At 35.0% G+C, this 57,671-nt stretch carries 48 protein-coding genes (1 of these 48 running past the window's edge); 34 read left to right on the forward strand and 14 right to left on the reverse strand.

Annotated elements, in window-relative coordinates; genetic code table 11:
- The 16 genes from GJU43_RS22800 to GJU43_RS10780 all read left to right on the forward strand — a co-directional run.
- The coding region (locus tag GJU43_RS22800) for a DUF6625 family protein (RefSeq protein ID WP_195760038.1) at positions 1-833 on the forward strand (833 nt) is incomplete at its 5' end.
- 63 nt (positions 834-896) lie between these two features.
- Entirely contained in the window at positions 897-1,748 is an 852-nt protein-coding gene (locus GJU43_RS10710; protein ID WP_154340760.1) for a hypothetical protein, read from the forward strand.
- Positions 1,749-2,421: 673 nt separating this feature from the next.
- The gene (locus GJU43_RS10715) at positions 2,422-3,255 is read left to right on the forward strand and encodes a DUF6625 family protein (protein WP_154340761.1); all 834 of its coding nucleotides are present in this window, start codon (positions 2,422-2,424) and stop codon (positions 3,253-3,255) included.
- A 79-nt stretch (positions 3,256-3,334) separates the two neighbouring features.
- Complete coding sequence (locus tag GJU43_RS10720) at positions 3,335-4,690, forward strand: hypothetical protein (protein ID WP_154340762.1); 1,356 nt, start codon at positions 3,335-3,337, stop codon at positions 4,688-4,690.
- 48 nt (positions 4,691-4,738) lie between these two features.
- Positions 4,739-5,317: a hypothetical protein gene (locus GJU43_RS10725; RefSeq protein ID WP_154340763.1), complete on the forward strand. Its 579-nt coding sequence runs from the start codon at positions 4,739-4,741 to the stop codon at positions 5,315-5,317.
- 172 nt (positions 5,318-5,489) lie between these two features.
- Positions 5,490-5,987, forward strand: coding sequence for a DUF6625 family protein (locus tag GJU43_RS23080; RefSeq protein ID WP_229655038.1), 498 nt, complete (start codon positions 5,490-5,492; stop codon positions 5,985-5,987).
- Between the two features lie 389 nt (positions 5,988-6,376).
- Positions 6,377-7,093, forward strand: coding sequence for a tetratricopeptide repeat protein (locus GJU43_RS10735; RefSeq protein ID WP_154340764.1), 717 nt, complete (start codon positions 6,377-6,379; stop codon positions 7,091-7,093).
- Between the two features lie 8 nt (positions 7,094-7,101).
- Positions 7,102-9,288: a peptidase domain-containing ABC transporter gene (locus tag GJU43_RS10740; RefSeq protein ID WP_154340765.1), complete on the forward strand. Its 2,187-nt coding sequence runs from the start codon at positions 7,102-7,104 to the stop codon at positions 9,286-9,288.
- A complete protein-coding gene (locus GJU43_RS10745; protein ID WP_154340766.1) occupies positions 9,281-10,603 on the forward strand; it encodes an HlyD family secretion protein in 1,323 nt (440 codons plus the stop codon). The genes GJU43_RS10740 and GJU43_RS10745 overlap by 8 nt, the downstream gene beginning before the upstream one ends.
- Positions 10,604-10,890: 287 nt before the next feature.
- The gene (locus GJU43_RS10750) at positions 10,891-12,507 is read left to right on the forward strand and encodes a CTP synthase (RefSeq protein ID WP_154340767.1); all 1,617 of its coding nucleotides are present in this window, start codon (positions 10,891-10,893) and stop codon (positions 12,505-12,507) included.
- 76 nt (positions 12,508-12,583) lie between these two features.
- Positions 12,584-14,488: a membrane protein insertase YidC gene (gene yidC / locus GJU43_RS10755; protein WP_154340768.1), complete on the forward strand. Its 1,905-nt coding sequence runs from the start codon at positions 12,584-12,586 to the stop codon at positions 14,486-14,488.
- A gap of 95 nt (positions 14,489-14,583) precedes the next feature.
- Entirely contained in the window at positions 14,584-15,303 is a 720-nt protein-coding gene (locus tag GJU43_RS10760) for a toxin-antitoxin system YwqK family antitoxin (protein WP_154340903.1), read from the forward strand.
- A gap of 224 nt (positions 15,304-15,527) precedes the next feature.
- Positions 15,528-16,715 carry a tRNA 2-thiouridine(34) synthase MnmA gene (gene mnmA, locus GJU43_RS10765; RefSeq protein WP_154340769.1) on the forward strand — a complete coding sequence of 396 codons (1,188 nt, stop codon included), beginning with the start codon at positions 15,528-15,530 and terminating at the stop codon, positions 16,713-16,715.
- Positions 16,716-16,758: 43 nt separating this feature from the next.
- On the forward strand, positions 16,759-18,360 hold the full coding sequence (locus GJU43_RS10770) for a S8 family serine peptidase (protein ID WP_154340770.1): 1,602 nt from the start codon (positions 16,759-16,761) through the stop codon (positions 18,358-18,360).
- Between the two features lie 12 nt (positions 18,361-18,372).
- Entirely contained in the window at positions 18,373-19,317 is a 945-nt protein-coding gene (locus tag GJU43_RS10775) for a nitronate monooxygenase family protein (RefSeq protein ID WP_154340771.1), read from the forward strand.
- A 17-nt stretch (positions 19,318-19,334) separates the two neighbouring features.
- The gene (locus tag GJU43_RS10780) at positions 19,335-19,745 is read left to right on the forward strand and encodes a hypothetical protein (protein ID WP_154340772.1); all 411 of its coding nucleotides are present in this window, start codon (positions 19,335-19,337) and stop codon (positions 19,743-19,745) included.
- A gap of 111 nt (positions 19,746-19,856) precedes the next feature.
- Here GJU43_RS10780 and GJU43_RS10785 read toward each other — a convergent pair whose 3' ends face one another.
- Complete coding sequence (locus tag GJU43_RS10785; protein WP_154340773.1) at positions 19,857-20,291, reverse strand: DUF4268 domain-containing protein; 435 nt, start codon at positions 20,289-20,291, stop codon at positions 19,857-19,859.
- A 91-nt stretch (positions 20,292-20,382) separates the two neighbouring features.
- Between GJU43_RS10785 and GJU43_RS10790 the strand changes: the two genes are divergently transcribed.
- A complete protein-coding gene (locus GJU43_RS10790) occupies positions 20,383-21,042 on the forward strand; it encodes a CoA pyrophosphatase (RefSeq protein WP_154340774.1) in 660 nt (219 codons plus the stop codon).
- Positions 21,043-21,158: 116 nt separating this feature from the next.
- On the forward strand, positions 21,159-21,968 hold the full coding sequence (locus tag GJU43_RS10795) for a 1-acyl-sn-glycerol-3-phosphate acyltransferase (RefSeq protein ID WP_154340775.1): 810 nt from the start codon (positions 21,159-21,161) through the stop codon (positions 21,966-21,968).
- A 78-nt stretch (positions 21,969-22,046) separates the two neighbouring features.
- On the opposite strand, the gene GJU43_RS10800 is transcribed toward GJU43_RS10795, so the two are convergent.
- The 3 genes from GJU43_RS10800 to GJU43_RS10810 all read right to left on the reverse strand — a co-directional run bounded on the left by GJU43_RS10800 (position 22,047) and on the right by GJU43_RS10810 (position 24,421).
- On the reverse strand, positions 22,047-22,679 hold the full coding sequence (locus GJU43_RS10800) for a hypothetical protein (RefSeq protein WP_154340776.1): 633 nt from the start codon (positions 22,677-22,679) through the stop codon (positions 22,047-22,049).
- Between the two features lie 8 nt (positions 22,680-22,687).
- Complete coding sequence (locus tag GJU43_RS10805) at positions 22,688-23,182, reverse strand: RNA polymerase sigma factor (protein WP_127337064.1); 495 nt, start codon at positions 23,180-23,182, stop codon at positions 22,688-22,690.
- A gap of 177 nt (positions 23,183-23,359) precedes the next feature.
- Positions 23,360-24,421, reverse strand: coding sequence for a DUF3810 domain-containing protein (locus GJU43_RS10810; RefSeq protein WP_370455584.1), 1,062 nt, complete (start codon positions 24,419-24,421; stop codon positions 23,360-23,362).
- Positions 24,422-24,530: 109 nt separating this feature from the next.
- On the opposite strand from GJU43_RS10810, the gene GJU43_RS10815 reads away from it, so the two are divergent.
- Positions 24,531-25,991 (forward strand): aminoacyl-histidine dipeptidase, encoded by a 1,461-nt coding sequence (locus tag GJU43_RS10815; protein WP_154340777.1) that lies wholly within the window; start codon positions 24,531-24,533, stop codon positions 25,989-25,991.
- A gap of 253 nt (positions 25,992-26,244) precedes the next feature.
- On the opposite strand, the gene GJU43_RS10825 is transcribed toward GJU43_RS10815, so the two are convergent.
- The 5 genes from GJU43_RS10825 to GJU43_RS10845 form a co-directional block, all read right to left on the reverse strand.
- Positions 26,245-26,583, reverse strand: a complete 339-nt coding sequence (locus GJU43_RS10825; protein WP_154340778.1) for a DHCW motif cupin fold protein — start codon at positions 26,581-26,583, stop codon at positions 26,245-26,247.
- A gap of 90 nt (positions 26,584-26,673) precedes the next feature.
- Positions 26,674-27,447, reverse strand: a complete 774-nt coding sequence (locus GJU43_RS10830; RefSeq protein ID WP_154340779.1) for a carboxypeptidase-like regulatory domain-containing protein — start codon at positions 27,445-27,447, stop codon at positions 26,674-26,676.
- 447 nt (positions 27,448-27,894) lie between these two features.
- Positions 27,895-29,808 (reverse strand): DEAD/DEAH box helicase, encoded by a 1,914-nt coding sequence (locus GJU43_RS10835; protein ID WP_154340780.1) that lies wholly within the window; start codon positions 29,806-29,808, stop codon positions 27,895-27,897.
- Between the two features lie 204 nt (positions 29,809-30,012).
- A complete protein-coding gene (locus GJU43_RS10840) occupies positions 30,013-30,591 on the reverse strand; it encodes a non-canonical purine NTP diphosphatase (protein ID WP_154340781.1) in 579 nt (192 codons plus the stop codon).
- Entirely contained in the window at positions 30,563-30,967 is a 405-nt protein-coding gene (locus GJU43_RS10845; protein ID WP_370455585.1) for a DUF2809 domain-containing protein, read from the reverse strand. Before GJU43_RS10845 ends, GJU43_RS10840 begins: the two co-directional genes overlap by 29 nt.
- Before the next feature lie 139 nt (positions 30,968-31,106).
- On the opposite strand from GJU43_RS10845, the gene GJU43_RS10850 reads away from it, so the two are divergent.
- From GJU43_RS10850 to GJU43_RS10860, 3 genes are all read left to right on the forward strand, one after another.
- On the forward strand, positions 31,107-32,303 hold the full coding sequence (locus tag GJU43_RS10850) for a glycoside hydrolase family 88 protein (RefSeq protein WP_229655040.1): 1,197 nt from the start codon (positions 31,107-31,109) through the stop codon (positions 32,301-32,303).
- A 19-nt stretch (positions 32,304-32,322) separates the two neighbouring features.
- Positions 32,323-32,727 (forward strand): hypothetical protein, encoded by a 405-nt coding sequence (locus GJU43_RS10855; protein ID WP_154340782.1) that lies wholly within the window; start codon positions 32,323-32,325, stop codon positions 32,725-32,727.
- 232 nt (positions 32,728-32,959) lie between these two features.
- A complete protein-coding gene (locus GJU43_RS10860; RefSeq protein ID WP_154340783.1) occupies positions 32,960-33,394 on the forward strand; it encodes a hypothetical protein in 435 nt (144 codons plus the stop codon).
- A gap of 56 nt (positions 33,395-33,450) precedes the next feature.
- Here GJU43_RS10860 and GJU43_RS10865 read toward each other — a convergent pair whose 3' ends face one another.
- Both GJU43_RS10865 and GJU43_RS10870 read right to left on the reverse strand, forming a co-directional pair.
- On the reverse strand, positions 33,451-34,962 hold the full coding sequence (locus GJU43_RS10865) for an FMN-binding glutamate synthase family protein (protein ID WP_154340784.1): 1,512 nt from the start codon (positions 34,960-34,962) through the stop codon (positions 33,451-33,453).
- Positions 34,963-35,000: 38 nt separating this feature from the next.
- Entirely contained in the window at positions 35,001-35,777 is a 777-nt protein-coding gene (locus tag GJU43_RS10870) for an NYN domain-containing protein (protein WP_154340785.1), read from the reverse strand.
- Positions 35,778-36,069: 292 nt separating this feature from the next.
- On the opposite strand from GJU43_RS10870, the gene GJU43_RS10875 reads away from it, so the two are divergent.
- Positions 36,070-37,332 carry a pyridoxal phosphate-dependent aminotransferase family protein gene (locus GJU43_RS10875; RefSeq protein ID WP_154340786.1) on the forward strand — a complete coding sequence of 421 codons (1,263 nt, stop codon included), beginning with the start codon at positions 36,070-36,072 and terminating at the stop codon, positions 37,330-37,332.
- Between the two features lie 116 nt (positions 37,333-37,448).
- Complete coding sequence (locus GJU43_RS10880; RefSeq protein ID WP_154340787.1) at positions 37,449-37,925, forward strand: hypothetical protein; 477 nt, start codon at positions 37,449-37,451, stop codon at positions 37,923-37,925.
- Between the two features lie 177 nt (positions 37,926-38,102).
- On the opposite strand, the gene GJU43_RS10885 is transcribed toward GJU43_RS10880, so the two are convergent.
- Both GJU43_RS10885 and GJU43_RS10890 read right to left on the reverse strand, forming a co-directional pair.
- Positions 38,103-39,221 (reverse strand): GNAT family N-acetyltransferase, encoded by a 1,119-nt coding sequence (locus GJU43_RS10885; protein ID WP_154340788.1) that lies wholly within the window; start codon positions 39,219-39,221, stop codon positions 38,103-38,105.
- 47 nt (positions 39,222-39,268) lie between these two features.
- Positions 39,269-40,261: a transporter gene (locus GJU43_RS10890; protein ID WP_154340789.1), complete on the reverse strand. Its 993-nt coding sequence runs from the start codon at positions 40,259-40,261 to the stop codon at positions 39,269-39,271.
- Between the two features lie 125 nt (positions 40,262-40,386).
- Here GJU43_RS10890 and GJU43_RS10895 point away from each other — a divergent pair, with 125 nt between their 5' ends.
- The 7 genes from GJU43_RS10895 (at position 40,387) to GJU43_RS10920 (ending at position 47,683) form a co-directional block, all read left to right on the forward strand.
- Positions 40,387-40,671: a DUF4834 family protein gene (locus tag GJU43_RS10895; RefSeq protein WP_154340790.1), complete on the forward strand. Its 285-nt coding sequence runs from the start codon at positions 40,387-40,389 to the stop codon at positions 40,669-40,671.
- Between the two features lie 51 nt (positions 40,672-40,722).
- Positions 40,723-43,152, forward strand: coding sequence for a YfhO family protein (locus tag GJU43_RS10900; protein ID WP_154340791.1), 2,430 nt, complete (start codon positions 40,723-40,725; stop codon positions 43,150-43,152).
- A gap of 62 nt (positions 43,153-43,214) precedes the next feature.
- Positions 43,215-43,382 (forward strand): hypothetical protein, encoded by a 168-nt coding sequence (locus GJU43_RS22805; RefSeq protein ID WP_195760039.1) that lies wholly within the window; start codon positions 43,215-43,217, stop codon positions 43,380-43,382.
- Positions 43,379-43,840, forward strand: coding sequence for a DUF6036 family nucleotidyltransferase (locus GJU43_RS10905; RefSeq protein WP_154340792.1), 462 nt, complete (start codon positions 43,379-43,381; stop codon positions 43,838-43,840). Before GJU43_RS22805 ends, GJU43_RS10905 begins: the two co-directional genes overlap by 4 nt.
- A 47-nt stretch (positions 43,841-43,887) precedes the next feature.
- Positions 43,888-45,171, forward strand: a complete 1,284-nt coding sequence (locus GJU43_RS10910; RefSeq protein ID WP_154340793.1) for a glycosyltransferase family 4 protein — start codon at positions 43,888-43,890, stop codon at positions 45,169-45,171.
- Positions 45,172-45,265: 94 nt separating this feature from the next.
- Positions 45,266-46,735, forward strand: coding sequence for a lipopolysaccharide biosynthesis protein (locus tag GJU43_RS10915; protein ID WP_154340794.1), 1,470 nt, complete (start codon positions 45,266-45,268; stop codon positions 46,733-46,735).
- A 648-nt stretch (positions 46,736-47,383) separates the two neighbouring features.
- Positions 47,384-47,683 (forward strand): hypothetical protein, encoded by a 300-nt coding sequence (locus GJU43_RS10920; protein WP_154340795.1) that lies wholly within the window; start codon positions 47,384-47,386, stop codon positions 47,681-47,683.
- Positions 47,684-47,760: 77 nt separating this feature from the next.
- Here the strand turns inward: GJU43_RS10920 and uvrA are convergent, their stop codons facing one another.
- The gene (gene uvrA, locus GJU43_RS10925) at positions 47,761-50,556 is read right to left on the reverse strand and encodes an excinuclease ABC subunit UvrA (RefSeq protein WP_154340796.1); all 2,796 of its coding nucleotides are present in this window, start codon (positions 50,554-50,556) and stop codon (positions 47,761-47,763) included.
- Between the two features lie 196 nt (positions 50,557-50,752).
- Here uvrA and GJU43_RS10930 point away from each other — a divergent pair, with 196 nt between their 5' ends.
- From GJU43_RS10930 to GJU43_RS10940, 3 genes are all read left to right on the forward strand, one after another.
- Positions 50,753-53,554 carry a triple tyrosine motif-containing protein gene (locus GJU43_RS10930; protein WP_229655041.1) on the forward strand — a complete coding sequence of 934 codons (2,802 nt, stop codon included), beginning with the start codon at positions 50,753-50,755 and terminating at the stop codon, positions 53,552-53,554.
- Positions 53,555-53,795: 241 nt separating this feature from the next.
- The gene (locus GJU43_RS10935; protein WP_154340797.1) at positions 53,796-56,834 is read left to right on the forward strand and encodes a TonB-dependent receptor; all 3,039 of its coding nucleotides are present in this window, start codon (positions 53,796-53,798) and stop codon (positions 56,832-56,834) included.
- 11 nt (positions 56,835-56,845) lie between these two features.
- On the forward strand, positions 56,846-57,671 hold the 5' portion of the coding sequence (locus GJU43_RS10940) for a RagB/SusD family nutrient uptake outer membrane protein (RefSeq protein ID WP_154340798.1). It continues 674 nt past the right edge of the window; 826 of the gene's 1,500 nt are visible here — the first part of the coding sequence; it begins with the start codon at positions 56,846-56,848; the stop codon falls past the right edge of the window.

Genomic DNA, 57,671 nt, shown 5'->3' on the forward strand with positions numbered 1-57,671 from the left:
CAAAACTTACTTCCATAGCAAGTATCACGTGCTGGTACGGATCTTATCCCTGGTACTTCCCTTATTTTTTACATTCCTGCTCATTTAACCCAACGGTTGATTTTTTTATTATAACCGATAATAAAACCAAAATTCCGCATCTGCCGGATAATGTAAAGTTAGTACACAGAACACTTGATGAAATCAAAACTTCCGCTTCTGAAAAACTTGGTTTTGCAGTAAACATTGATTATCCCTATAAATTATGCGATTTTAAGCCCGCTTATGGCTTTTTTTTTCCGGAAATCATTGAGGGATATGATTTTTGGGGCATTAGCGATATTGATATTGTTTTTGGATCAATTCGAACTTTTATGACTGAAAGAATCTTAAAACAATATGATATAATAAGTAGCCGCCACGACTATATAACAGGTTCATTTTGCTTGTTTAGGAATCAGGAATACATCAACCAATTATTTATGAAAAGTAAAGATTATCAAATGGTTTTTAGTGAGCCAACTCATTTTTGCTTTGAAGAGTGTAATTTTCTTTTTAAAGAATTAGAGAAAGGAACTTCAATATTAGAAATAAACAACCCGATAGAGAGCATGACTTATGTTGTGAGGAGAGAAGAAAAAGAATCTCGTTTAAAAGTCTTTTTCGATTTTGTAGTTGTGGAAGGTGTACCAGGGAATATAGAATGGAGTAATGGAATGTTAATTTATAAAAAATTGTATGAAGTTATGTTTTATCACTTGATTCAGTTTAAGATTTCCTGTTCAAAACAAACAGTATTGAAACCTATACCGCTACGATATAATTTTACAAAAACCGATATCATGGAAAAGTAATCTTAGAAGTCTTTTTGGATGTTTTTTTAGTATATAATTGATTAATATTTAAAATTTTATGTCATGAGAATTAGAAAAATGAGCTTTGCCGACATTGAAAATACAATGTGCAAAGAAGAAATGAAATCCATAATGGGAGGTTCAGGAACTGTTGGTAGTGGAGGAAGCTTTATTGGAGGGTCACTAGAATATGGAGGAACTAATCCTCGTGGTTTTGATACAAATTATTGGGCTAGTTCTGCAGGATGGGCTCCAAATAATTTTGACAACTACTGGGGTTCGTCTTCAAGCGGCACAGGAAAAGGTTTAGCGCCCAATAATTACACTAAAGGATGGACTCAGACTAGTAATGGAATAACTACAAATGATCCCGCAATTATAAAAAGAATAGTTGATTATTTAGATTGGGAAAGGGTGATCCTAAAAAATGAACCCACGATAACTCAGATAAACAATTTTGTTAATATGGATTATTTGACTGGTGGACATGGAAGATTAAGTGATGGAAGCATTCTTGGGCAAAGTATGAGTATAAATCATGACCCATATGGAGAATTTAAAACAATTGAAAGTTTGTCTAGAGTTTTTCAAAATTTTGGTGATTCTCTTACGGTTGGCGGGGCTGCTTTATCGACTACTGGAGTTGGAGCGATAGTTGGAGTTCCCATGATGGAAATCGGTGGGAAAATTTCTAACATAGGAACAATTGCTGAATTTTATTTAGACCTAAAAAGTGATAAACCTGTAGATTGGACAAAGTGGATAGTTAAAGGCGCATTAGAGGCTGTTCCCGGTGGGTATGAAATGCTTTTTAGTAAAAGGGCGGGAGTTGTTGGTTTTGATCAGGCTTTGGTAGAAATCTATGCTGTAGCTTCAGATCGCTGGATTGATTATATGAGATTAAGACAGCAATAAAAAGGATGAAATATAAATACGAAGATTGGATAATTCATTGTGCTCTACTATTAATTTATATAATTATTTGGGCAGTAATGTTAATAAAAGTTCACAATCCAAAGGATTTTTTTAAAAAAGAATCATATTCAAAAAGTTTATCTGTCAGATTTTATTTGGCTGTTACCATTATTATGCTCGGTTTGATTTATTCTTTAATAAAAGATTTTATACAGTTGTATAACGAATAATAGGATTTAATAAAAAATGAGAGAAATAATGCTTAAGGATTTTATAATTCATTTTATAGGATTGATCTGCATGATTGTTTTTTGGATTATCATGTATAAAGTATGTGAAAAATTAAAGTATTTCACTGAGGACGATCTTTTTTTTAACAGCAAAACTTTGAGTTTTTATTGTATGTGCGTACCTATTGGTGCTGTCTATGTTATAGGTTTGATTTTAGAATTTATCGAATTATATAAGCAATACGAGATTTTTGATTGAGAGTTTAGGAAAATAAAAAGTTAAGAAAATAAAGTAAGAAAAATCTTTTAATATAATTTTTTTTAATACTTTTGAAGTGAAAATTATTACAGTTTTCAAAAACAAGTTGATACCACAAAACAGTTTTAAATTTTTAAAGCTGAAGTAGAGAATCACTGTTTTTAAAATTGTAATAATTTTTTTTATGCCAAAACTTACTTCCATAGCAAGTATCACGTGCTGGTACGGATCTTATCCCTGGTACTTCCCTTATTTTTTACATTCCTGCTCATTTAACCCAACGGTTGATTTTTTTATTATAACCGATAATAAAACCAAAATTCCGCATCTGCCGGATAATGTAAAGTTAGTACACAGAACACTTGATGAAATAAAAGCTTTGGCTTCTGAAAAACTTGGCTTTACCGTAAACATTGATTACCCCTATAAATTATGCGATTTTAAGCCCGCTTATGGCTTTTTGTTTCCCGAAATCATTGAGGGTTATGATTTTTGGGCACAAAGCGATCTCGATGTCATCTTTGGAAATATCCGTTTGTTCCTTACTCAAGAAATGCTTAATTCCTATGATTTTATAAGTATGAGACATGATTATACAACCGGATGCTTTGCCCTATATCGGAATAATGAAAAAATGAATACTTTTTTTATGAAAAGCAAAGATTATAAACTCGTTTTTTCTAACGCTCAACATTTTTGCTTTGATGAATGCAATTTTGCATGGGATGCATTATCACTGGGAAAATCAATTTTTGAAATTCAGACGGAAATAGTAAGTTTTACACATTTGGTAAAAGCAGCACAAATTACGAAAGATATAAGAGCTCATTTTGACTTTATTATTATAGAAGGCTACACAGGAAATGTTGTTTTTGAAAATGGTAAAATTATTTATAAAGACGCATTAGAAGGACTGCTCTTTCATCTCTTCTGGATAAAAAAAACATATTCTCCCAAGATACATCCAAAGAAAATTCCCAATACCTATAAAATTGGTCCGGTAAAAATTACGCATTAGCAGGATGTTTCGGTTCCTAAAATAATGGGATGCAAATATTTTATAAATAATTAATTAAATCAACTTAAAAATTAATGTTATGAGAACTTTAAAAAAAATGAGTTTTAATGCCTTGATTGAAAACATGTCAAAGGAAGAGCAAAAATCTACTTTAGCTGGTAGTGGTTCCGTTATGAATGGTAGTTATTACGGATCAGGTGGTAGTATTGGAGGATATTCTACTGGTAATATGGGATATTATGCTTCGGACAGAGGCATGTCTTCAAATTTCACTCCGGCAGGAACTCTATTATATACGCCTAATGGTAACTATTCCGCACCATCAATTTCAAGTAATCAAAACAGTTATGGTTACGGAGGTACTAGTTATAATACAAACAATTATGGCTCCGGAAGTAAACCTTTGAGTAATAGTGTAGGATGGACAAGTACTGGAAACAGTATAAAAACAACAAACGAGAATGATATCAGTCGGGTATTGAACTTTATGTTTTCCAATACGGCTTCAAAAACCGCAGTCACCTGGAATATGGTAGCAGGTTTTTTAAATAACGAACTGACAGCTTCTGGCCGCGCAGCCAATGATGCATTGTATGGGCCAGTTCAGCTTAATAATGTAACTGTCCTTAATAAATACAAAGGACCAAGTACGATTCCACAAGGGATGGTTTATGAAAATGGAATGCTGACCTTAGGGGTTACGATGGGGAGTCATGGTGTTTTGGTTAGAAATAGTGGAAGCTCATCAGAAATATTACAGGTTAAAACACCCGCAGTAATCGTTCCTTTTACAAAAGAACAGCTAATTGATGGTTTTAATAAGATTGGTTTTTCCGGTATGACGAGACCTTTTATTGAGGATTGGGATCCGGTTAGGGGACAATATAACAATGCTACCAGATTTAAGGCTGATATGAAATTAAACGTTGACGGAGCATCGGTTATTGCTTTGTACGAAAAATTATCTTTAACCTTATATGATAAAGATAGTAATACGGGACAAAATGCTACTATAGGTTTTGGACATTTACTTCATCCTGGAGCGATAAAATCTGGAGATATAAAATCAATAACTTTTGATCAGGCTGTATCTTTTTTTTCTACTGATATAATTGAGACAGAACGTGTCTTAAATCAGAAAATAGAAAATATGGATTTAACGGGTAAATTTAATAGAAATCAATATTTTGCATTAGTTGACATGGCATATAATGGTGGTAATTCTTCTGACAGTATATTAGTTGCAGTTCTAAATGGAATGAAATCAGGTGGAGTTGCTGCTGCAAATAAGATAATAACAGATTCGTATATTAACCAAAATAATGGAGGTCTAAAAGATAGAAGATATTTTGAAGCACAAGCATTTGTGAATGGACGATCAATAAATCCTGAACAAGCGGATCAAGAATTACGACAATTAGGTTTGAAAAAATAAAATCTTCAATAATTAAATAAATATAGAAGATAAGTTTAAAAAAAAATTATGAAAAAAATTGCAATTATTTCGTTGTTGGTAAATATTTTATTGCTGATTAGTATTGTAGTATTGTATAGTAAGTGTTATAATATTAAAAGTAATTTAAAAATTCAGCAGAAAAATAAAATAACAATAAATAGTAGTAAAAAAATAGATTCGATTATTGATAAAAGCGACCCTATTTACATTTATAACACTCATAAATTTCCTCGTGATTCAGGTTATACAAGTTATGATTATAATATGAATACTGGAGAGAGGCTTCAATTTGCAGATAGTCTCTTAAACGAACTCTTGAAAAGTAAACTAAATATGCTTAATAAGTATATAAAAATAGATAAGGAAATGGTTCTAAAAGTAAAAGATAATACGTTTTTTGTTAAGGCTTTGAAAATTAATATAGGACAGAAAAATAATCTTGCAAAATCTCAAAAACTTTGGGAACAGATGAGAAAACTAAACTATGACAATGTTTGGCTAGGATGTTCTGGAGCTACTGCTTGTACAGGTATTGCTAATGATGCTGACATAAAATTTGTTTTAGAGCGAATGGAAAAAATTAAAAAAATAGAAGCGTACAATTAGATATCAATAAATACCGGCTAAAGTTTATAATAAAAAAGAAGGAAAAAACTTTCTTTTATAATTTATTTTATTATTTTTGAAGTGAAAATTATTACAGTTTTCAAAGACAAATTAATACCACAATCGCAATTTAAAATTGCCATCAATTAATTTGAAAACTGTAATCATTTATATGCCAAAACTTACTTCAATAGCAAGTCTTACTTGCTGGTACGGAAAATATCCGTGGTACTTTCCTTATTTTTTACATTCCTGTTCTTTTAATCCAAGTGTTGATTTTTATATCATAACAGACAATGTGGAAGAAATTAAAAATAAGCCGCAAAATGTTAAGATTGTTTTCAAAACCCTTCAAGAAATAAAAATTTTAGCTTCTGAAAAACTTGGCTTTACCGTAAAAATTGATTCTCCTTATAAATTATGCGATTTTAAACCCGCTTATGGCTTTTTGTTTTCCGAAATTATTCGGAAATATGATTTTTGGGGCTTTAGTGATCTTGATATCGTTTTTGGATCAATCCGAACTTTCATGACCGAAAGAATCTTAAAACAGTATGATGTTATAAGTAGCCGTCACGACTATATAACAGGTTCATTTTGTTTATTTAGGAATAAGGAATATGTCAATCGCTTGTTTATGAAAAGTAAAGATTATAAAATGGTTTTTTAGTGATCCAACTCATTTTTGCTTTGACGAGTGTAATTTTCTTTTTAAAGAATTAGAGAAAGGGGTTTCAATATTAGAAATACACAATCCCATAGAAAGCATGACTTATGTTGTCAGGAGGGAAGAAAAAGAATCTCGATTAAAAGCCTTTTTCGATTTTGTAGTTGTGGAAGGTGTACCAGGGAATATTGAATGGGAAAATGGAGTGTTAGTCTATAAAAAGTTGTTTGAAGTTATGTTTTATCATCTAAACCAGTTTAAAATTTCCTGTTCGAAAAAAAAGGTATTACAACCAATACCACTTAAATACAGTTTTACAAAAAATAAAATAGTAGTCTCCTTAATCGGGATGTAAGGACTACTATTTAATTAAATTTTAAAAGTTAGATTTTATGATGTTCAACACAATATTACAATACTTCAAAATCATCAGATTCTTATTTCTCTTATTTACTCAAATCTGTATTTCACAAACTCCTGAAGTGAACCAATTATTAATAGATGGAGAGAAAGTATTTTTAGGAAATGATTTTTTATCAGCCAAAGAAATCTACAAAAAAGCGGTAAGTCTTGATAGCATAAATAAAAATTGCTGGTTTAATCTTGCTGCTTGTGAATTGAAATTGGGGGAAACTGATAATGCGTGTGAACATTTTTATCAGGCTTATTTACTAAATGACGGAGAAGCATTAAAAGTAATTAAAGAAAATTGCCCAAATTTCAAAAGTGATTCAATAATGTGGCTGAATGATGTGGAAGAAAAGCCGAAATTTATTTATAAAAAAGAGGAATATTCACTTGTTATAAATAATAGTATCAGTCCTAAATATGATAGTTTATTACGTAGAAGATTTAAGAGTTCAAACATCTTATCGAAATATAAAGGACAAATCGTTATTCAATTTAGGGTTAATAGTTATAATGATTTAGATTTAAAAGTCTTTAGAATTAGTGGAGATCCAAAAGAGGCTGAAATTATAAAGAAAGAGATTTCTATGATTTTAAACAATTTGGTTACTTACGTTTCAGCAAAAAATAAAGGAGTGCATGTTGACTTGTGGGAGTGGTGGATACTCACTTTTAATTTTTTAATGGAATCCTATAAATAAAAAAGCAAATGTTCAATTTCCCACACGAGTTTCAGCTCGACGCAAAAGACTGCGGTCCTACTTGTGTAAAAATAATAGCCAAATACTACGGCAGGTTTTACAGCCTGCCGTTTCTGAGAGATTTATGCGGTATTACACGTGAAGGTATCAGTTTTTTAGATCTTAGCGATGCTTGTGAAGCCATCAGTTTGCGGACTAAAAGTATTAAGATCGATTTCGATACATTGCGAACTATCCCTCTGCCGTGTATTATACATTGGCAGGAAGGTCATTTTATAGTAGTATATAAAATAACCAATAAGCAGGTGTTGGTTTCAGATCCGGCAAAAGGATTAATAAAATATACGCTGGAAGATTTCCAAAAAGGCTGGTTAAAAGAATCTAAAACAGGAGCTGTTTTAGCCATAGAACCCATCGCCGATTTTAAACAGCGATCCATAAACGATAAGTTAGAACGCCGCAAAACATTTGAAAATTTCTTAGGCTATTTCACTCCCTATAAAAAGAGTTTTGTAAACCTTTTTGTGGTAATGCTTATAGTAACGATTTTGCAGGCTTTCTTACCTTTTATTTCCAAAGCCGTTATTGATGTTGGGATTCAAACCAATGATTTAGATTTTATAGACCTTGTTTTAATTGCCAATATTACCATTATAGTAAGCGTATTATTGAGCAATATGATCCGTGACTGGATTTTACTGCATCTCACCTCGCGAATTAATATTTCTTTGATTTCAGACTATCTGATTAAATTGATGAAACTGCCCATTACTTTTTTTGAAAATAAGCTAATTGGAGATATTTTACAGCGGGCACAGGATCATGAGCGTATTCGGGACTTTATCATGAATAATTCACTCAATTTTTTATTCTCTATTTTAACCTTCTTTATTTTTGGAATCATCCTCTTTATTTACAGCCCTGTTTTATGTTTTATTTATGTGGTGGGAAGTATACTGTTTATCGCCTGGATTTTGTTTTTTCTTCAGTTTAGGAAAAAACTGGATTGGGAATATTTTGATATCCATACCAAAAATCAAAGCTATTGGGTGGAAACCATTGGCAGTATTCAGGACATCAAAATCAATAACTACGAAAAGCAGAAAAGATGGAAATGGGAGGCTTTGCAGGTTCAGTTGTTTAAAATTGATCAAAAAATATTACGCATTACAAATGCTCAAAACCTGGGAGCTCATTTTATCAATCAGTTAACCAATTTAATCATAACGTTTTATTGTGCCAAGGCGGTGATAAAAGGAGATATTACCTTTGGCGTCATGATTTCAACCCAGTTTATAATCGGGATGCTAAATGGTCCTATTATGCAATTTATTTCTTTTGTACAGTCGGCGCAATATGCTAAAATCAGTTTTTTAAGACTCAATGAAATCCATGAATTAGAAGAAGAGGAAGAAAATAAAATTAATAATAATATCAAACTGCCTGAGGATAAAAGTTTGTTTTTGCGGAATGTCAGTTTTCAGTACAGCAGAAACAGTGATTATATTTTAAGTAATATTTCACTAATGATTCCGGAGGGAAAAGTAACGGCAATTGTAGGGGACAGTGGCAGCGGTAAAACAACTTTGCTGAAACTTATTTTACGTTTGTATAAGCCTAGCTATGGAGAACTTTCTATGGGAAATCTAAATATTCAGAACATCCATTTAAAGCAGTGGAGAGAAAGTTGTGGAGCAGTGATGCAGGATGGTAAAATTTTTAGCGATACGATTCAGAACAATATTGTTTTAGATGACGAAAATATAGATTATGAAAGATTGAAAAAAGCAGTAACAGCAGCTAATATAGCAACAGAAATTGAAGCAATGCCAAAAGGATATCAAACCATGATGGGAGAGAACGGAAGAGGATTAAGTGGCGGGCAGAAACAGCGTGTACTAATTGCAAGAGCGTTATACAAAGATCCGGATTATTTGTTTTTTGATGAAGCTACTAATGCGCTGGATGTTATCAATGAGCAAAAAATTGTCATGGCACTGGAAGAAATTTTTAAAAATAAAACGGTCATCGTCGTCGCGCACCGGTTAAGTACAATCCGGAAAGCGGATCAGATTGTAGTGCTTAAAAATGGATTTATCAGCGAAATAGGAAACCACGATACCCTGATGGCCAGAGAAGGCGGACATTATTATCAATTGGTAAAAACACAAATGGGAGATATAGTAAATGGCTAAAGGATTTCATAAAACACTCAATGAAAACAGGACGGAGGAAGTCGCGTCAATAATAGAAAGAATGCCAACCAAATTCGGAACGGTGATTAGCGCCACCGTTATAGGTTTGGTTTTGCTGCTATTGCTTTTTGGATGGCTAATAAAATATCCGGAAGTGCTGGTGGGGCAAATCGTAATAAATACACGACAGGCACCCGTGAAATTAGTTGCCGCAGCTTCCGGAAATATTATTTTACTGGAAGATCACCCTGGAACTAATGTGGGTACAGGACAATATATCGCTTATATAAAAAATGAAGCAAATTTAGAAGATGTTAAAGTACTGGATAATGCGCTTCACGCGATAAATATTCATAAAGTTACTTTTCAGAAACACCGCCATGTATTTCCTGAAAATTTATCTTTAGGAGATATAAATAATAAGTATTATAATTTTTTAAATGCCTTATATCAATATCTGGATTATACCAATCAACAGCCCTATGAGGTTCAGAAACAAATGAATCAAAAATTACTGGAATTGCAGATCAGGAAATCGGAGCAGTTGAAAAATGATTTTGAAAACCAAAAGATTAAGTATAAAGTTTCACAGAGTCTTTTTTACAAAGATTCGACATTGTACAGTAAAAATATAACTTCTAAAGCAGATATTGAGCATTCCATTATAGCCAAAGCAAACAGCGAACTCGATTACAAAGCAATTGATAAGGAAATTAATACTACAAACTATCAAATCAATGAAGCTCATAATAAAGCACAGGTCATTGCCATTGAAAAAACAGCCAAAGAAAGAGAGTTGATTATTGGAATGTTTAATAGTTATTATGATTTAATTGATGCCATAAAAAAATGGGAACACATGTATGTTTTTGTTTCACCAATAAAAGGCAAAGTAGATTTTTTGAATTTTCTTGAAGACAATGATTATGTTCAGTCTGGACAGGAATTGTTCAAAATAGTGCCGGATAAAAATCAAATGGTTGGACAGGTAAATTTGCCTGAGAATGGTTCAGGAAAAGTCAAAAAAGGGCAAAAAGTAATTATTAAACTCAATAATTATCCTTACAATGAATATGGTTCCGTAAAAGGAAAAGTTACAAGAATATCGCTCGCTACAAATCAGCAGACGCTTTTCGATAATCAAAAGAAAATAAATTCCTATCTGCTAGACGTTGATTTGCCCTATGGTTTAAAAACGAATTATGGTGTAGAATTAAATTTTCATGCCGAGGCCAAAGGAACTGCCGAAATAGTAACTGAAGACAGAAGACTAATCGAACGGTTTTTTGACAACCTGCGTTATAAATTGAAATAAGATTTATTAGGAAATAGTAAAAACGATACACTGCCCCGTTAAAATAAGAAATGAAAAGACTTATTTCTTTCCTCAAACTAAGAATTGTACGATGAAATTTCAGAAACAAATAAACAGATTAATTAAAGAAGGAGCCTATTTAAAATCTAAAATTACGGATTACGGAAACAAGTAATCGATCTGTTTATAAATTTGCAAATTATCTCATTCTGTAATTGATAAATTGTCCAATTAAATTTGTACTTTTGCCAAGTTTTTTACACAACTACAATACAAACAACAACAGAATGAATCAGACAAAATATATTTTTGTTACAGGCGGTGTGACTTCTTCTTTAGGAAAAGGTATTATCGCAGCATCTTTAGCAAAATTGTTACAAGGAAGAGGGTATCGTACAACTATTCAAAAATTTGATCCGTATATAAATGTAGATCCGGGTACGTTAAATCCATATGAGCATGGAGAATGTTATGTGACAGATGATGGTGCTGAAACTGATTTAGATTTAGGTCATTACGAGCGTTTTCTTAACGTTCCTACTTCTCAGGCTAATAACGTTACGACAGGAAGAGTTTATCTTTCCGTTATTGAGAAAGAAAGAAGAGGGGAATTTTTAGGAAAAACGGTTCAGGTTGTTCCTCATATTACAAACGAAATCAAAGACAGAATGCAATTGCTGGGGAAATCCGGCGATTACGATATTGTGATTACTGAAATTGGCGGAACTGTTGGTGATATTGAATCTTTACCTTATATAGAGTCTGTGCGTCAGCTGGTTTGGGAGTTGGGAGAAAACAACGGAATTGTTATTCATTTAACATTAGTGCCTTTTTTGGCTGCTGCGGGTGAGTTAAAAACAAAACCAACACAGCACTCTGTAAAAACATTGATGGAAAGCGGTATCAAAGCTGATATTCTGGTTTGCAGAACAGAGCATGAACTGTCAGATGAATTGCGTAATAAGTTAGCGTTGTTTTGTAACGTAAAAAGAGAAGCAGTAATTCAGTCTATTGATGCTTCAACAATATATGAAGTTCCTAATTTAATGTTGGAAGAAGGATTAGATGTGGTAGCTTTGAAAAAATTAGATCTGCCTAAAAAAGCAGCTCCGGATTTAAAAAACTGGAATACTTTTTTACGCCGTTTAAAAAATCCAAAACATACCGTAAATATTGGTTTGATCGGGAAATATGTTGAGATGCAGGATTGTTACAAATCTATATTGGAAGCATTTATTCATGCCGGAGCGTCAAATGAAACAAAAGTAAATGTAATTTCGATACATTCGGAACATATTAACATCGATAATGTAGCCGAAAAATTAGGAACTCTTGACGGGGTTTTGGTTGCACCTGGTTTTGGTGAAAGAGGTATTGAAGGAAAAATTGAAGCAGTTCGTTTTGCCCGTGAAAATAATATTCCGTTTTTCGGAATTTGTTTAGGAATGCAAATGTCTGTTATCGAATATTCCAGAAATATTTTAGGGTACGCAGAAGCGAATTCTACAGAGATGAATGAGAATACAAAACATCCTGTCGTGAATTTGATGGAAGAACAAAAAACAATTACAGACAAAGGCGGAACAATGCGTCTTGGAGCCTGGAAATGTGATATTAAACCAAATACGTTAGCACATAAAATTTACGGTCAAAAGACCATTTCAGAGCGTCACCGTCACCGTTATGAGTATAATAACAAGTATGCAGACGAATTGCAAAAAGCAGGTTTGATTGCTTCCGGAGTAAATCCCGATACTGGTTTAGTTGAAATTATAGAACTTGAAAACCATCCGTTTTTCATTGGTGTACAATATCACCCGGAATACAAAAGTACAGTTGCCAACCCACATCCTATTTTCGTGAACTTTGTGGCTGCAGCGGTAAATGCACATAAAAAACAATAATTAATATTCTGAGGGGGTGTAACTTTTGAGTAAAACTCAGACCAATATCCTTAAACGAATAACTTTTTTAAATATAATGGAAGAAAAAAAATTTGACCTTAATTCAATCATTGGTTTTGTATTGATATTTGGAATTTTGATTTGGATTATGTACCAAAATCAACCTTCTGATAAAGAGATTGCTGCTGAAAAAGCCAAGAAAGAATTAGTAGCAAAACAAGAAGCTCAGGCTAAAGCAGATAAGACTAAAACAGCAGTTTTGCCAGTGGCCGCAGCAACGCCGGGAGATACAGTTCAGTTAGCGCAATTGCAAAAAACATTAGGTGGTTTTGCTTATTCTGCAACGCTTCCGACTGCAAAAGAAGGTTTTACTACTCTTGAAAATGATAAGATAAAACTTAAAATCGCTAATAAGGGCGGTTATATAGTCGAAGCTACATTGAAAGAATTCAAAAGGTTTGAAAAAAATTCCGGACAATTAGTGGAATTAATCAAAGACAATAACTCTAATTTAAACATTCAGTTACAGACAACAGATAACAGGACTTTAAATTCTAAAGATTTATTCTTTGAGCCAACACTGACTAAAAACGGTACCGACCAAATATTGACAATGCGTCTTAAAGCAGGTGCAAATGAATTTTTAGAATACAAATACGTATTAAAATCAAATGAATATTTAGTTGGTTTTGACATTCGCTCTCAGGGATTGAATAAAGTTTTAAATTCGTCTAAACCATTAGATTTAGTCTGGGATTTAAAATCGTTCAGAAATGAGAAAAGTGTTTCCATTGAAAAGCGTTACGCTCAACTGGAATATGAATACGGAGATGAAAAATACAATTCGGTAAGTCTTGGGGTAGGAAAAGAAGATAATCCGGAAAAAGTGAGTTTTATCGCCTTTAAACAACACTTTTTTACGGCAATTTTGTCTACGGATAAAGCATTTGAAAAATCGAAATTACAATCAGATGATTTAGTAAAAGACGAAAATATTGATACCACTTATATCAAACAATTTAAAGCAACTGTTCCTTTGGCATTTACAAATGGAGAAGTTGATTATAAAATGAACTGGTATTTCGGACCATCAGATTATAAAATATTAAAATCTTATGATAAAAATTTCCAGAAAATTATTCCGCTTGGATGGGGGATTTTCGGCTGGATCAACCAATGGATTTTTATTCCGTTGTTCGGGTTCTTAAGCTCTTTTATTGCTTATGGAATTGCAATTATTATCTTTACGATTATCATCAAACTGGCCATGTCGCCAATTACCTATAAGTCGTTCCTGTCTCAGGCAAAAATGAAAGTTTTGCGTCCTGAAATTACAGAGTTGGGAGAAAAATTCAAAAAAGACCCAATGAAGAAACAGCAGGAAACCATGAAGTTATACAACAAAGCAGGGGTAAACCCAATGGCAGGATGTATCCCGGCACTGATTCAGCTTCCTTTTATGTATGCGTCATTCCAGTTCTTCCCGTCTGCTTTTGAATTAAGACAGAAGAGTTTCCTTTGGGCAGATGATTTATCTTCTTTTGATGCAGTAGTAAAATTACCATTCCACATTCCGTTGTATGGAGACCATATCAGTTTGTTTCCGATTTTGGCAGCAATTGCAATTTTCTTCTACATGAAAATGACATCAGGAGATCAGCAAATGGCAGCACCTCAGCAGGAAGGTATGCCGGATATGGCAAAAATGATGAAAATCATGATTTATGTTTCACCATTAATGATGTTGATTTTCTTCAACAGTTATGGTGCAGGTTTGAGTTTGTATAACTTTATCTCTAACTTAATTACAATCGGAATTATGTTTGTAATTAAAAATTATATTGTGGATACAGATAAAATTCACGCTCAGATTCAGGAAAACAAATTAAAAGAGCCTAAAAAACAAAGCAAGTTTCAACAACGTCTTCAGGAAGTAATGGAACAACAAGAAGCAACAAAAGCTCAGAATAAAAAGAAATAAGTTCTTAAAAAAAATCTCGATTTATCGGGATTTTTTTATACCTGTAATATACTTTATAAAGTACAATTTCGTTTAAGCTTAAAATTGAATATATGATGATTTTAAAAAAAATAATATTCGGACTGGCACTATGGAACACTATCATACTAAGTGCCCAGGCAGACATCAATAAATTGGATGCCGACGGTAAAAAAGACGGTTTGTGGAAAGGAACCTATGAGGTTTCCAAACGTCCCCGATATGAGGGAACGTTTATACACGGAAAAGAATCCGGAATATTTAAATTTTTTGATGACACCAAAAGAGGCGATGTTGTGGCCACGCGCGATTTTACTGCTAACGATGGAAGTGCCTACAATATCTTTTACGATCAGAGTAAGAATAAAGTAAGTGAAGGGAAAGTCATTGGTAAAAACTACGAAGGCGAGTGGAAATATTACCATAAAGCCTCTAAAGTACTGATGACCACTGAAAACTATAAAAACGGAAAGCTGGAAGGCCTTAGAACTGTGTTTTATCCAAATGCCAAAATAGCGGAAGAGATAACCTATGTAAATGGCCAGAAAGAAGGCATCTATAAAAAATACGGGCAAAACGGGATTATACTGGAAAAGACTACTTATAAAAATAATCAGTACAATGGTGACGCTGTTTTTTATGATTCTGATGGATTAGTCGCTTCGGAAGGGAAATTTCTTAATGGAAAAAAAGCAGGAATCTGGAAGTTCTACTTAAAAGGAAAGCTCACCAAAGAAGTAAATATGAGTGATCCGAAAAGCAGTTATAAGGCAGATTCGAAGCCTAAGATGGAATAGATTTATAATAGTCCGCGATGCGGACTTTTTTTTTGCCACGAATTTCACGAATTCACACTAATTGTAATTCGTGGAAATTCGTGAAATTCGTGGCTGATTAAAAAGTAATTAAAAAAAGCAATAAGTTTTATCTACCACGGGATTATATAAACTAATCAAAACCATCACAATTATATAGAATTTGGCTTACCTTTGCACCCTTGTAAAAATATAAAAGAGTTAAAATGAAACGTGTAGTTGTTGGACTTTCCGGAGGAGTTGATTCTAGTGTTGCCGCTTATTTGCTGCAACAGCAGGGATACGAAGTTATTGGCCTTTTTATGAAAAACTGGCATGATGATTCGGTTACGATTTCGAATGAATGTCCGTGGTTGGAAGATAGTAATGACGCTCTTTTAGTAGCTGAAAAACTTGGAATACCGTTTCAAACTGTTGATTTGAGTGAGGAATACAAAGAAAAAATCGTTGACTATATGTTCAACGAATACGAAAAAGGAAGAACTCCAAATCCCGACGTGCTTTGTAATCGCGAAATCAAATTTGATGTTTTTATGAAAATTGCATTAAGTCTTGGTGCAGATTACGTGGCAACAGGGCATTATTGTCAAAAAAATGAAATCGAAGTTGATGGAAAACCCGTTTATCAATTAATTGCAGGAGCAGATAACAACAAGGATCAATCTTATTTTCTGTGTCAGTTATCCCAGGAACAACTGGCAAAATCATTGTTTCCAATTGGAGCGCTGACCAAACCGGAAGTTCGCGAAATTGCTGCCGAAATGGATTTGGTGACTGCTGAAAAGAAAGATTCTCAGGGACTTTGTTTCATTGGAAAAGTACGTTTGCCGGAATTCCTGCAACAAAAATTGCAGCCTAAAGAAGGTAAAATTGTTCAGATTGATAAAAACGATTCAATTTACAATATAGAAAAACCAATTGGCCTGTCTTTAGAAGAAGAATTGAAATTAGAAGCTCAGAAGCTAAACTATCTTCCGACAATGGGAAAAGTAGTAGGGAAACATCAGGGAGCCCACTATTTTACCATAGGACAAAGAAAAGGACTGAACGTGGGAGGGACCACAGATCCGTTATTTATAATTGCGACGAATGTTGAAACGAACACGATTTATACCGGTTTAACCAGTCAGCACCCGGGTTTATTTAAGAAAGCCCTATTTATAGAAAAATCCGAAGTACACTGGATTCGCACTGATCTGGCTTTAAAAGTCGGAGAAAGTATGGAAGTGATGACCAGAATTCGTTACCGTCAGCCATTGCAAAAAGCAACGCTGTACCAATTTGAAGACGGAATGTATATTCGCTTTGACGAACCGCAATCTGCCATAACCGAAGGACAATTTGCAGCCTGGTATTTCGATAATGAATTAGTTGGTTCGGGAGTAATTTCTTAGCTTTATACTTTTTAAGAAGGTTTTGCCTTTAAAAAAGTAAACTATGAAATATAACTACCTCTTTTTGTTATTGTTACTTTCTTCTGCAATTTTTGCACAGGAAGAAGATGCCTGGGTGTATTTTAATGCCAAACCAAATGCACAAACGTATTTAGCTGCACCTTTGGACATGCTTAGTCAGCGGTCTTTAGATCGCCGTACAAATCAAAATATTGCCTTGAGCACAACTGATGCTCCGATAGAAAAAACGTATGTCAGCCAGGTAAAATTAAGTGCCGGAATTACGATAATGGCAAAATCTAAGTGGCTAAATGCACTCCATATTCGCGGAACTCAGGCGAATATCAATGCTTTAAAAAACTTAGCCTTTGTAGATAAAGTAGTTTTTGCAGATAAAACGTTAAATACGACTTCAAAAAAAGTACAAAACAATAAAAAGGCACAGACAAAAGATAAGTTCAAAACAGCTGTTAATTATGCTTACGGAACTTCCGCAAATCAGATACAAATGCTGAACGGTCAGGTTTTGCATCAGCAAAATTATACCGGATCCGGTAAAATAATTGCTGTTTTGGATGCCGGTTTTCCGGGAGTAGATACGGCTCAGCCCTTTCAGAATCTTATTAGCAATAACCAAATTCTGGGAGGATATGATTTTGTATCCCGAAATGATAATTTTTATACCGGAGATGATCATGGTACTATGGTACTTTCAACCATGGGAGGTTATAAAGAGAATGCTCTGGTAGGAACTGCTCCTGATGCTTCGTATTATTTATTCATTACAGAAAATGATGCTTCAGAAAACCCGGTTGAAGAATCCCTTTGGGTGGAAGCAGCAGAAAAAGCCGATAGTTTGGGCGTAGATATTATTACAACATCCTTGGGTTATTTTGAGTTTGATAATCCCAATTACAGCCATACTTATAGTGATATGAATGGAACAATCAATTTTATTTCCCGTGGTGCTGAAATGGCTTTTAACAAAGGAATTATTGTAGTCGCTTCTGCAGGGAATGAAGGAAATACAGCAGAGCCGCATATTGGTGGTCCTGCAGATGCAGTTTCAGTGATTACAGTAGGTTCTGTTACAGCTTCAAAAGTTAAATCGTCTTTTAGTTCGATAGGGCCAAGTTTTGACAATCGGATAAAACCCGATGTTATGGCACAGGGAACAGCAGCGGTTGTTTCGAATACATCCGGTTCTATTGTCACGATTAACGGTACCTCTTTTTCGTGTCCTATTATGGCCGGTATGATTGCTTGTTTGTGGCAGGCTTTCCCTTCTAAAACCAATCAGGAGATCAGACAGATGCTTCTCCAGTCTTCAGATCGATATAGCGCTCCGAACAATACATATGGTTATGGAATCCCAAATTTCGGAACTACTCTTGGGGTGGAGAATTTTGAGGTTCCTGTTTTTTCAATGTATCCAAATCCGGTAAAAACGACCGTTTCATTTTCATTTCCGGATCAAAGTACAGCCTCAGTAGTCATTTATTCTGTTTTAGGCCAAAAAATGATCGAGAAACAAATTACAAATCAAAATCCTGTGCTTTCTTTACAATCCTTAAAAAGCGGACTCTATTTTTATGTTTTTGATGCAGAAGGAATGCACAAAACCGGAAAGATCATTAAACAATAACAGCATTTTTGCATGAATAAAATCACACAACTTTTTAATATAAAATATCCAATAATTCAGGGAGGAATGATTTGGAACAGCGGTTATAAACTGGCAAGTGCTGTAAGCAACGCTGGAGGTTTAGGACTTATTGGTGCCGGTTCGATGTACCCGGAAGTACTGCGCGAACATATTCAGAAATGTAAAAAAGCAACAGGCAAACCTTTTGGGGTTAATATTCCGATGCTGTATCCGAACATTGAAGAAATTATGAATATCGTTGTGGAAGAAGGCGTGAAGATCGTTTTTACTTCGGCAGGAAACCCTAAAACATGGACTTCCTTTCTGAAAGAAAAAGGGATTACGGTAGTTCACGTAGTGAGCAGCAGTATTTTTGCCCTAAAGGCGCAGGAAGCAGGTGTAGATGCTATTGTTGCCGAAGGTTTCGAAGCAGGCGGACATAACGGACGTGATGAAACGACAACGTTGACGCTGATTCCGATGGTAAAAGAAAAAATCGACATTCCGATTATTGCTGCCGGAGGAATTGCAACGGGGAGAGGCATGCTGGCTGCCCTGATTTTGGGAGCCGATGGCGTTCAGGTGGGGAGTCGCTTTGCAGCATCTTTAGAATCCTCTGCTCACGATAATTTCAAGCAGACTATTGTAAAGGTGAAAGAAGGTGATACACAATTAACATTGAAAGAACTGGCGCCAGTCCGGCTGATCAAAAATAAGTTTTATAATGATGTTCAGGATTTGTATGAAAAGAGTCCTTCAAAAGAAGATTTAGTACAGCTCTTAGGCAGGGCAAGAGCCAAAAAAGGCATGTTTGAAGGTGACCTTGAAGAAGGTGAACTTGAAATTGGCCAAATTGCCGGAATTATTCATGAAATTCTGCCTGTAGAAAAAATTATTCAACAAATGATGGCCGATTTTGAAATTGCAAGCAAGGAAAAAGCTAAATTTGAGTTCTAATAGCCCCGAAATACACCATGAATACTTTACGTAACTATATATTATTTTTTTTTTTAGGACTTGGTTTGCAGCAAGCCTACAGCCAGTCTTATCGTTTTAAGACATCAGGTTTCAGCGTCTTAGAAAAAAACGAGAAAGGAAAATGGGGCGAATGGTCTGATCTTGACCTCGTCAACCTCTCTGTAATCCTGGATACAGATAAGCATCGCATTGTGGTATATTCCCAGGAAATTCAGCTTTTTAGGATTAGCGAATATATCGAACGTGAAGAAAATGATACCGATATTGTATATTCTTTTTTATGCAAAGACAATAATGGAAACGATTGCAAGCTCTCAATCATTACCCGAAAAAAACAAGACTACCGAAAGCAGCTTTACATTAATTATGACAATCAGATTATTGTGTATAATATTGTGAGTGCGTAGGATTTCATAAGTTTTAATCTATATGCAAACCCGACAGGTTTTTAAAACCTGTCGGGTTTGTGATATAAAAAAAACTCAGGACCTCAGTATCTCAGAACCTTAGCACCTTGCTTACTCAATATCCTTAATAAAATCATCATACTCCAGATAAAATAGTTCCAAAGCATTCATTTTTTCGAAAAAGAAATCAAAAATTGTATCCCAATTATTACGGTTGCTAAAACCTACCCCTTGTATTTCGGTCCAGATCCGGCTGATGGTTTTGCCGCTTTCAAGTGTATAATTTTTTTCGAAAACCAGATCTTTAATAAATTCCTCTTCGAGAATGTTTTTTAAGACTTCCAGTTTTTCAAAATAAGCAGTTCGTTTCTCGTCGCTTCGCTGTTCGATATCAATTAAAACCTGTGCTTTTTTATTGTCGACGTAAAATTTAAAAGAGAAATCTTTAATCTTCGTATCATAAAGAACCCATTTACGTGGATATTTTTCGGCGAAAGCCACCCAGAACTCTCTTTTTATTTTTTGTGATTCTTCTTTACTGTACATTTTTATGGCTTTGATTTTAGAAAGCTTGTAGAACCGCCTTTTCTAAACTATATTTATATTTTATTTGAAAGTACAAAAATAAACTTTGATTATGGATTTTCAGGATTTTTTGCAATATGTTCCTAATTTAATTCCAGTCGAACTGCCGGCGGTTTCAGCGCATATAAAAATGGCTCCCAAAGAACGTATAGAAGCCTTGAAAAATCTTGATTTAAAAGTAGAAAACCCACGTATTGCAGCGGTCATGATGTTGTTTTATCCAAAAAACAAAAAAACACATTTGGTTTTAATTGTTCGAAACGCGTACAATGGTGTTCATTCTTCCCAAATTGCATTTCCCGGTGGAAAATACGAAATTACTGATTTGGATTATAAAGAAACAGCCTTGAGAGAAACACAGGAAGAAGTGGGTGTTGCCCGGGATAAAATTGAAGTGATTAAACAGTTTACGCCAATGTACATTCCGCCAAGTAATTTTCTGGTGCACCCTTTTTTAGGTATTTCAAAAGAAGAGCTTTTATTTTATCCTGACATCAGAGAAGTTGCCGATATTATAGAATTGCCGCTGTCTGTTTTTTTAAATGATGAAATTATTGTCGAAACCACATTGTCAACCTCTTACGGGGATAATATTTTGGTTCCGGCCTTTAATATTCAAAATCACATGGTTTGGGGGGCAACTGCGATGATATTAAGCGAATTGAGAGATGTTTTAAAAGTAACTTTTGAAGGAAATTTGCAAAAACAATAAATTAACAATTTGATATTCATTAGGATAACCATTTGTCTTAGAAATTACTTATTACTATTGCCAAATGAATTATTTTTGTATGTTTGCGCCTTAACTAAAAAACACAATATACAGCTATGGGATTGTTTAAACGAAATCCTTTCGGACATATATTATTCATCAAGAAATGGTTAATCCGAATTTTGGGTGCCATGACGCACCGAAGATACAGAGGTTTTAATGATTTACAGATTGAAGGATCTGAAATCATCAAAACGTTGCCGGATACGAATGTTTTGTTTATATCCAATCACCAGACCTATTTTGCTGACGTTGTAGCGATGTTTCATGTTTTTAATGCGAGTTTGTCCGGTCGCCAGGATACGATTAAAAATATTGGCTATTTGTGGCAGCCAAAAATGAATTTGTATTATGTTGCCGCCAAAGAAACCATGCAGGCCGGTTTGCTGCCAAGAATTCTGGCATATGTCGGAGCAATTACCGTAGAAAGAACCTGGCGTGCCAAAGGAGTGGATGTTACCGAAAAACGTGAAATTAACCCAAATGATACTGAAAATATCAAAATAGCACTGGAAGATGGTTGGGTAATTACCTTTCCGCAAGGAACTACAAAATCGTTTAAACCGGTTCGTAAAGGAACTGCCCATATTATAAAACAGCACAGGCCAATCGTAATTCCAATTGTAATTGACGGCTTCCGTCGTTCCTTTGATAAAAAAGGATTACGAATGAAAAAGAAAGGTATTCTGCAATCTTTCATCATCAAAGAACCTCTTGATATTGATTATGACAACGATACCATTGATGAAATCGTAGAAAAAGTAGAATATGCCATAGAGCAGCATCCTTCGTTTTTAAAAGTTATTCCTGCAGAAGAACTAAAAGTTCAGGAAGAACTGAACCAAATGAGAAGATGGGACTACTAAATTTTAGATTTTGAAATTGTTTCATGTTTCAAAAAAATCTTAGAAACTTAGTACCTCAGAACCTTAGCTTCTTAAAAATTACAAATCTATTTTCTTCAGCTCTTTATAATTAGCGTACAATCTGCGTAAAAGTGTTCCGTACAATAATCTGTAAAAGCACCAGAACATCCCCAGAAAGGCTAAAGTAACCAGAAGTAATATTCCTCCGGTAACAAACATGGCTTTGCCGTTTGTGGCTATTTTTTCCCTCAAATAAGTCATATCCGGATTGTAAACAAAAGCAATGAAGAAACTGATAATCGAACTTATAACTGCCATTCCTAAATTGTACCAAACGTAATACTGAACCGTTTTTCGGGTTTTGAGAATACTGCTCATTAATAATTTGGTAGATTCAATCGTAGAAATCGTTTTATAATTTTTGTAGAAAAAGTATACAAAAATCAGTACTACTACATAATTGAAATAGTTTAGCACCTCAAGATAAAAAATCATTTCAGGATGTTTTATTTTGATTAACATTTCATCCGTGCTGAAAAAGAGGTTTGAAACCGTCCAGAATAAAATTTCGAGAATACTGATAATCAAAATCCACTTCACGATGGAAGAGGATTTTTTATGAATCATTTTATAGATTTCATTTTCTGAAATTTGTAGAAAAGAATCGGCATTCTTTTTCCAGTCTTTTTTTAGTAAATCCAGTTCTTTCATAATAATTTTTAAGGATTTAGTATTTTTTTAAGTTTCCCTTTAATTCTGTTCATTTTCACACGTGCATTCACTTCGCTGATTCCTAAGGTCTCTGCTATTTCCTGATAATCTTTGTCTTCTAAATACATAAAAACTAATGCTTTCTCGATGTCATTCAGCTGATAAACGGCTTTATACATCAGTTTAATCTGTTCTTCTTCTTCATAGTTGTAATCCACATCTTTTACAAAATGCTGATGACTTTCATAATCTACGGTAGATATGGTCCTTTTGGTTTTTCGATATAAGGTAATGGCTGTATTTAAAGCAACACGATACGTCCAGGTCGAAAATTTACTGTCGCCCCTGAATTTCGGATAGGCTTTCCATAATTGAATAGTAATTTCCTGAAACAGGTCTTTATGAGCATCTTCGCCAGCAGTATACAATCTACAAATCTTGTGGATTATATTCTGATTTGCCTGCAATTGCGCAACAAATGACTGTTCTAGAGTATCGCTCATAGTGTATTAGTGCTTATAAAAACTATTTTGTTACAAGTGGTTGTTATTTTTTTTCTTTTGCCCCGAATTTCACCAATTTTCCGAATTATGGTTTAGTCTCTAATGTAGTTACTAAGAATGTTTAAAAAAGTAAATTCATTTTTGTTTTATAAAATTCGTGCCATTCGTGGTAAACTTTTATATTTCCCTGGTTTTGTAATAATTCACCATCAGATCAATAAACTTACTATAGCTTTCCATTCCGTCTTTCTGATTGTTTGTCTTTAAAAAATTATCGTAGAGAAAATGAAAAGCTTTATCGATAAAAGTATCATACTGCATCCAGAAATCTTCGCTTTCCTGATAGTTTTTTAATATCCCGACATGCACCGTTTTCTTTAACTGATTAAAAATCTTTTCATTTTTAAAATGCCAGATTCCCAGGCAATAACGCAAAGCAAAACTGTAACCCGCATATTGGTAATATAAATTTTCATTTTTAACGGAAGCTAAAACGCCAATGAAATTACATTCATTTTCACTGGCAAATCCCATTTGGTGTGCCATTTCGTGATTTGCTGTCAGCGGGAAAGTATACATGGGAAGTAAATAATTTACCTGAGCTTCATTTGTAAACGGGTTGAGGTAACCGGCAAAACCCATATAAGTCAGAGGTACACTAAAAAGTGATTTTTTAACGCTTGGGATTTCATATTTAAAATAAGGATGCTCTTTAGCAAGGTTGTTATATCCGTTTAAGTTCATCCTGAAAATATCTTTTTGCGAATACGGAAAAACGATTTTAGCACTGTCATTTTTTGTGATCTGAAACTGAATTTCGTTGGTTTTAACGATTAGTTTTTTAGTAAAGGCTAATAATTCATCATCCGTATATTCTCTTTGAATTTTCATTTTTTCAAAAAGGGGCTCCCGGTAATAGTTAAATGCCCAGAGAAAATGGAAAAAAAAGTAAAGTACAGAAACACAGCTTAGCATTTTTAAAACATGATCTTTCCATTGTAATTTCCAGGTTTTTCGCGTTTTCCAAATCCATCGAAGCAGAAATAAAACCAAAACAGTATACAGGCAATCGCCAACTGAAAACGGAACTTTACCCAAAAGGATTCTTGAAAACTGAGAGATTTTCATATACAATCCGTTGCTGTAAAAACGTTCGGTGAATTCCGGGAAAAAGGGAAGGATTTTTAAGATGATAATCTGTACGAGAAGGAGTAAAGGTAAAATATATTTTCTTTTCACAATGTAAATTTTGAATACGTAAATATAAATGAATCTGAATTACCACTGAAAAAGAATTTAAACTTTGTAACTTTGGGACTCTTAATTGTTAAACTTCAAACAAAATATAATGAGTCAGGAAATAAGAAATCTGGAACCTAAAGCGCTATGGAATAAATTTGCCGATCTGAATGCCGTTCCGCGTCCGTCAAAGAAAGAAGAACGCGTAATCGAGTTCATAAAGAACTTTGGAAACAGCTTGGGTTTAGAAACTTTTGAAGACGAAATCCGAAATGTAATTATAAGAAAACCGGCTACTCCGGGAATGGAAAACCGTAAAGCGATTGTCATGCAGGGACACCTGGATATGGTGCACCAAAAAAACGCGGATACTGTTTTTGATTTCGAAACGCAGGGAATTGATATGTATGTAGATGGGGACTGGGTTCGTGCGCGAGGTACTACACTTGGTGCAGACAATGGTTTAGGGGTTGCTACTATTATGGCTATTCTGGAAAGCAAAGATATTCCGCATCCTGCTATTGAAGCTTTGTTTACCATAGATGAAGAAACCGGAATGACAGGAGCTTTAAATTTAAAAGGCGGAATTCTTCAGGGACAAATTTTACTGAACCTGGATACAGAAGAAGATGATGAGATTGATATTGGCTGTGCAGGAGGGATTGATGTAACGGCTACAAGAACGTATCATGAAGAAGAAGTTCCCGAAGGCTCTGTCGGGCATATTATTACCGTAAAAGGGCTAAATGGAGGTCATTCAGGGATGGATATCAATAAAGGTCTGGGGAATGCTAATAAAATCATGAATCGTTTGTTGTTTGACGCTTTTGAAAACTTCGGTTTGCAGGTAGCAGAGATAAACGGTGGAAGTTTAAGAAATGCAATTCCAAGGGAGAGTGTAGCAAAAGTCATTATTTCTGAAATGTTTGATGAAGCTTACATTTTTGATATGCAGGAAATCATCAACGACATCAAAGCAGAATATAAAACCACGGAACCCAATCTTTCTATTGAAATCGTAAAATGCGATTTACCAGAGAAAGTAATGGATTTAGGGGTTCAGGAAGGGATCATCAGAGCGATTTACGCCGCTCACAACGGTGTTTACAGAATGAGCGCCGATATGGATGATTTAGTAGAAACTTCAAACAATATCGCACGTGTTATCGTAAAAGAGGGTGAGATTTTAATTGGATGCCTGACCCGTTCTTCTGTAGAAACTTCAAAATTTGATTTGGCAAATTCATTGCGTTCTGCTTTTGAATTAGTAGGTTGTGAAGTGGAACTTTCAGGTTCTTACCCGGGATGGACGCCAAATGTAAATTCTGAAATATTGGAAGTCTTAAAGGACATTTACGAAAAACAAAACAACGAAAAGCCTAAAGTAGTGGCTTGTCACGCAGGTTTGGAATGTGGAATTTTAGGAACAAATTATCCGGAGATGGATATGATTTCGTTTGGTCCGACTATTCACGGAGCACACTCTCCAGATGAAAGAGCAAGTATTTCATCAGCTCAGAAATATTGGAAATTTGTATTGGAAATTCTATCGAATATTCCGGTTAAGTAATTAGTCTCAGTTTGCAGTCACAGTTTTCAGTCTAATAACTGAAAACTGCGACTGCCACTGAATACTAAAATTAATCTCTTTTAGGAGAATTTTTCTTCTCTCTCTTTTCTTCTTTTTTTTCTTTTGCAGTTTTAAGAGGTTCTTTCTTAACTGTCTTTTTTGCATCCTGACTCTTTGCCATATCTTTTAATATTAATTGTTTCTATTGTATATAGAGTAAATGTACACACAATATTTTAATTTGCTTCGAATATTATTTTAGAAAATCTCCGTCTATTATTAATAACTCAACTCCGTTGGCAGTTACAGAGCGATGTGAGCTTACATTATCAGAAACGATATAGCTCATTCCTTTGGTGAGTTTGAATTGTTGCCCATTTTCTAATTCACTAATGAATTCTCCTTCAAGGCAATGCACGATATGTCCTTTTTGGCACCAGTGATCGGCAACATAATTTTCAGAGTAAGTCACTTTTCTAATCCGTAAGCCTCCGGATTGTATCGTCTGCCAAAACGCTTTTCCGGTTTCCCCTTTATGTTCTGTTTTTGTAATTTCACTCCAGTCAATTGTTTGAAAAGGGATTGAAGGCATAATTATTGTTTTTTAAGTTAATATTTAAATAGCATTTAAAATAAAAAATCCCCAATTAGACAATTGAGGATTGATTTATAGTGGAATAAATTAATTTCGTTTTAATACTTTATATTGTTCATAACAGCCGCTTATGGCATCCATAATCTGGAGATCGTTAGCAGATTGAATAAAAGCATCTGAATAGTTACAGCGATGCATAATCTCAGGAATTTCATCTTTACTGATTCCTAATAATACCGCAACCGTTTCGCGATCGTATTTTGATTCCAAAAGATTTCGAACCGTATCATCTTTCTTCATTTCCTTAAGCTTCTTGAGTTCCCTGCCGTTTTTTCCAAAGAAATTATAAAGCATATCCGCCGGATTGAATATGGAGCCTAGTACTTTTCCAAAAGCGTTTGGAGAATATTCACCCGCTTCATACCCTTGTGTAAGGCCGGAAATACTATAACGATAGTTTTCTTTTGTTGGAATTAATTTGGAATCTACTTCAAGATAACCGGTCAGGTTAAAAGGAGCGATCACCACTTCTTCCAGTGCAATTGCTTTTTCGGTAAGCTGAATTCGGGTCACTTTATTTTTGATCCAGTCGTTGGTCACTCTGATTCTAAGAGACTGAAATCCCAAAATCGAGAAGTGCAACGTATCATTTACCTGTACGTCGATTTCAAAATATCCTTTTTCATCAGATTTTGCACCCCGTACTTTATTGGTATTGATAACATTTACACCCGAAAGCGGCTGTTTGCTGTTGTCATTAATAATATAGCCCGAAACTCTTTGCGGAATTGTAGACGGAGTGTCCTGTGCAAAACCAATGGTAGATAATAATGTAAAAAAGAAAACTGCGAAATATTTCATATCCTGATTTAAAGCACTAAAAGTAGTAAATCAGGATTAAATATTTCGCAGTCTCCGAATATAATTATCAGAAAATTAACAAAGGAAAGAAGTATTCTTTTAGTATTTAATCGAAAAGGGAATAAGGAAGATTTAAATTAACCCTTTGGGTGTATTTCACTGAAACTTTTATTTGCTATAAAAACAGATAGATAAAAGTGTAAATTGGAGTAAAACATCTTTATTCTTTTAGAAATCAATGTTATCCTGAGTGGAGTAGAATGTCATCCTGAGCGAAGTCGAAGGCTTTTTTAGTTTTTTAGAGGGAAAGAGCTTCGACTTCGCCCAGCGTGACACTAATTTTGAATCACAAGACTCGTCAATTCAAAGTAAAATTTTAATATAAAAAAATCCCAAATTCCAAGTATGTCTGGAATTTGGGATTTTGTATGTAAGATAATTGACTTATTAGTCTCTTCTTGGTCTTGGTGCATCACCAAAGCTTTCAGAACGTCTTGGAGCTCTTTCAGAACCACCTTCACTTCTTGGAGCCGAGCTTCTGAAACCGCCTTCTCTTTTTGGAGCAGATGAATTTCTGTCACTTCTGAAACCGCCTTCTCTTGGGGCAGCGTTTCTGTCGCTTCTGAAACCACCACCTGAACCTTCACGTCTTGGAGCAAAACTTCCTTCACGTCTTGGAGCAGAACTGCGTCCACCGCCTCCGCTGCTGCGTCCGTTATGGTCACGTCTTCCACCGCCATCATTTTTAGAAATTTCAACATTAATACGACGTCCTTCTAATTGTACGTTGTTTAATACTTCCATTACTTTTTCAGTATGTTCAGGATCAGTGTTAAAGAATGAGAAACCTTCTTTAACATCTACTTTGAAAACGTCATCACGACCTAAGTCTAACGTTTCTTTCAAATAATCTTTAAGAGACATCCAGTCGAAGTTATCTCTTGAACCAATGTTTACAAAATAACGAACTGCTCCGTTATTATTGAATTCTCTTGGCTCAGAATCACTTCTTTCACTTCTTTCACGTCTTTCTCCGGATTGAGCAGAAATATCTCTGTTCTTTTTGTAGTAAGCAATAAAACGGTTAAATTCTACAGATACCATTTTCTTGATCAGTTCTTCTTTCGATAAACCTTCAAGAACGTTATTGATTGCTGGTAAATAGTTGTCAATTTCGTGATCAACTTCAGTATCTTTAATTTTAGTGGCTAAATGTAGCAATTGAATTTCGCAGATTTCGATTCCTGATGGAATTGTTTTTTCTTCGAATTTTTGTTTGATGATTCTTTCGATAGAAGAAATTTTACGCAACTCACTTTTCGTAACGATTACGATAGAAGTTCCTAATTTTCCGGCTCTACCTGTACGTCCTGAACGGTGATTATAAGTTTCAATTTCGTCAGGAAGCTGGTAATTTACTACGTGAGTAATATTATCAACGTCAATACCACGTGCAGCAACGTCAGTTGCCACAAGCATCTGGATTTGTCTTCCACGGAAAGATTTCATTACACCATCACGTTGCGCCTGAGATAAATCTCCGTGCAATGCAGCAGCGCTGTATCCATCTTCAATTAATTTTTCAGCTACAGCCTGTGTATCTCTTTTAGTACGACAGAAAACCACAGAGAAAATATCCGGGTTAGCATCGGCTAAACGTTTAAGGGCTTCGTAACGGTCACGAGCATTTACTAAGTAAAATTCGTGAGAAACGGTTGCAGAACCTGAGTTCTTAGCTCCAACAGTAATTTCAACCGGGTCGCTCATAAATTGTTTTGCAATTCTGGCAACCTCTTGTGGCATAGTTGCAGAGAACAACCATGTACTTTTTTGGTCCGGAGTATCGGATAAAATAGATACGATATCCTCATAAAATCCCATGTTCAGCATTTCATCAGCCTCATCCAAAATACAGTAATCTATATTTTTAATGTTAACCAATCCTCTGTTGATCATGTCCTGCATTCTCCCCGGAGTAGCTACAATAATTTGTGCTCCTCTTTTAATGTCCCTAGCTTGCTCTGTAATACTAGCCCCGCCGTAAACTGCTACCACATTAATACCTTTCTCGTATTTTGAGTAGTTTTTAAGTTCGTTGGTAATCTGTAAACAAAGTTCTCGTGTTGGCGATAAAACTAATGCTTGTGTATTCCTGTTGTCAGCATCAATTTTTTGAATTAGCGGAAAACCGAAAGCTGCCGTTTTCCCTGTCCCTGTCTGAGCCAACGCAACCATATCTGTGTCTTTTTCCAATAATAGGGGAATCGCCTTTTCCTGTACCTCTGACGGATTTTCAAATCCTAGATCTAAAATCGCCTTCAGTAACGATTCATTCAATCCTAATTGTTCAAATTTATTCATATGTATTTTTAAAATAGGGTGCAAAATTACTGTTAATTATTCAGATAAACTAATGCAATTTTAAGATTTATGTATTTGTTATGATTTGATTATCAAAAAGTTATCTTTATCATGAAATCATTTTGATAAGAAAATGCAGAAAAATCAAAAAAAATACGTCGTGAAATATAAAATTTAGAGTTTAAAATGTTGTATTTAAAACAATTATTTTGTGGGGTTCAGGAAATCAATCAGTTGCTGAGTTGCTTTTGCACGATGACTGATTTTATTTTTAATTTCAGAAGACAATTCGGCAAAAGTTTCCGTATAATTTTCAGGCTGAAAAATGGGATCGTATCCAAAACCGTGACTTCCGGTTTTGTTCAAAGTAATGTTTCCTTTGGCAATTCCGGTAAAAAGATGCTGAGCTCCATTTAAATTTAACGCAATAACGGTCTTGAACTGGGCGCTGCGGTCTGACTGGTCTGATAAAGCATTTAAAAGTTTATCCATATTATCATTAGCATCGCGCTGTTCTCCTGCATATCGTGCTGAATATACGCCAGGTTCACCGTTTAAAGCATTAACCTCCAGTCCGGTGTCATCGGCAAAACAATCGTAACCGTATTTTCGAGTTACATAATCGGCTTTCAGGATTGCATTTCCTTCAATTGTAGCGGCAGTTTCCGGAATATCTTCATAGCAGCCAATTTCTTCAAGGCTCATTATTTTGATGGTTTCAGGAAGAATGCTTTGTATTTCTTTAATTTTATTTTTATTGTTTGAGGCGAAAACCAGATTCATGATTATAATATTTTAAAGTAATTTTTTCGATTATAAAGGCAATGGCAATTCCAAAAGTATATGCTAAAAGATCACTCCATAAAAATCCCTGCCCCAGCACATATCTGCCAAAGAGGGTTTTTCGGATTGCGATAATCCGGCTGTCCTGACAGAGCTGAAAGAATTCAATACTATAACAGATTAGTAAAGAAATAAGTATAATCTGGATTGCTTTTTTATCCATGAATAGTATTCGCACCAGTACATATATCATGGCAGCGTACAACAAATCTCCAAAACATAACGGAATCAGTGTGGTCTTTCTGGAAAGAATTCCGAGTGCGATTACTAAAAAAAATACGAGACCGTAATAAATTCTTAATTTTTTAAATTGCACGTTGTAACGGATTTGTGAGTGTTTCAGCAAGCAAAGATATAAAAAGAGTACAAAATAGTACAATTTTGGTCCCTGCAAAAGATAAAAGGGCTATAGTTCTTTTCTAATTTTCTAAATTTAGCATTCAAAAAAGAATACTATGAATAGTAACCCGAAATTTGTTTATTTCCTGTCCGCTTTTCTGTTTTTTGTAATGATAAGTCAGGCACAGGAAAAAAAGGAAACAAAATCATTTGATATAAAAAAGCAATTGGAGTATTGTGCGCTGCAGGCTTCAAAGACATTGGAAGTGATTCCGGACAACGGCACTTTTCCGAGAAGTATTCCCACCGGAAGCAAAGAGTGGAAATTCGTAGATTATAGAGATTGGACAAGCGGTTTCTGGCCGGGAGAATTATGGTATTTATATGAAGCGACAGGAGATAAAAAATGGGAAAAAGAAGCAGATAAATTCAGTCGTTTTCTAACGCCTTTATCCGTAAGCAAAGCAAACGACCATGATTTAGGTTTTCAGATTTTTAACAGTTTCGGGAATGGTTATCGTCTTACTAAAAATCCGGCATACAAAGAGATTATACTCAAAACTGCCGATACGCTGGCAACTCTTTTCAATCCGAAAGTGGGAACCATTCTTTCGTGGCCGCATAATAAATACGGGGGTCATAATACGATCATCGATAATATGATGAATCTGGAATTGCTTTTTTGGGCTTCTAAAAATGGCGGCAGTAAAAAATTATACGACATTGCGGTAAAACATGCCGAAACTACAATGAAGAACCATTTCAGACCGGATTATACCTCGTATCATGTTTTGGTTTATGATTATGAAACAGGCAAAAAAATAAAAGGAATTACGGCACAAGGATATAGTGATGACAGTATGTGGGCGAGAGGCCAGGCGTGGGCCATTTATGGATTTACAATGGTGTACCGGGAAACCAAAGACCCGAAGTTTTTGGAGTTTGCCCATAAACTGGCCCGCGTATATTTAGATAAACTGACTACCGAAGATCTGATTCCATATTGGGATTTTAATGTTCCCGGAATTTCAAATGAACCCAAAGATGCTTCAGCAGCGGCTATCGTATCTTCGGCACTTATTGAATTGAGTACTTACACTAAAGATAAAATTCTTAAAAAAGAATATGCAACGAAGTCAAAAAAGATGATTGTTTCACTTTCAGAGCATTATCAGAGTCAGGATGTCAATTCGGCTTTTTTACTTCATTCAACCGGTCATAAACCGGCCGGAAGTGAAATCGACTGCTCGATCAATTATGCTGATTATTATTACCTCGAAGCGCTTTTAAGACTTCAAAAACTGAAAAAATAAAAACAAAAACTTTTAAATTATGATTAAAAAATTAATCCAGATCCCATTACTTGTTCTTGTACTATTAACGATGGTAAGTTGTAAAAACACCAAACAAAAACTTCAGGAATATGTGACAACTTACAATAGCACGGCAGCAAGTTTTAAAGCAGATGATGTTACACTTACTACCGCAAGAGGTTATATAAATGATAACAAAATTGAATTGCGATTTGAAACCAACTTAGAACACAAAGAAGCAAATCAATTAAAAGCAAATACCTCATTTCCTAAGTTATTGAAGGAAATGATGCAGAAAAACCAAATTCCTAAAGAACTGGTAGCAGAAGGAGTTCAGTTTGATGCTTATTTTTTGGCTGATGACAATACCGTTTTTGTTAAAGAAGTAATTAATAAAGAATCCTTGCCTGGTTTTCTAAAATAATTTCAATAGTATAAAGGCCATTCCAAGTGTTTTGAGAGTGGCTTTTTTTTGGTTTTACGGGATGGATGTAACCGAATAATTTCTTTTGATTTTGTGGTGTATGTTTTGTTTTATTTCGTGTAATGAATTTGTAGTCAAATGATTACATGTTTTATTTTTGCAGGCTGAAGTTGTTTTTGTTTAAAAAGTTCATTATGTTTGAGTTAAAAAATAACCTAAAACATAAATATTTATGAAAAAAATTACTCAAATCGCATTTGCTTTTATTGTGATGCTGCTATTGATAAGCTGTAAAAATACCAAGCAAAAAATACAGGAGCATGTAAATACCTACAATAATTCTTCTTCAATCACAGGCCGTGGCATTACCGGCACAACCGCTAAGGCATTTCTAAATGACAATAAAATTGAAATTAGAATTGAAACCAATTTAGAAGAAAACGATACCAATAGATTGACGTACAAAGAGTCATTTCCTGATTTGCTGAAAGAAATGGTCAAAAACGATCAGATTTCCAAAGCGTTAATTGATGAAGGAGTAAAGTTTGATGTTTACTTCTTAGCCTATAATAATGCCATTCTTGCCCAGCAAATAGTGGATAAGGAAGAATTGGCAGTTTTGGAAAATGCAGGTGACTCTAAAGAAAAGGTAACTGCAAAATTGTAATTTTGAATGCTGAATTAGTTAAAAAGCCCCTTTGGATTATTCAAAGAGGCTTTTTTTTATCGTTTGGTAACATTTGTTAAAATATCCGGAAAATAAGAATCGGATAAATGACTAAATTCATCACCACGCATGAAGATATTAATGTCTACATCGGCGAAGCTCTTCTTGCCGGCTGCTGCGAGAAGTTCGTTAGCAGAATGCAGTGTGTTTTTATGAAAATGATATACCCGGTCTGACTTGTCGGTAACAACCAGACCTTTCATCAGCATTTTATTTTGAGTGGCCACTCCGGTCGGACATTCATTATTATGGCAACGCAGTGCCTGAATACAGCCCAGTGAAAACATAAAACCACGGGCGCTATTACACATATCTGCCCCTAAAGCGACAGCATGTAAAATAGAATAGCCGGAAAGTATTTTTCCACTGCCGATAATACGTATTTTATCGCGAATGTTTAAGGAGATCAGGGTTTTGTTTACGAAGATCAAAGCAGGTTCAAAAGGCATTCCCACACCATCGGCAAATTCTAAGGGCGCTGCTCCCGTGCCACCTTCGGCACCATCAACGGTAATGAAATCCGGGTAAGTATCTTCAGCAATCATTTCATTACAAATGGCCTCGAACTCAGCAGTGTTTCCAATACATAATTTAAATCCGATTGGTTTGCCATTGGATAACTGACGTAATTGTGCAATAAAACGAATCAGTCCTTTAATGTCTGAAAAAGCATGATGCCCGGGAGGAGAAAGAATCATTGTATGCGGTTCAACCCCTCTGATTTTAGCAATTTGTTCCGTGTTTTTTGCCGCTGGGAGTACACCACCGTGCCCTGGCTTTGCGCCTTGTGAAAGTTTAATTTCGATCATTTTAACGTTCGGAAGATTGGCTTTTTCCGAGAATTTCTCAGGGCTAAAATTGCCTTCAGCATCCCGGCATCCGAAATATCCCGTACCAATTTGCCAGGTTATATCGCCACCACCCGCAAGATGAAATTCAGTTAAACCACCTTCTCCGGTATTTTGATAAAAATTTCCTTTTTTGGCACCTAAATTAATGGCACGAACGGCATTTTCACTCAGCGAGCCAAAACTCATCGCCGAAACATTAAACAGAGAAGCTGAATAAGGTTGTTTGCAATCTTTTCCACCCACTAAAACACGCGGTAATTCTTCATTAACTTTCGCCGGAAAAATAGAATGTTTAATTCCTTCGTAACTATCATGATTTAAGTTTTGTTGTGTTCCGAATGGTGTACTGGAATCGATGTTTTTTGCTCTCTGATACACCATGGAGCGCTGGTTTCTCGAAAAAGGTTTTCCATCAGTGGATCTTTCAATGAAATATTGCTGAATTTCAGGAGCAATCATTTCAAACAGATATCGAAAATAGCCCAAAACAGGAAAGTTTCTTAAAATGGCGTGTTTGGTCTGAATGGTATTATAAATTCCAACAATCAGTAATATCGGTAAAATAATTACGAGTAAAAAACCGCGTCCTGTATAATAATAGACTGCAGCAACAACCAGAAACAATAAGAATCCGTAGAGGAAGAATTTTTTTCTCATGTTTTAAAAAAAAATTAAATAAGTAATAAATGTGGTAATTAGTTGAATCTTAAACGAACGTAAACGTGTTTAATGCCTTTTTTATCTGATTCCCTTTCGTCAATTTCAAGAATATCAGTTAGTGATTTCAACATGGGTGTTAGTTTGGAGAAACCATAGTTTCTGGGGTCAAATTCGGGTTTTTTCTTTACGATTAAATTTCCGACATCACCTAAAAATGCCCAGCCATCATCGTCTTCGATATCTTCAATGGTGGCTTCAATAAGTTCAATGGTTTGTTTGTCGATTTTGTGTAAGGCTTTTTCGGCAGGTTTTTCAATAGGTTTTTTAATGTCTGTTGTAACTTTTATTTTCTTTTTCTGAATGGCACCGTCTAAAACTTCAATATAAATAAAACGGTCGCAGGCCACAATAAACGAGTTGGGTGTTTTCTTTTCTCCGATACCTATTACTTTCATTCCGGATTCTCTTAAACGAATGGCCAGCCGGGTAAAATCGCTGTCACTGGAAACAATGCAAAAACCATCCAGTTTTCCTGAGTAGAGTAAATCCATAGCGTCAATTATAAGTGCGGAATCGGAAGAGTTTTTACCAACCGTGTAGCTGTATTGCTGAATAGGTGTAATGGCATGTTCCAGCAGGACGCCTTTCCATCCGTTAGAATTTGGTTTCGTCCAGTCTGCATAAATACGCTTGGTGGTTGGTGTGCCAAATTTGGTTATTTCTTCCATCATACCTTTGACATTACTGTACGGTACGTTATCGGCATCAATAAGAACGGCTAGTTTTAAATCTTTTGAGGTGCTTAAAGCCATTATATAAAGGTGTTATGATTTATGATATTTCTTTTTTAAAAAAGCATTTAAAATTAGTAAAAAATAAACAATTACGACTCTTTAAGCAGAATTTATAACAGGTATAAATTAGGTTTTGGTCTAAACCGGATGTTATTTTTGTAAGGTTTTTATCTTTATTAATGTTATTTTTTTGGAAAACTTTAACTAATAGTGGTTTTGAATTCGATTCATTTTAAATTATTATGATAACATGGAATAAATATTTATTTTTGCACGCTGTTTAAAATTAAAATTATTACATCATTATATTATGGTAAAAGATTTATTCGAAAGAATTCAAAACAATAAAGGGCCATTAGGAAAATGGGCTTCACAAGCTGAAGGGTATTTTGTATTCCCTAAATTAGAAGGAGAACTTGGTCCTAGAATGCAATTTGGTGGAAAGAATATTTTAAATTGGAGTTTGAATGACTATTTAGGTCTGGCTAATCATCCAGAAGTACGTCAGGCAGATATAGATGCTGCTGTTGAGTTTGGAGCAGCGTACCCAATGGGTGCCCGTATGATGTCAGGTCATACTAAATATCACGAGCAACTGGAAAATGAACTGGCTGCTTTCGTAATGAAAGAATCCGCTTATTTACTGAATTTCGGTTACCAGGGAATGGTATCTACTATTGATGCTTTGGTAACCAAAAATGATATCATTGTTTATGATGTAGATTCTCATGCCTGTATTATTGATGGTGTACGTTTACATATGGGAAAACGTTTTACTTACAAGCACAATGATCTGGAGAGTATGGAGAAAAACCTACAGCGTGCGACTAAAATGGCTACTGAAACTGGTGGTGGAATCTTATTTATTACTGAAGGTGTTTTTGGAATGCGAGGACAACAGGGTAAATTAAAAGAAATCGTTGCTTTAAAAGAAAAATATAATTTCCGTTTGCTGGTAGATGATGCACATGGTTTTGGTACACTTGGTAAAACAGGAGCCGGAGCAGGTGAGGAGCAGGGAGTTCAGGACGGAATTGATGTTTATTTCTCCACTTTTGCAAAATCAATGGCTAACATCGGAGCTTTTATAGCGGCAGATAAAGATATTATTGATTATTTGAAATACAATTTACGTTCTCAGATGTTTGCGAAAGCATTGCCAATGATTCAGACCATTGGTTCTTTGAAACGTTTGGAATTGTTGCGTAATCACCCGGAACTAAAAGATAAACTTTGGGAAAATGTAAATGCATTGCAAAGTGGTTTACGTTCAAGAAACTTCAATATTGGCGATACCAATACTTGTGTAACTCCGGTATACTTAGAAGGAAGTGTTCCTGAAGCAATGGTGATGGTGAATGATTTAAGAGAAAACTACGGTATTTTCTTATCGATCGTAATCTATCCTGTAATTCCAAAAGGAATCATTTTGTTGAGAATGATCCCGACCACTTCACACACTTTGTCTGATATCGATGAGACGTTAGTAGCTTTTGAAGCGATTCGTGAGAAATTAGAAAACGGAACCTATAAAGAAATTGCAAGCAGAACTAAAGTTGATTTAGACGCTTAATTTCAAAAGAATAAATTTCCTTAGTGGGAATTATGTAAAAAAATCCATTCTGATAGAGAATGGATTTTTTTTTATTTTCAAGTAAATTTATCTTAAAATTACTAAAACCAAATATTATGAAAAAACTACTCGTATTGACGATAATTACTTTAGCTTGTTTTACTGCCTGTAAAAAAGCACCTGAACCAGTAGAAATAGCGCCTGCCCCGCCGAAAGAAGCAGAAATTGCGGAACCTTCTGGGGATCAGTGTTATGTTTCGACTGCAAATAACAGTACTATTGAATTAAGTTTTAATGTGAACTCACATCAGGAAGTTAATGGAAAACTGAATTATGCTTTATATGGCAAGGATAAAAATGAAGGAACTATTATAGGGAATATGAAAGGAGATACGCTCATCGCAGATTATACCTTTATGTCAGAAGGAGTTTCGTCTGTGAGAGAAGTTGCTTTTCTTCAAAGAGAAAATACTTTTATTGAAGGTTTCGGAGATATCGTGAACACTAATAATAAAGTAACTTTTAAGGATAAAACGAAATTAAAGTTTGATCCGAAAGTGGTACTCTCAAAAGTGGATTGTAAAGTAGAGTAATCCTTAGAATATAAAAAAAAGCTCCATTCGTATAAACGAATGGAGCTTTTTTTTTGCAGTCTCAGTCTCAGTCTCAGTCTCAGTCTCAGTCTCAGTCTCAGTCTCAGTCTCAGTCTCAGTCTCAGTCTCAGTCTCAGTTTACGTTACTGTTAACTGAGACTGAGACTGAATACTTTTTTACAGGTTTTTTAAATATGTTTTTCTCCTGCAGTGAATTTTGGGATCAAAATTTTTCCACAGTAAATGAATGGCGGTGTTATCGGCCAACTCCGGTGTTCTGATACAATTCTGAATTCCCTTTTCTGAAAAAGTTTTAAAATATTCATCAAAAATAATGGCAGTAACACCTTTATTTTGGTAATCCGGATGAACTCCGATTAAGTAAAATACAACATCTTTACTCTTTTTTCTTGCGCGTAAAAGATGGATAAATCCAAATGGAAATAATTTTCCTTTTGCTTTCTGCAAAGCTTCGGAAAAGCTAGGCATTACAATACTAAAGGCTATCAGATTGTCATCTTTATCTACCACAAACTTAATGTATTCGGGATTGATGAAACTGATGTATTTCTTTTTGAAATATTCTTTCTGAACGTCTGAAATAGCGACAAACGAAGCGAGTTTTGCATACGATTCATTAAACAAATCAAACATTTTGTCCACATGGGGCATAATGTCTTTGGTTTTGGTGAATGTTAGCGATCGTAAACCGTATCTTTTTTTGATTAATTCCTGCGCTTTGAGGAAAAATTCAGGTTTTACATTCGAGAACGGAAATATACTTTCGATATATTCTTTTTCAGCCTGAAAGCCCAATTGCTCAAAATGAGTGACATAATACGGGTTATTGTACCACGTAATCATGGTTCCCATCTGATCATATCCTTCGGTAAGAACGCCCACTTTATCAAGGTTCGAAAAACCCATTGGTCCTTCTACATGTTCCAGATTGTTTTGTCTTCCTAATTCGTATACTTTCTCCAGCAAAGCTTTTGTCACTTCAATATCATCAATCACATCGAACCATCCGAAACGGACTTTCCTTTTATGCTGGTTGTTAACTTCAGACCAATTGATGATTGCCGTTATTCTGCCGACAATTTCATTGTTTTTGTAGGCCAGATAAAAATACGCTTCCGCATTATCAAAAGCAGGATTTTTGGTTTTATCAAATGACTCTAATTCATCAGCAATTATGGGGGGAACCCAATATGGATTGTTTTTGTATAATGAAAACGGAAATTTGATATATGCTGTTAATTCTTTTTTTGTTTTGGCTTCTTTAATTGTAATCATTAAATCGTCTTATAAAATATCTCCCGTAGAGATTTGGTTATTTATTTCTATTCGTACTTAGATTTACGTTTTCTTTCCTGTTCCTGAAAATCGGTTTCCTTTTTGTTTTTGGTACCTTTTGGATCTTTAGGGTCTTTTTTCTTGTCTTTTCTGGATTGTTTCTTGAACTCCATTTGGGCTTCCTTGTACTTGGTGTCATAACGCCATGACACACCAACTCCTCCATATAATATCGATGGCGTGCCTTTAAAGTTAGTACTTACGGAAGCATCAACCTGTAAATTGGGATTAATGAGGTAAGCAGCTCCGCCACGAACAATGGCATCACTGTAAAAATCACTTTTATACCCCTGGTTTTCAACAAAACCGGACCATTTATCATTGAAACCGTGCGTTAAAGTTAAAACATAACCATAACTGGGATAGTCTGTGGAAATATAATCGGCAATAATATTAGTCACAAAAACCCATTTTCCGCCTCCAAATTGATTTTGAGTGATCAAGGCTATTTTAGGCGAAATGCTGGACTCCGGAGAAAAAGAGTAAGGGTTGTTTTTACCGACAAAATTAGCTCCTGCAAAAACAGAAACTGCCGGTATTAACTGATGCCAGTCAAACCTGTGATTGGCTTTGTAACTGTAAATGTTTTTTGTCTTTTCGTAGTTTTTAAAAGGGTCATAAATTAAATACTTAGCTCCTAAAACGGTTTGCCTGAAATTATTTTTTTTGTAGTTGTTGTATGGCGTATCAAAACTTTCCATCTGATATTGTAAATCGAGAATGAATTCCAGTTTTTCAAGAAAGGCACCATATCTGAATGTTAAATCTGTACCAAATCCATTTGCATCATAATTTAATAAATCATGCTTTTCTTTTATGCCGTAAATCCCAATTTCTGCCTGGATAACAGATTTTCCGACCGCAAAAGCCGACATTGTTTCACCAGGACGGTTGGAGTTGATGACATCGGTATATTGTGCGAAAAAGAATTGTGGTGTAAAAAAAAGAGCGGAAATAAATAAGTTTTTAGCTTTTAACATAAACGTAATTTTTGATTAAAAAGTAATAACGCATTTCAAATGTACTATATTTTATTATTTATTTAAGATTGATATTTTAATTTTAAACAACGGATTTATTAATTTTGAAAAAAAATTATACAATTATGCAAGAAGCATCTTTTTCAGGTTTAATAAAAGCTATTTGTTACATCGTGGCTTTTTATTATATTTTTAAATTTTTAGCTAGAATCTTTTTGCCGGTATTGGTAAAAAAAGCTGTAGAAAAAGCAGGAGAGAATTTTCAGAGACAACAACAATATAGCCAGGATACTTCATGGCAAAAAACGCAACGCAATAATGATGAGATCATTATCAATACGGCGAATGCAAAAAATCCCCGTGAAACCAAAAAAGTGGGAGATTATGTTGATTACGAAGAAATAGATTAAGTTTGTGTCCTAAATAAAATAGGATTCATCATTTAACCAAACCTGCCTAAATTGAAAATAGTAAATAAGTTCTATCCGCACGCCCTTGTTGTATTGGGTTTTATTCTCGTTTCTTTAATTTATTTTTACCCGGTTTTACAAGGGAAACAAATTTTCCAGTCCGATATTGCGCAATATACGGGAATGGCTAAAGAGCAAAATGATTTTAGAGCCACAGAACACGCTGAGCCGTACTGGACGAACTCTGCTTTTGGCGGAATGCCGACTTATCAGCTTGGAGCCAATTATCCAAACGATTATGTTGGCAAATTAGACGATGCATTGCGTTTCTTACCACGTCCTGCAGATTATTTATTTTTATACTTCTTAGGTTTTTACGGATTGTTGTTAGTTTTAAAAACAGATCCTCTAAAAGCTTTTATCGGAGCAATTGCTTTCGGTTTTTCTACTTATTTAATTATTATTTTAGGCGTTGGCCATAATGCTAAAGCACATGCTATTGCGTATATGCCTTTGGTGATTGCGGGATTTATACTGGTTTTTCAGAAAAAATACATTTGGGGAGGTTTGCTCACCATGTTTGCGGTGGCACTGGAAATTAATGCGAACCACTTTCAAATGACCTATTATTTGTTGATCTTCCTGTTGATTCTTTCCGGCTATTTTGCTTTTAACTTCCTTAAAGAAAAAGAGTACAAGCCACTTTTAATTTCGTTTGGTGTTCTGGCAGCAGCGGGAATTTTTGCTATTGGAGCTAATGCTACTAATTTACTGGCAACAAGCGAATATGCTAAATTCAGCACACGAAGTAATAGTGAACTGACCTTTAATCCTGACGGAACTAAAAAAGTCAATGAGAATGCGCTAAGCCATGAATACATCACGGAGTACAGCTACGGAATTGCAGAAAGCCTCAATTTGATTGCACCACGGCTTTTTGGTGGTTCTAACCACGAAAATGTAGGAACCGATAGTCGTATGTATTCTTTTATGACGGAGCAGGGAGTTCCATCTGAACAGGCGCAAGATTTCGTATCCGGAATGCCTACATATTGGGGTGATCAGCCTATTGTTGCAGCTCCAGCCTATATTGGAGTAGTGGTTTTCTTTTTAGGCGTTTTAGCGTTATTTATTGATGACAGAAAAATAAAATATGTTTTCCTTTCAGGGGCATTGGTGGCATTAGTGCTGTCATGGGGAAAAAATTTCTCCTTATTAACTGACTTTTTTATCGATTACGTTCCGATGTACGATAAGTTCAGGGCAGTCTCTTCAATTCAGGTTATTCTTGAATTGTGCTTTCCGGTACTTGCGGTTATGGGATTACAATCGTTTTTTAAAGCCAAAGACGAACCTAAACTACAGCAGAAAGCGCTGGTTCAGACCGGAGCTTTCGGACTTGGAGTTTTACTGATTTTAGTTTTTGCAAAAAGTATGTTTCATTTTACAGGAAGCAGCGATGGTTATTTCCTGGAAAGTTACGGACCAGGTTTTGTTGATGCGCTAAAAGAGGACCGAATGAGTTTGTATTCTGCTGATTTATTACGTTCAGGTTTCTTTATCGTGGTTACTTTCGGAATTTTATGGTTGTTTATTAAAAATAAATTTTCACAAAATACGACTTTAATCATCGTAGGTCTTTTGATGATTTTTGATTTGTTTTTTGTCGATAAAAAATATGTTTCCGCTAAAGATTTCGTGAGTCCGGTACAAATTGCTGCGCCTTTTCAGGAAACACCTTCTGATGCTCAGATTTTAAAAGATACCACACATTACAGGGTTTTTGAAGTCAATGGAAATATGTCCAGCGCCCGTGCTTCTTACTTTCATCATTCCTTAGGTGGTTATCATGCGGCAAAACCAAGAAGAATACAGCAATTGTTTGATTACCAAATCGCCAAAAACAATATGGAAGTTCTGGATATGCTGAATGTGAAATATATTATCCAGATGGATAAAGAAGGCAAAGAATTTCCGACCGTTAATCCTAATACGAATGGGAATGCATGGTTTGTAAGCAACGTAAGACTTGTAAACAAACCGGACGATGTCATGAAAGCTTTAGATCACCTTGATACTAAGAAAGTTGCCGTTTTTAATGTTCGTGAGCATGAAGGTAAATTTAGAAGTGCCCGTTTAAAGAAACAATGGGATACCACCGGAACAATTAAAGTGGTAGAATACAAACCTAATTATATCAAATATCAGTCGGATAACGGAAAAGACGGTTTGGCTGTTTTCTCTGAAATGTACTATAAAAACGGCTGGAATGCTTATATTGATGGTAAATTAACCGATCATTTCCCTGTAGATTATGTGCTACGAGCAATGGAAATTCCCGGAGGAAAACACACTATTGAGTTTAAATTCGAACCACAGGTGGTAAAAACAGGAAGTACAATCACACTGATAAGTACGATAGGAATGTTGTTGTTACTGATTGGCGGGGTTTATTTTGAAATGAAAAAGAAGAAAGAATAGAAACTTTAATTTACTGACAAATTCATTTAGTATCTTTGCAGATGTATTTTAAAGACTGAACAATGAAAAAAAACGTGTTAAGTTTTGGTACTCCAAAAGAGTTGGAAGCTAAAAGAACAGCTGAAATAAAATCTCTTTCTTATTTGGAAAGATTAGAGCGATTAATGGCAATTATTGAAGTTTCTTATACTTTAAAAATGGCTACAGTAATTCAATCTAAGAAACGATGAATGAGCAAATAGTTGCTATATGGAATAGTTTTTTCGAAAATAAAGTTAAATATATAACTATTGGTGGGTTTGCAGTAAACATATATGGATACAATAGAAACACTGGAGATATTGATATTTATTTAGAAGATACCTTTGAAAATCGCGTTAATTTAAGAAAGGCGTTAAAGTCAATTAATTTAGGAGATTTTGAAACTATAGAAACTATGCAATTCATTCCTGGCTGGACTGATTTCAGTTTAAATTATGGTCTTAGACTGGATGTTATGACTACAGTAAAAGGTCTGGAAGACAAATCTTTTTCTTCATTATTAGAAGATGCTACAATTGTAATGATAGGCGAAACTCCCGTTTATTTTATTGATTATGATAATTTAATTATTGCTAAAAAAGCAGCCAATAGGCCTAAGGATATTTTAGACATTGAGGAATTAGGTAAGGTAAATAATAATAGATAAAAAAAACATACAATTTGCAAGAGCAGGCTTCTCAGAAATTAAATAAGTTGGAACAAAAAAAACTCTTAATCATTACCTACTATTTTCCACCTGCCGGAGGTCCTGGTGTGCAGCGTTGGTTAAAATTTGTAAAATATTTGCCTGAATTTAATGTTCAGCCTATAATATATGTTCCGGAAAACCCCACTTATCCTATAGTAGACGAGGGGTTGGTAAGTGAAGTTTCGGATCAGGTAATTGTCCTGAAAAATAAAATCTGGGAACCTTATCAACTGGCTTCTGTTTTTTCTAAAAATAAAACAAAGAAAATCAGTTCAGGAATTTTTCCTCAAAAGAAAAAACAGACCTTTTTAGACAAAACCTTCCTTTGGGTTCGTGGCAATCTTTTTATTCCGGATGCGAGAGTTTTTTGGGTAAAGCCTTCGGTTGTTTATCTGGAAAAATATATCAAAGATAATAATATAGATACCATTGTAACCTCGGGACCACCGCATAGTCTGCATTTAATTGGTTTGGAATTAAAACAAAAACTAAACGTAAAATGGCTGGCAGATTTTCGTGATCCGTGGACCACAATCGGATATCATAAAGCACTGCGCTTATCTTCTTACGCGGCTAAAAAACATAAAAAACTAGAATATAAAGTACTTAATTCGGCCGATACCGTAATTGTTACGAGTAAAACGACCAAAACAGAGTTTGAGGCCATTACCAGCAAACCAATTACGGTGATTACCAATGGTTATGATATCGAAAATGTAGAAAAACAGACTTTAGATACCAAGTTCACGCTGGCGCATATCGGTTCTTTTTTATCCGATAGAAATCCTGAATTTTTATGGGAATCATTGGTAGAATTACTGTATGAAATTCCGGATTTTAAATCTCACTTAGAAATTAAGTTAATCGGCGCCGTAAGTCAGGAAGTTCTCGATGCTATTGATCAGCATAAACTCAGGGATTATTTGAATCTTTTGGGCTATGTTTCACATCGTGAGGCCATTGCGCATCAGAAGAAGTCACAGGTCTTATTGCTAATCGAAATCAATTCGGAAGATACCAGGAGTATTATTCCCGGAAAATTGTTTGAATATATGGTATCAAATCGTCCAATAATTGCGATCGGCCCGCAAGGTTCTGATTTTGCAGCTATTGTAAAAGAAACAAATACGGGCGTATTTTTTGATTATTCTGAAAAAGAGAAGTTAAAAAGTGTAATTTTGGATTTTTATAATCAATTTCTGGAAGGAAAATTACAAGCGAATGGTGTTGGTTTACAGCAATATTCAAGAAAAAATCTGACTGGGCAATTAGTACAGTTGATTCGTTAAATAACAATTTCAAAAGACCATAATAATTTCAAAAATCACAGGCGGTTAGAAAATCAAAACCTAAACGCTGCAATATAAATTCTGCAATCAAAATATGGGTATTGTCTTAAATCAGTCTTTCAAAAACACCATTATTACTTATATAGGCTTCGCTATTGGAGCGATCAATACACTTTATTTGTATCCGGTTTTTTTAGGAGCTACCTATTATGCCTTAACGAATTATATTCTTTCTGCTGCAAATGTTATTATGCCCTTGTTTGCGATCGGAATGCAAAATACATTAGTTAAGTTTTACTCACAATACAAAACGGAAGCAGAAAGAGAACAATTTCTCTCGTTTACGGCATTGTTTCCTATCCTGATGTGTATTCCGTTGGGAATTGTTGGTTTGTTCTTCTTTGATGATATTACAGCTTTTGTTTCTAAGGAAAATCCTGTTGTAAAAGAATTTATGTACCTGATTCCGTTTATCGGAATCTGTATGGCGTATTTTGAGATTTTTTATGCCTGGGCGAGGGTGCATATGCATTCTGTCTTTGGCAATTTTATTAAGGAAGTCGGGCTAAGGTTATTTTCTACTTTTGCATTGGTTGGTTTGTATTTTAAATGGATTACACTTATTCAGTTTGTATATGTAACGGCGGTTATTTATTTCGTAGCCTTTATCGTGACAATGTTTTATGCTTTCTATGTCAAAAAACCGAATTTTCAAATCAATATCCCTAAGAATGTAAAAGATGTAATGGAGTATACGTTCTTTATTATTTTATCGGGGAGTGTAGCCAATTTACTTTTAGACGGAGACAAACTTATGCTGAATCAGTATATGAAAATTGAGAACATTGCGTATTATTCGGTCGCGACTTACATCGCGCTGGTTATTTCGGTTCCAAGCCGTGCCATGCACCAGATTGTATATCCTATTACGGCAAAATTAATGCATGAAAACAAACACGACGAATTAAATTCATTATATAAAAAAACATCCATAAACCTGCAGTTTGTGGGTGGATTTGTAATGCTTTGTATTTTTGTCAATATCAACCAATTATATGAATTGGTGCCGAAAGAGTACAGCGGAGGAATCCCGGTAGTATTTATGATTGGAATATCCAAGTATTTCGATTTGATTTTAGGGAATAATAATGCTATTATTTTTAATACTAAATATTACCGTATGGTTTTGTATTTAGGATTATTGTTGGTGTTTTTAACGTTTGTTCTAAACATGATTTTTATTCCAATTTCGGGTATTTTAGGTTCGGCCTTTGCTACTTTATTGTCTATTACCTTATACAGCCTGGCTAAATTGCAGTTTGTGGTTAAGAAGCTTCATTTGTATCCTTTTACCAGGCAAACCATACACTCTGTTTTGATCACATTTGCTTTATTCCTGCTATTTTATTTCTGGGAATTTCCTTTTTATCAGCTGATCAGCATCGCATTGAAATCTGTTTTGGTAACTATTCTTTATGTTTATCTGAATTATAAATTTAATATCTCTCCGGAGATTAATCAGGTAATCAGAGGTCTTTCAAAAAGAATGGGAATTAAAATTTAAAAGACTTTGTAAAAAAAACGTAAGAAAACTTGAATCCTTTGGTTTTTTACTAGTTGTCAGGTTTGATTATTGGTTACAATGTACTTCTGAAAAGAAATCTATAAGAGATTGACTGAAACGATCCTAAGACAGATCGGAACAGAATGAACCTGTTTTTTCAACTAAAAAGCAGTTTATATGGTTTTTATGTATGTTGTCAAATAAATATCATAAGAAAATAGCTTATAATATTTGTTGAGGGCTTATTTTCCGTTTACATCAAAATATTCAGAATTTATTTCCTACCGCAGAATTACAGATTATGTCCCACATTATAGTGGGTTAAAGGATGTAACCACAACAACAATTCCTGTAAATCATTTAAAAACTGGTTGTGTAGCGACGGTTTTAATATCAGAATAAAAGCTAAGTTGTTGATATTCTTTATAAATGCGTAAAATTTAACATTTTTTTTTTTTGTTATTTGATTAATAAAAATTAAATTTATGTAAGAATTTGATATTACTATTCAGATCTAATAGAAAATATCTTAAAATATGCAATAAAAGTAATTTTATGTTGTTTGCTTATTATGGAGACCCCTATCCATATCAGAAGAAAAAATTAACATTTATACACTACTATTTGGATTAATTTAATCTGCCAATTATGAAAAAGAATAAACTTAGTAAGGAACAGAGCTTTCAGATATTTTCCAGTATGATATCAAAGAAAGTGCGTAATGGTTTTACGTTAGAAGAGCGAAACGATGAATTTCTTTTTGCGGTTCTCTCAAGGGGGGGGAAAGTAGTCAATCACGGTTTGAATTTTATTATTTTTTGTCTGACTTTAGGATTATGGTCATTTGCATGGCTGTATCTTACCATAGAGGCCTCAAAGCAGAAAAAAATATTAGTTGCAATTGATGAAGATGGATTACCTTTTGAAGAAAGGTGTTTAGTAGCTTAATACAAGCTAGTAAGAAATAAAGCGGCCAGAAATAATAGGATTTCTGGCCGCTTTATTTTTTTTATGAGAATGAGAAGTTACAATTTGTCTTTCAGATAAACACCCGTAACGGATTCTTTTACTTTCACAATATCTTCCGGAGTTCCTACAGCTAATAAATGCCCTCCGTTTTCTCCTCCTTCAGGCCCTAAATCAATAATCCAGTCGGCACATTTTATAAGATCAAGATTGTGTTCAATCACGATTATAGAATGGCCTTTTTCTATTAAGGCATCAAACGAAGCGAGCAGCTTTTTAATATCGTGAAAGTGTAAACCAGTTGTAGGTTCATCAAATACAAACAAGGCTTTGTCTTTGGTGGCTCCTTTGACTAAAAAGGAGGCCAGTTTAATACGTTGTGCCTCACCTCCCGACAGCGTAGAAGAGGATTGTCCTAACTGCACATATCCTAATCCTACATCCTGTAGAGGTTGTAGTTTTTGTGTAATCTTTGCCTGTTTATTTTTTTCGAAAAAAGCAATGGCATCATCAATAGTCATGGTTAGAATATCATTGATGTTTTTGTCATCAAAAGTGATTTCTAAAACTTCTTTTTTAAAGCGTTTGCCTCCGCAGGTTTCACAAGGTAACTGCACGTCGGCCATAAAGACCATTTCGACGTTTATGGAGCCTTCTCCTTTACAGGTTTCGCAACGGCCTCCGTCAACATTAAAAGAAAAATGTTTGGCCTGATAGCCTCTTATTTTAGATAATTTTTCTTTGGCATACAAATCACGAATATCATCATACGCCTTGATATAAGTAACGGGATTTGATCTCGAACTTCTTCCAATTGGATTCTGATCTACGTATTCGATGTGTTTAATCTGAGAAAAAGAGCCTTTTATTTCGCTAAACTGACCTGCTTTTTCTGCAGCGTTTTCAAGCTTTTTCTGCATGGCAGGAAAAAGTATCTTTTTGATGAGCGTACTTTTTCCGCTTCCTGAAACTCCTGTAATTACAGTTAAGACATCCAGAGGAAAAGTAACATTGATATTTTTCAGGTTGTTTTCCCTCGCGCCAATAATTTCAATATGATTTTTGAACTTTCTTCTCTTTTTGGGTACGGTTATTTCTAGATCGCCATTTAAATATTGGGCTGTTAAAGAGTCCGATTTTAGTATTTCATCATAAGTACCCTGAGCTACAAGATGTCCTCCATAAGTACCAGCTTCCGGACCGATATCGATAATCATATCAGCAGCTTTCATGATATCTTCGTCGTGTTCTACGACAATAACGGTATTGCCTAAATCACGAAGCGAAAGCAGCACTTTTATCAATCGTTCAGAATCTTTGGGGTGAAGTCCGATACTTGGCTCATCTAAAATATACATAGATCCTACCAGGCTGCTTCCCAGAGAGGTCGCCAGGTTGATTCGTTGTGATTCTCCTCCCGAAAGTGTGGCAGAGTTTCTGTTTAAGGTAAGATAATCCAGACCCACTTCTGTCAAAAACGACAGACGATTATTGATTTCGATCATTAAACGTTTTGCAATTTGCTGCTCGTAAACGTTTAACTCAATATTTTGAAAAAAGGTAACCAGGTTTTTGATCGGTAAATCGACTAAGTCGGAAACTGTTTTGCCATTTATTTTTACATAAGATGCTTCAACCCGTAAACGTTTTCCGCGACAGGCATGGCATTTTGTTTTCCCACGGTAACGGGACAACATCACGCGATTCTGAATCTTGTAATTTTTTTCTTCCAGTTCCCTAAAGAAATCATTAAGGCCCTGAAAATACTGGTTTCCTTTCCAGAGCACCTCTTTTTGTTCTTCAGATAATTCAAAAAAAGGCTTGTGAATCGGGAAATCAAATTTGTAAGCATGTTTGACCAGCTCATCTTTGTACCAGCTCATACTGTCGCCTCTCCACGGATAAATAGCACTTTCGAATACAGAAAGCGAAGTATTCGGCACAACCAGGTCAGCATCAATGCCGATGATGTTTCCGTAACCTTCGCAAACCGGACAGGCACCGTAGGGATTGTTAAAACTAAATAAGTGAACATTAGGCTCTAAAAACGTAATGCCATCCAATTCAAAATTATTAGAATACGAAAAACGTTTTTCTGCGTTTAATTCCTGTAAATAACAAATTCCTTTTCCTTCAAAAAAAGCGGTTTGTACAGCATCTGCGAGACGGTTATAAAATTCTTCCTCTTCTTTGACCACGATTCGGTCTATAATAAGCAGGATATCTTTATTGTCTAACTGATGAAGATCTGCTGTTGTAAATTCGTCAAGACGAATCATTTCGTTATTGACTAAAATACGGGCAAAACCTTGTTGTAAAAGGACCTTTAGTTTGTCTTCAAGCTGTCTGCCTTCTTCCAGGTGAATAGGTGCCAGCAAAAGCCATTTACTGTCTAATTCTAATGTTTTTACATCAGAAACGACATCAGAAACCGTATTCTTTTTAACTTCCTGACCGGAAATCGGGGAATACGTTCGCCCAATTCGGGCAAACAAAAGTTTCATATAATCGTAGATCTCAGTCGAAGTTCCTACTGTAGATCTTGCGTTGGTCGTGTTTACTTTTTGCTCGATTGCAATTGCCGGAGCGATTCCTTTGATATATTCTACTTTGGGTTTGTCTAAACGCCCCAAAAACTGACGTGCGTATGAAGACAGGCTCTCCACGTAACGACGCTGCCCTTCAGCATATAAAGTATCAAATGCCAGACTCGATTTTCCGGATCCGGAAAGCCCTGTAATGACAACAAGTTTGTTTCTGGGAATCGCTACATCTACATTTTTTAAGTTATGTACTTGTGCTCCTTTAATGATAATATTATGTTTCGGGTCGAGTGTAGAAAGGTCAATTTGCATAAAAAAAGTCAATTTCTACAAAAGTAATCAATTTTGAATTGAGTTTGGTTAAAGCTATTGTTCCAAATTTTAACTAATTGTTCTAAAATTGCCATGTTTTTGGCATTGTTCTTTTTTTTACTAAAAATTGGTTATTTCAATATAAAATAAGTTATTTTAGAACTGTTTTTATACTAAATTAATACTATTGCTAAACTTGAAAACTAAATTTTCTATACTTTGCTTTTTAATCAATGTATTCCTGTTTTCTCAGGAACTTCCACCCATTGTAAAATACCCGTCAACGGTTTACGGGGCCGGGAACCAAAGCTGGATGATCTCGCAAGATGAACAGAATTACCTCTATTTTGCCAATAACGAAGGCCTTCTCGAATATAACGGGAACAATTGGAAATTATATCCCACTCCCAATGAAACCATCATGCGTTCCGTGAAAGTAATCGATACTAAGATTTACACGGGTTGTTACATGAATTTTGGCTACTGGACGAGGCAGGCAAACGGTAAACTGAAATATACCTCGCTAAGCGATACCATCAAAGCTCAGATTCTTGATGACGAACAGTTCTGGAACATTTTAAAATACGATCAATGGATTTTGTTTCAGTCCTTAAGCAGAATTTATATTTATGATACCAAAACGAAAAGCTTTAAAATTATTTCCCCTAAAAACGGTGTTATAAAATCGTTTAGTACTAAAACCTCTATTTATTACCAGACCATAAATGAAGGTCTTTTTGAAATAGAAGCCGGAAAAGGAAAGCTGATTTCCGATCATCCTGCTTTAAAGAAATATACAATTGTCAATGTCTTTGCCCTTGATGACGGTTTGCTGATTCAAACCCAGCTGGATGGGTTTTATAAACTTTCGGGAACCACTTTAACGCCCTTTCGAACCGCTGTTGATACGGAATTAAAATCGAGTTTTGTATACAGCAGCCAGCGTCTTCAGGATGGCAGTTATGCGCTGGGCACTGTTTCTAACGGTGTTTTTATTTTATCAAATGAAGGCCGGTTAAAGTATCATATTTCACAAAGTAAAGGCCTGAGCAACAACACAGCTTTGTCTTTGTTTGAAGATAAAGACCAGAACGTTTGGGTTGGCCTGGACAACGGAATCAATTGCATTAATCTCCAGACCCCTGTGCATAGTTTTACTGATGATACAGGAGTCTTAGGAACCGTCTATGCTTCGATCGAATACAACGGAATATTGTACGTTGGAACGAATCAGGGCTTATTTTGCAGAAAATACCAGAGCAATGAAGCTTTTCAGTTTATAAGCGGAACAAAAGGTCAGGTGTGGTCGTTGTTTGTTTACGATCAGACACTTTTTTGCGGACATGATTCGGGAACTTTTAGTATTGACCGTACCACAGCAAAAAGTATTTTTTCGGGTTCCGGCACCTGGAAATTCGAACGGGTACCTAATGCTGAAAATCAATTGTTACAGGGGAATTATTATGGAATTTCGGTTTTGGAAAAAACAGGAGATGAATGGAAGTTTAAAAACAAAATAAAAGGCTTTGATTATTCGTCGCGTTATTTCGAAATCACTAATGATCTTGAAGTGTATGTAAGCCATGAATACAAAGGGATTTTCAGGCTAAAACTGGATAAGGGTCTTTTAAAAACCAGTGGATTCTATGCGTATTCATCTCCAAAAAAAGGAAAAAATGCAAGTCTTACCAAATTCAATAATTCGATTTATTACGCCTGTAAGGAGGGAATTTTTAAATTAAATTCAAATTCAAAGCAATTTGAAAAAGATGCCTTGCTAAGTTCCATTTTCGAGAAAGACGAATATACATCGGGTAAATTAATTGTAGATGATTCGAACCGGATCTGGCTTTTTTCTAAAAACTACATTCATTATTTCTCTGCCAGCAAACTGAGTAACCAGTTAAAACAAAATATCATTCCGATTCCGTCTTCCTTAACCAATTCGATGCTGGGTTTTGAGAATATCAGGCAAATTTCAAAATCGACATATTTAATAGGAACTACCGATGGATATTATATGCTGAACATTGATGATTTAAGTTTTAAAAACTATAATGTTTCTATTTCCGAAATTTCAATCAATAAGCAAAACCAAACCTTAAATGATGTTGCTCTAAATAAAGAAGGAAGTTTTAAATCGACAGAAAATAATATCACTTTAAACTACACCGTTCCGGAGTATAATAAATATATCAATACCGAATATCAGTATCTTTTAGAAGGGTTTCAAAATGACTGGAGTGAATGGAGCACGAAATCTTCGGTTAATTTTAAAAATTTGTCACCGGGGAAATACACTTTCAAAGTAAGAGCGAAATATGCGAATACCATTTTACAAAATACCGCAGTCTATACGTTTGTGATTTTAAAACCATGGTACCTGACGAATCTGGCCTGTTTTATTTATTTTCTGCTGATCCTTGTTCTTGCGCATTTTATTAACAAGTCATACCGTAATTTCTATCAGAAACAGCGAGAGAAATTAATTGAAGAAAATAATCTTTTATTGGAAATAAAAGAGCTCGAAAACGAACAACAGCTCATGAAACTGCGAAACGAACAATTGTCCCAGGATGTGGACAATAAAAACAGGGAGCTGGCCGTTTCGACGATGAGTCTGAACAGTAAAAATGAGCTGCTGGCCTTTATTAAAGAAGATTTAAAGAAAACGACTCAGGATGACAACAAAAATATCAAGTCGGTAATCAGAACCATCAACGATAATATCACGGAGGAGGATTCCTGGAAAATCTTTAAAGAAGCTTTTGACAGCGCCGACAAGGATTTCTTAAAACGAATCAAACAAATCCACCCTTTACTAACTCCTAATGATTTGCGCCTTTGTGCGTATTTAAGGCTGAATCTTTCTTCTAAAGAGATAGCGCCTTTATTTAATATTTCGGTCCGAAGTGTTGAGATAAAAAGATATCGTTTGCGTAAAAAAATGGATTTGCAGCACGAAATCGGTTTAGTAGAGTATATTCTGGCTGTATAGTACCGTAAAAATTACTTAAAAAAAACTATACATTACCACAACATTGTCTATTTGTTGTGATTTTTACACTTATTTGTTAAAGAAATTAACATTCTGGATTTTCGCTTAAATAAGGCTTTCTTTTGCGATATGTTGAATTATAGTGATATTTTTTTATGATGTATGTTTTTTGTTGAGGTTAAATTTAACGTATTCTTAACTGGATGCGGTAAATTTAGATTTCAATAAAAACTAACTAATTATGAAATCTAAATTATTACTAATGGTACTATTACTGTTTACATCTTTTGCATTTTCGCAAACGTATGATGTATCAGGAACAGTACTCGATGGCTCAGGTTTAGCACTGCCTGGCGTAAACGTAAAAGTTAAAAGCACGTCTCAAAGTACAACCACAGACTTTGACGGATCTTTTAAGTTATCAGGTGTTCAAAACGGAACTGTTATTGTTTTAAGTTACATTGGTTTCCGAACACAGGAAGTTGTGGTTTCAGGTAACAAAATCACGGTAAAAATGACCGACGATACCCGATCACTAGAAGAGGTTGTCGTGATCGGTTATGGTAGCCAAAAGAAGAGAGAGGTTACCGGTGCAGTATCTGTATTAGACAGTAAAACGCTTGATGTACTGAAACCAGCAAGAATCGAGCAGGCTTTACAGGGAACTCTTTCAGGTGTAAATGTTACAACACAATCGGGGGCGCCGGGAGCTCCGTTAGATATTCGTATTCGTGGTATAGCCACAAATGGAGAAAACAGGCCGACAACAATTATTGACGGTTATGTTGGTGATTTAGGGCTCCTTAACCCAAATGATATTGAAACGATTACCGTTTTAAAAGATGCTCAGGCAGCGATTTACGGTACAATTGGAGCCAACGGAATCATTTTGGTTACTACTAAAATGGGTAAAAAGAATTCTAAAACCAGAGTTTCTTTCAATAGTTACTCAGGGTTTCAGGAAACCTCCAGAAAATTACCAACTCTGAATGCTACAGAATATGCCCTTTTATTAAATGAAAGTTACGCCAATGGCGGAAGAGCGCTTCCTTATCCAAATGCAAGCGGATTAGGAAAAGGAACAGACTGGCAGGATGAAGTTTTCAAAAAAGGAGTTCCAATTATCAGCAACGACTTAACAATTTCAGGAGGTTCAGAAAAAATGGCATATTCTGTAAGTGGTTCGCATTTAGATCAGGAAGGAATTGTTGGAGGAGATAAATCAGGTTTTTTAAGAAATACGGCCAGAATTGGATTTAGCGCTGATTTAAGTGATAAATTCAAATTGAAAACAAACGTTATTTACACTTATTTTACAAGAAATACATTAAATGAAAACGGACTGGGTTCTGTTTTATTTAATGCACTAAATGTCCCTGCCACACTGAAACCGTATGATGCAAAAGGTGATTTTGCATTAGTACCAAGTACAACAGGATTAGGAACAGAAATTATAAATCCGTTAGCGCAAATTGCAAATACATACAACGATTATAATTATAAAAAACTAAACGGAAATTTTGGTTTGGATTATAAAATTTTCAAAGGATTTACGTTATCAAGTTCAATTGGTTTCAATACTTCTAACAGCGAATCAAAAACATTTGCCAAGCAAATTAGTTATGGCGGAAAAGTTTTTGATGTGCAAAGAAGCTCCGTAACGCACGGTGCTGTAAATGATAATAATTATTCATTTGACCTTTTTGGAACTTATACAGCGAAGATTGCTGATAATCATAATGTGGTAGGAACTGTCGGAACAACTATTTTTAAAGAATGGGGTAATGGACTTTATGCAACTGGTTTTGATGTTCCGAACAATTCGTGGGATTTCGCAGATATTTCCTTAACTAAAGGACTGTCAGAAACATTAAACAACAGCTCCTACGTATATGACCAAAGAAGACTTTCTTATTTCGGAAGATTACAATACGACTACAAAGGAAAATATTTATTGTCAGCAATGATCAGACGTGATTCGTCTACTAAATTCGGACCGGGAAATAAAGTAGGTTACTTTCCTTCGTTTACCGGAGGTTGGGTAGTATCTGACGAAGAATTTTTTGGACAGCCTAAATTCTTAAATTTCTTAAAATTAAGAGCCAGTTACGGAACTTTAGGAAACGATCAAATTCCAAATTACGGTTATATTGGGCTCTTAACAGGTGAAGCAACTTATGTATTTGATGGTGCTATCGTAAACGGTACAGCAACAGGACAAGTACCAAATCCTAATTTAAAATGGGAAGAAGCAAGAAAATTTGATGTTGGTTTAGACATGAAATTAGTAAACGATAAAATCAATATAGTAGCAGATTATTTTATTGATACCAGAAAAGATTTGCTGATTCCTAATATTCCCGTTTCAGGGATCAATGGTACAGGTGCGCCAGGAGCAAGCTCTCCAACACTAAACGCAGGTACAGTAAGAAATTCGGGATTTGAATTCGCAATTGATTATAAAGAAAAATTATCAGATGCTTTTACAGTTAGCGTAGGATACAATGTAACATTTCTTAAAAATGAAGTACTGGAAGTAAACAACGGAACAGGTTTTATTGAAGGAGGCTCATTTGGAGTAGGACAGCCGGCACCATCACGTATGGAGATCGGAAAACCAATAGGCTATTTTTACGGATATAAAACAGACGGAATTTTCCAGAATCAGGCAGAAGTAAACGCGCATCCGTCACAAATTGCTTTAGGAGCAAACGCGGCACCCGGAGATATTCGTTATGTAGATGTAAACGGTGATGGTGTAATTGATACTAAAGACAGAACTAATATCGGAGACCCAATTCCGGAAGCTACGATGGGGTTCAATGTGCAGTTGAATTATAAAAATGTAGATTTTGCGATATTTACATTTGCGTCAGTTGGAAACGATATGGTACGTAATTACGAAAGAACACTTTCTGATGCGAATCGTTTAAATTATGTTCTAGACAGATGGACAGGCGAAGGATCAACCAATTCAACACCAAGAGTAACAACTGGAGCAACTGCAAACAATGTATTCTCTGATTATTTTATTGAAGATGCTTCCTATATCAGAATTCAAAATGTACAGTTAGGATATACATTAAATCCGAATGTATCGCAAAAAGCGGGAATTTCTAAATTAAGACTTTATGCCGGAGTAAATAATCTGTACACCTTTACAAAATATAAAGGGTTTGATCCGGGTGCTTCAAACGGAGCTCCAATTGGAGGAGGAATTGATTACGGATTCTATCCTATCCCAAGAACTTATTTATTGGGACTAAACATTAATTTTTAATTTCAATTAAGATGAAAAAATATATTTTAACCACTATAGTAACATTAACATTGTTTTCAGCCGTAACCATTTCCTGTTCGGATGAATTTGTTGATCCTAAACCGCCATATTCTATCGATTCTGAAAATTATTTTAATTCTAAAGCAGATTACGATAATGCCCTGATTGCTACTTACGATTTACTTCAATCCTCTTATGTAAATGTTTTGTTAGGAGAAATAGCTTCGGATAATACATTAGCTGGAGGAGAAAGCCCTACAGACGTAATTGGTTTTCAGCAAATAGACGACATGATTCATACACCGGTGAACAGCAATTTAAGAGATATTTGGAACTGGATGTTCGCCGGAGTTCAAAGAGCCAATTATATTCTTGAATTTCAAAATAAAACAAATTTTGAAGGTAAAACGCAACTTATTGCCGAAACACGTTTTCTTAGAGCTTATTATCAGTTTGAACTGGTAAAATGGTTTGGCGGGATCCCTATGAAGGGTGATGCCAGATTTAAAATTGGCGATGAAAAAACAATTCCGCGTTCGTCAGTAGAACAAGTTTATGCTTCAATTGAAGCTGATTTAGTGTACGCATCTGCTAATTTATCTGCAATTCCTGCGCAAAAAGGACGAGCGACAAAAGGAGCTGCTCAGGCATTATTAGGAAAAGCCTATTTATATCAAAATAAATATGCTCAGGCAGCCACCACTTTACAGGCTTTAATCAATTCATCAGCTTATTCATTACAAACCGATTATAATGGGATGTTCGAATTAGAAGGAGAAAACGGAACAGAATCTGTTTTTGAGGTGCAATATACAGATGTTGAAGGTGCAGGTTTTG

Source organism: Flavobacterium sp. LC2016-23 (genome assembly GCF_009674775.1).
Taxonomy (GTDB): domain Bacteria; phylum Bacteroidota; class Bacteroidia; order Flavobacteriales; family Flavobacteriaceae; genus Flavobacterium.

Coding starts and splice junctions, on each gene's coding strand:
- GJU43_RS10710 (WP_154340760.1), top strand. CDS start 897: ATGAGAATTAGAAAAATGAGCTTTGCCGACATTGAAAATACAATGTGC.
- GJU43_RS10815 (WP_154340777.1), top strand. CDS start 24,531: ATGAGTCAGGAAATAAGAAATCTGGAACCTAAAGCGCTATGGAATAAA.
- GJU43_RS10840 (WP_154340781.1), bottom strand. CDS start 30,591: ATGAATCTGGTTTTCGCCTCAAACAATAAAAATAAAATTAAAGAAATA.
- GJU43_RS10795 (WP_154340775.1), top strand. CDS start 21,159: ATGGGATTGTTTAAACGAAATCCTTTCGGACATATATTATTCATCAAG.
- GJU43_RS10880 (WP_154340787.1), top strand. CDS start 37,449: ATGAAAAAACTACTCGTATTGACGATAATTACTTTAGCTTGTTTTACT.
- GJU43_RS10850 (WP_229655040.1), top strand. CDS start 31,107: ATGAATAGTAACCCGAAATTTGTTTATTTCCTGTCCGCTTTTCTGTTT.
- GJU43_RS10770 (WP_154340770.1), top strand. CDS start 16,759: ATGAAATATAACTACCTCTTTTTGTTATTGTTACTTTCTTCTGCAATT.
- GJU43_RS10935 (WP_154340797.1), top strand. CDS start 53,796: ATGAAATCTAAATTATTACTAATGGTACTATTACTGTTTACATCTTTT.
- GJU43_RS10805 (WP_127337064.1), bottom strand. CDS start 23,182: ATGAGCGATACTCTAGAACAGTCATTTGTTGCGCAATTGCAGGCAAAT.
- GJU43_RS10775 (WP_154340771.1), top strand. CDS start 18,373: ATGAATAAAATCACACAACTTTTTAATATAAAATATCCAATAATTCAG.
- GJU43_RS10890 (WP_154340789.1), bottom strand. CDS start 40,261: ATGTTAAAAGCTAAAAACTTATTTATTTCCGCTCTTTTTTTTACACCA.
- GJU43_RS10790 (WP_154340774.1), top strand. CDS start 20,383: ATGGATTTTCAGGATTTTTTGCAATATGTTCCTAATTTAATTCCAGTC.
- GJU43_RS10725 (WP_154340763.1), top strand. CDS start 4,739: ATGAAAAAAATTGCAATTATTTCGTTGTTGGTAAATATTTTATTGCTG.
- GJU43_RS10715 (WP_154340761.1), top strand. CDS start 2,422: ATGCCAAAACTTACTTCCATAGCAAGTATCACGTGCTGGTACGGATCT.
- GJU43_RS23080 (WP_229655038.1), top strand. CDS start 5,490: ATGCCAAAACTTACTTCAATAGCAAGTCTTACTTGCTGGTACGGAAAA.
- GJU43_RS10885 (WP_154340788.1), bottom strand. CDS start 39,221: ATGATTACAATTAAAGAAGCCAAAACAAAAAAAGAATTAACAGCATAT.
- GJU43_RS10855 (WP_154340782.1), top strand. CDS start 32,323: ATGATTAAAAAATTAATCCAGATCCCATTACTTGTTCTTGTACTATTA.
- GJU43_RS10920 (WP_154340795.1), top strand. CDS start 47,384: ATGAAAAAGAATAAACTTAGTAAGGAACAGAGCTTTCAGATATTTTCC.
- GJU43_RS10870 (WP_154340785.1), bottom strand. CDS start 35,777: ATGGCTTTAAGCACCTCAAAAGATTTAAAACTAGCCGTTCTTATTGAT.
- GJU43_RS10825 (WP_154340778.1), bottom strand. CDS start 26,583: ATGCCTTCAATCCCTTTTCAAACAATTGACTGGAGTGAAATTACAAAA.
- GJU43_RS10760 (WP_154340903.1), top strand. CDS start 14,584: ATGATTTTAAAAAAAATAATATTCGGACTGGCACTATGGAACACTATC.
- uvrA (WP_154340796.1), bottom strand. CDS start 50,556: ATGCAAATTGACCTTTCTACACTCGACCCGAAACATAATATTATCATT.
- GJU43_RS22805 (WP_195760039.1), top strand. CDS start 43,215: ATGAAAAAAAACGTGTTAAGTTTTGGTACTCCAAAAGAGTTGGAAGCT.
- GJU43_RS10745 (WP_154340766.1), top strand. CDS start 9,281: ATGGCTAAAGGATTTCATAAAACACTCAATGAAAACAGGACGGAGGAA.
- GJU43_RS10895 (WP_154340790.1), top strand. CDS start 40,387: ATGCAAGAAGCATCTTTTTCAGGTTTAATAAAAGCTATTTGTTACATC.
- GJU43_RS10785 (WP_154340773.1), bottom strand. CDS start 20,291: ATGTACAGTAAAGAAGAATCACAAAAAATAAAAAGAGAGTTCTGGGTG.
- GJU43_RS10835 (WP_154340780.1), bottom strand. CDS start 29,808: ATGAATAAATTTGAACAATTAGGATTGAATGAATCGTTACTGAAGGCG.
- GJU43_RS10720 (WP_154340762.1), top strand. CDS start 3,335: ATGAGAACTTTAAAAAAAATGAGTTTTAATGCCTTGATTGAAAACATG.
- GJU43_RS10735 (WP_154340764.1), top strand. CDS start 6,377: ATGATGTTCAACACAATATTACAATACTTCAAAATCATCAGATTCTTA.
- GJU43_RS10800 (WP_154340776.1), bottom strand. CDS start 22,679: ATGAAAGAACTGGATTTACTAAAAAAAGACTGGAAAAAGAATGCCGAT.
- mnmA (WP_154340769.1), top strand. CDS start 15,528: ATGAAACGTGTAGTTGTTGGACTTTCCGGAGGAGTTGATTCTAGTGTT.
- GJU43_RS10740 (WP_154340765.1), top strand. CDS start 7,102: ATGTTCAATTTCCCACACGAGTTTCAGCTCGACGCAAAAGACTGCGGT.
- GJU43_RS10750 (WP_154340767.1), top strand. CDS start 10,891: ATGAATCAGACAAAATATATTTTTGTTACAGGCGGTGTGACTTCTTCT.
- GJU43_RS10915 (WP_154340794.1), top strand. CDS start 45,266: ATGGGTATTGTCTTAAATCAGTCTTTCAAAAACACCATTATTACTTAT.
- GJU43_RS10875 (WP_154340786.1), top strand. CDS start 36,070: ATGGTAAAAGATTTATTCGAAAGAATTCAAAACAATAAAGGGCCATTA.
- GJU43_RS10860 (WP_154340783.1), top strand. CDS start 32,960: ATGAAAAAAATTACTCAAATCGCATTTGCTTTTATTGTGATGCTGCTA.
- yidC (WP_154340768.1), top strand. CDS start 12,584: ATGGAAGAAAAAAAATTTGACCTTAATTCAATCATTGGTTTTGTATTG.
- GJU43_RS10865 (WP_154340784.1), bottom strand. CDS start 34,962: ATGAGAAAAAAATTCTTCCTCTACGGATTCTTATTGTTTCTGGTTGTT.
- GJU43_RS10780 (WP_154340772.1), top strand. CDS start 19,335: ATGAATACTTTACGTAACTATATATTATTTTTTTTTTTAGGACTTGGT.
- GJU43_RS10830 (WP_154340779.1), bottom strand. CDS start 27,447: ATGAAATATTTCGCAGTTTTCTTTTTTACATTATTATCTACCATTGGT.
- GJU43_RS10905 (WP_154340792.1), top strand. CDS start 43,379: ATGAATGAGCAAATAGTTGCTATATGGAATAGTTTTTTCGAAAATAAA.